The sequence below is a fragment of the Bradyrhizobium lablabi genome, from assembly GCF_001440475.1.
Classification (GTDB): Bacteria; Pseudomonadota; Alphaproteobacteria; order Rhizobiales; family Xanthobacteraceae; genus Bradyrhizobium; species Bradyrhizobium lablabi.
In genome coordinates, this window is record NZ_LLYB01000127.1 from 138,940 (window position 1) to 194,539 (window position 55,600).

At 63.3% G+C, this 55,600-nt stretch carries 49 protein-coding genes and 1 pseudogene; 32 read left to right on the forward strand and 18 right to left on the reverse strand.

Features of this window, described 5'->3' with window-relative positions:
- Positions 1 to 66: 66 nt before the first annotated feature.
- Complete coding sequence (locus CQ14_RS37580) at positions 67 to 1,188, reverse strand: vWA domain-containing protein (protein WP_057862772.1); 1,122 nt, start codon at positions 1,186 to 1,188, stop codon at positions 67 to 69.
- Between the two features lie 157 nt (positions 1,189 to 1,345).
- Here CQ14_RS37580 and CQ14_RS37585 point away from each other — a divergent pair, with 157 nt between their 5' ends.
- On the forward strand, positions 1,346 to 1,834 hold the full coding sequence (locus CQ14_RS37585; RefSeq protein WP_057862773.1) for an MmcB family DNA repair protein: 489 nt from the start codon (positions 1,346 to 1,348) through the stop codon (positions 1,832 to 1,834).
- 30 nt (positions 1,835 to 1,864) lie between these two features.
- On the opposite strand, the gene CQ14_RS37590 is transcribed toward CQ14_RS37585, so the two are convergent.
- The 3 genes from CQ14_RS37590 to CQ14_RS37600 all read right to left on the reverse strand — a co-directional run bounded on the left by CQ14_RS37590 (position 1,865) and on the right by CQ14_RS37600 (position 5,781).
- Positions 1,865 to 3,586, reverse strand: coding sequence for a SulP family inorganic anion transporter (locus tag CQ14_RS37590; protein ID WP_057862774.1), 1,722 nt, complete (start codon positions 3,584 to 3,586; stop codon positions 1,865 to 1,867).
- 187 nt (positions 3,587 to 3,773) lie between these two features.
- Entirely contained in the window at positions 3,774 to 4,328 is a 555-nt protein-coding gene (locus CQ14_RS37595; protein WP_057862775.1) for an ActR/PrrA/RegA family redox response regulator transcription factor, read from the reverse strand.
- Positions 4,329 to 4,446: 118 nt separating this feature from the next.
- Complete coding sequence (locus CQ14_RS37600; RefSeq protein ID WP_057862776.1) at positions 4,447 to 5,781, reverse strand: ActS/PrrB/RegB family redox-sensitive histidine kinase; 1,335 nt, start codon at positions 5,779 to 5,781, stop codon at positions 4,447 to 4,449.
- A 153-nt stretch (positions 5,782 to 5,934) separates the two neighbouring features.
- Between CQ14_RS37600 and CQ14_RS37605 the strand changes: the two genes are divergently transcribed.
- The 4 genes and pseudogenes from CQ14_RS37605 to CQ14_RS37620 all read left to right on the forward strand — a co-directional run bounded on the left by CQ14_RS37605 (position 5,935) and on the right by CQ14_RS37620 (position 10,074).
- Entirely contained in the window at positions 5,935 to 6,729 is a 795-nt protein-coding gene (locus tag CQ14_RS37605) for an ABC transporter ATP-binding protein (protein WP_057862777.1), read from the forward strand.
- Positions 6,726 to 7,544, forward strand: a complete 819-nt coding sequence (locus tag CQ14_RS37610) for an ABC transporter permease (RefSeq protein ID WP_057862778.1) — start codon at positions 6,726 to 6,728, stop codon at positions 7,542 to 7,544. Before CQ14_RS37605 ends, CQ14_RS37610 begins: the two co-directional genes overlap by 4 nt.
- Before the next feature lie 121 nt (positions 7,545 to 7,665).
- On the forward strand, positions 7,666 to 9,015 hold the full coding sequence (locus CQ14_RS37615; RefSeq protein WP_057862779.1) for a polyhydroxyalkanoate depolymerase: 1,350 nt from the start codon (positions 7,666 to 7,668) through the stop codon (positions 9,013 to 9,015).
- Positions 9,016 to 9,223: 208 nt separating this feature from the next.
- A pseudogene (locus CQ14_RS37620) lies at positions 9,224 to 10,074 on the forward strand (M48 family metallopeptidase).
- Positions 10,075 to 10,203: 129 nt separating this feature from the next.
- Here the strand turns inward: CQ14_RS37620 and CQ14_RS37625 are convergent.
- Positions 10,204 to 12,417, reverse strand: a complete 2,214-nt coding sequence (locus CQ14_RS37625; protein ID WP_057862781.1) for a transglycosylase domain-containing protein — start codon at positions 12,415 to 12,417, stop codon at positions 10,204 to 10,206.
- Between the two features lie 145 nt (positions 12,418 to 12,562).
- On the opposite strand from CQ14_RS37625, the gene CQ14_RS37630 reads away from it, so the two are divergent.
- Complete coding sequence (locus CQ14_RS37630) at positions 12,563 to 12,988, forward strand: DUF1330 domain-containing protein (RefSeq protein WP_057862782.1); 426 nt, start codon at positions 12,563 to 12,565, stop codon at positions 12,986 to 12,988.
- A 207-nt stretch (positions 12,989 to 13,195) separates the two neighbouring features.
- Here CQ14_RS37630 and CQ14_RS37635 read toward each other — a convergent pair whose 3' ends face one another.
- The 3 genes from CQ14_RS37635 to CQ14_RS37645 form a co-directional block, all read right to left on the reverse strand.
- Complete coding sequence (locus CQ14_RS37635) at positions 13,196 to 14,422, reverse strand: ABC transporter substrate-binding protein (RefSeq protein WP_057862783.1); 1,227 nt, start codon at positions 14,420 to 14,422, stop codon at positions 13,196 to 13,198.
- 288 nt (positions 14,423 to 14,710) lie between these two features.
- Entirely contained in the window at positions 14,711 to 15,934 is a 1,224-nt protein-coding gene (locus CQ14_RS37640; RefSeq protein WP_057862784.1) for an ABC transporter substrate-binding protein, read from the reverse strand.
- Positions 15,935 to 16,054: 120 nt separating this feature from the next.
- Complete coding sequence (locus CQ14_RS37645) at positions 16,055 to 16,417, reverse strand: DUF1304 domain-containing protein (protein ID WP_057862785.1); 363 nt, start codon at positions 16,415 to 16,417, stop codon at positions 16,055 to 16,057.
- A gap of 110 nt (positions 16,418 to 16,527) precedes the next feature.
- Here CQ14_RS37645 and CQ14_RS37650 point away from each other — a divergent pair, with 110 nt between their 5' ends.
- Positions 16,528 to 17,043 carry a methylated-DNA--[protein]-cysteine S-methyltransferase gene (locus CQ14_RS37650; RefSeq protein ID WP_156435826.1) on the forward strand — a complete coding sequence of 172 codons (516 nt, stop codon included), beginning with the start codon at positions 16,528 to 16,530 and terminating at the stop codon, positions 17,041 to 17,043.
- A 737-nt stretch (positions 17,044 to 17,780) separates the two neighbouring features.
- Here the strand turns inward: CQ14_RS37650 and CQ14_RS37655 are convergent.
- From CQ14_RS37655 to CQ14_RS37670, 4 genes are all read right to left on the reverse strand, one after another.
- Positions 17,781 to 18,152: a response regulator transcription factor gene (locus tag CQ14_RS37655; protein WP_057862840.1), complete on the reverse strand. Its 372-nt coding sequence runs from the start codon at positions 18,150 to 18,152 to the stop codon at positions 17,781 to 17,783.
- Positions 18,153 to 18,257: 105 nt separating this feature from the next.
- Complete coding sequence (locus CQ14_RS37660; RefSeq protein WP_057862787.1) at positions 18,258 to 18,926, reverse strand: response regulator transcription factor; 669 nt, start codon at positions 18,924 to 18,926, stop codon at positions 18,258 to 18,260.
- Positions 18,923 to 20,689: a PAS domain-containing sensor histidine kinase gene (locus CQ14_RS37665; protein ID WP_245320829.1), complete on the reverse strand. Its 1,767-nt coding sequence runs from the start codon at positions 20,687 to 20,689 to the stop codon at positions 18,923 to 18,925. The genes CQ14_RS37660 and CQ14_RS37665 overlap by 4 nt, the downstream gene beginning before the upstream one ends.
- A gap of 975 nt (positions 20,690 to 21,664) precedes the next feature.
- Positions 21,665 to 24,396 (reverse strand): [protein-PII] uridylyltransferase (locus tag CQ14_RS37670; RefSeq protein ID WP_245320831.1); only part of this gene is annotated, 2,732 nt, incomplete at its 5' end.
- 241 nt (positions 24,397 to 24,637) lie between these two features.
- On the opposite strand from CQ14_RS37670, the gene CQ14_RS37675 reads away from it, so the two are divergent.
- The 6 genes from CQ14_RS37675 (at position 24,638) to CQ14_RS37700 (ending at position 29,795) form a co-directional block, all read left to right on the forward strand.
- Positions 24,638 to 25,612 carry an aliphatic sulfonate ABC transporter substrate-binding protein gene (locus CQ14_RS37675; RefSeq protein WP_057862788.1) on the forward strand — a complete coding sequence of 325 codons (975 nt, stop codon included), beginning with the start codon at positions 24,638 to 24,640 and terminating at the stop codon, positions 25,610 to 25,612.
- Between the two features lie 205 nt (positions 25,613 to 25,817).
- Positions 25,818 to 26,672: an ABC transporter permease gene (locus CQ14_RS37680; protein WP_057862789.1), complete on the forward strand. Its 855-nt coding sequence runs from the start codon at positions 25,818 to 25,820 to the stop codon at positions 26,670 to 26,672.
- Complete coding sequence (locus tag CQ14_RS37685; RefSeq protein WP_057862790.1) at positions 26,672 to 27,457, forward strand: ABC transporter ATP-binding protein; 786 nt, start codon at positions 26,672 to 26,674, stop codon at positions 27,455 to 27,457. Before CQ14_RS37680 ends, CQ14_RS37685 begins: the two co-directional genes overlap by 1 nt.
- A 56-nt stretch (positions 27,458 to 27,513) precedes the next feature.
- Entirely contained in the window at positions 27,514 to 28,023 is a 510-nt protein-coding gene (locus tag CQ14_RS37690) for an OsmC family protein (protein ID WP_057862791.1), read from the forward strand.
- Positions 28,024 to 28,220: 197 nt separating this feature from the next.
- Positions 28,221 to 29,030, forward strand: coding sequence for a hypothetical protein (locus tag CQ14_RS37695; RefSeq protein WP_057862792.1), 810 nt, complete (start codon positions 28,221 to 28,223; stop codon positions 29,028 to 29,030).
- 57 nt (positions 29,031 to 29,087) lie between these two features.
- A complete protein-coding gene (locus CQ14_RS37700) occupies positions 29,088 to 29,795 on the forward strand; it encodes a GrlR family regulatory protein (protein ID WP_057862793.1) in 708 nt (235 codons plus the stop codon).
- Positions 29,796 to 29,827: 32 nt separating this feature from the next.
- Here the strand turns inward: CQ14_RS37700 and mutS are convergent, their stop codons facing one another.
- The gene (gene mutS / locus CQ14_RS37705) at positions 29,828 to 32,563 is read right to left on the reverse strand and encodes a DNA mismatch repair protein MutS (protein WP_057862794.1); all 2,736 of its coding nucleotides are present in this window, start codon (positions 32,561 to 32,563) and stop codon (positions 29,828 to 29,830) included.
- A gap of 239 nt (positions 32,564 to 32,802) precedes the next feature.
- On the opposite strand from mutS, the gene pcaF reads away from it, so the two are divergent.
- From pcaF to CQ14_RS37790, 17 genes are all read left to right on the forward strand, one after another.
- Positions 32,803 to 34,011 carry a 3-oxoadipyl-CoA thiolase gene (gene pcaF / locus CQ14_RS37710; protein ID WP_057862795.1) on the forward strand — a complete coding sequence of 403 codons (1,209 nt, stop codon included), beginning with the start codon at positions 32,803 to 32,805 and terminating at the stop codon, positions 34,009 to 34,011.
- Between the two features lie 103 nt (positions 34,012 to 34,114).
- Entirely contained in the window at positions 34,115 to 34,816 is a 702-nt protein-coding gene (pcaH, locus tag CQ14_RS37715; protein WP_057862842.1) for a protocatechuate 3,4-dioxygenase subunit beta, read from the forward strand.
- Positions 34,817 to 35,422: a protocatechuate 3,4-dioxygenase subunit alpha gene (gene pcaG / locus CQ14_RS37720; protein ID WP_057862796.1), complete on the forward strand. Its 606-nt coding sequence runs from the start codon at positions 34,817 to 34,819 to the stop codon at positions 35,420 to 35,422.
- Positions 35,423 to 35,445: 23 nt separating this feature from the next.
- Positions 35,446 to 36,339 (forward strand): dioxygenase family protein, encoded by an 894-nt coding sequence (locus tag CQ14_RS37725; RefSeq protein ID WP_057862797.1) that lies wholly within the window; start codon positions 35,446 to 35,448, stop codon positions 36,337 to 36,339.
- Between the two features lie 77 nt (positions 36,340 to 36,416).
- Positions 36,417 to 37,373 (forward strand): LysR family transcriptional regulator, encoded by a 957-nt coding sequence (locus CQ14_RS37730; RefSeq protein WP_057862798.1) that lies wholly within the window; start codon positions 36,417 to 36,419, stop codon positions 37,371 to 37,373.
- A 126-nt stretch (positions 37,374 to 37,499) separates the two neighbouring features.
- A complete protein-coding gene (locus tag CQ14_RS37735) occupies positions 37,500 to 38,390 on the forward strand; it encodes a shikimate dehydrogenase (RefSeq protein ID WP_057862799.1) in 891 nt (296 codons plus the stop codon).
- A 133-nt stretch (positions 38,391 to 38,523) separates the two neighbouring features.
- Positions 38,524 to 39,660 (forward strand): ABC transporter substrate-binding protein, encoded by a 1,137-nt coding sequence (locus CQ14_RS37740; RefSeq protein ID WP_057862843.1) that lies wholly within the window; start codon positions 38,524 to 38,526, stop codon positions 39,658 to 39,660.
- Positions 39,661 to 39,753: 93 nt separating this feature from the next.
- Complete coding sequence (locus CQ14_RS37745; RefSeq protein WP_057862800.1) at positions 39,754 to 40,629, forward strand: branched-chain amino acid ABC transporter permease; 876 nt, start codon at positions 39,754 to 39,756, stop codon at positions 40,627 to 40,629.
- On the forward strand, positions 40,626 to 41,624 hold the full coding sequence (locus CQ14_RS37750) for a branched-chain amino acid ABC transporter permease (RefSeq protein WP_057862801.1): 999 nt from the start codon (positions 40,626 to 40,628) through the stop codon (positions 41,622 to 41,624). Before CQ14_RS37745 ends, CQ14_RS37750 begins: the two co-directional genes overlap by 4 nt.
- Positions 41,621 to 42,364, forward strand: a complete 744-nt coding sequence (locus CQ14_RS37755; RefSeq protein WP_057862802.1) for an ABC transporter ATP-binding protein — start codon at positions 41,621 to 41,623, stop codon at positions 42,362 to 42,364. Before CQ14_RS37750 ends, CQ14_RS37755 begins: the two co-directional genes overlap by 4 nt.
- 13 nt (positions 42,365 to 42,377) lie before the next feature.
- Positions 42,378 to 43,115, forward strand: a complete 738-nt coding sequence (locus CQ14_RS37760) for an ABC transporter ATP-binding protein (RefSeq protein ID WP_057862803.1) — start codon at positions 42,378 to 42,380, stop codon at positions 43,113 to 43,115.
- A complete protein-coding gene (locus tag CQ14_RS37765; RefSeq protein ID WP_057862804.1) occupies positions 43,112 to 44,983 on the forward strand; it encodes a bifunctional sugar phosphate isomerase/epimerase/4-hydroxyphenylpyruvate dioxygenase family protein in 1,872 nt (623 codons plus the stop codon). The genes CQ14_RS37760 and CQ14_RS37765 overlap by 4 nt, the downstream gene beginning before the upstream one ends.
- 44 nt (positions 44,984 to 45,027) lie before the next feature.
- On the forward strand, positions 45,028 to 46,857 hold the full coding sequence (locus CQ14_RS37770) for a tannase/feruloyl esterase family alpha/beta hydrolase (protein WP_057862805.1): 1,830 nt from the start codon (positions 45,028 to 45,030) through the stop codon (positions 46,855 to 46,857).
- A 49-nt stretch (positions 46,858 to 46,906) separates the two neighbouring features.
- The gene (locus CQ14_RS37775) at positions 46,907 to 47,824 is read left to right on the forward strand and encodes a DMT family transporter (protein ID WP_057862806.1); all 918 of its coding nucleotides are present in this window, start codon (positions 46,907 to 46,909) and stop codon (positions 47,822 to 47,824) included.
- A gap of 116 nt (positions 47,825 to 47,940) precedes the next feature.
- Complete coding sequence (locus tag CQ14_RS37780; protein ID WP_057862807.1) at positions 47,941 to 48,264, forward strand: ArsR/SmtB family transcription factor; 324 nt, start codon at positions 47,941 to 47,943, stop codon at positions 48,262 to 48,264.
- 12 nt (positions 48,265 to 48,276) lie between these two features.
- Entirely contained in the window at positions 48,277 to 48,765 is a 489-nt protein-coding gene (locus CQ14_RS37785; RefSeq protein ID WP_057862808.1) for an SRPBCC domain-containing protein, read from the forward strand.
- 83 nt (positions 48,766 to 48,848) lie between these two features.
- Positions 48,849 to 49,316: a GyrI-like domain-containing protein gene (locus CQ14_RS37790; RefSeq protein ID WP_063800475.1), complete on the forward strand. Its 468-nt coding sequence runs from the start codon at positions 48,849 to 48,851 to the stop codon at positions 49,314 to 49,316.
- 29 nt (positions 49,317 to 49,345) lie between these two features.
- Here CQ14_RS37790 and CQ14_RS37795 read toward each other — a convergent pair whose 3' ends face one another.
- The 3 genes from CQ14_RS37795 to CQ14_RS37805 are packed head-to-tail and all read right to left on the reverse strand — an operon-like array spanning position 49,346 to position 52,566.
- Positions 49,346 to 50,905 carry an MDR family MFS transporter gene (locus CQ14_RS37795; protein WP_057862810.1) on the reverse strand — a complete coding sequence of 520 codons (1,560 nt, stop codon included), beginning with the start codon at positions 50,903 to 50,905 and terminating at the stop codon, positions 49,346 to 49,348.
- 4 nt (positions 50,906 to 50,909) lie between these two features.
- Entirely contained in the window at positions 50,910 to 52,079 is a 1,170-nt protein-coding gene (locus tag CQ14_RS37800) for an HlyD family secretion protein (RefSeq protein WP_057862811.1), read from the reverse strand.
- Complete coding sequence (locus CQ14_RS37805) at positions 52,072 to 52,566, reverse strand: MarR family winged helix-turn-helix transcriptional regulator (protein WP_057862812.1); 495 nt, start codon at positions 52,564 to 52,566, stop codon at positions 52,072 to 52,074. Before CQ14_RS37805 ends, CQ14_RS37800 begins: the two co-directional genes overlap by 8 nt.
- A 140-nt stretch (positions 52,567 to 52,706) precedes the next feature.
- On the opposite strand from CQ14_RS37805, the gene CQ14_RS37810 reads away from it, so the two are divergent.
- Both CQ14_RS37810 and CQ14_RS37815 read left to right on the forward strand, forming a co-directional pair.
- On the forward strand, positions 52,707 to 53,192 hold the full coding sequence (locus CQ14_RS37810) for a Fur family transcriptional regulator (protein WP_057862813.1): 486 nt from the start codon (positions 52,707 to 52,709) through the stop codon (positions 53,190 to 53,192).
- Positions 53,193 to 53,353: 161 nt separating this feature from the next.
- On the forward strand, positions 53,354 to 54,292 hold the full coding sequence (locus CQ14_RS37815) for a DMT family transporter (RefSeq protein ID WP_057862814.1): 939 nt from the start codon (positions 53,354 to 53,356) through the stop codon (positions 54,290 to 54,292).
- A gap of 106 nt (positions 54,293 to 54,398) precedes the next feature.
- Here the strand turns inward: CQ14_RS37815 and CQ14_RS37820 are convergent, their stop codons facing one another.
- Both CQ14_RS37820 and CQ14_RS45405 read right to left on the reverse strand, forming a co-directional pair.
- Positions 54,399 to 55,274: a sulfurtransferase gene (locus CQ14_RS37820; protein ID WP_057862815.1), complete on the reverse strand. Its 876-nt coding sequence runs from the start codon at positions 55,272 to 55,274 to the stop codon at positions 54,399 to 54,401.
- A gap of 82 nt (positions 55,275 to 55,356) precedes the next feature.
- On the reverse strand, positions 55,357 to 55,600 hold a 244-nt coding region (locus CQ14_RS45405), incomplete at its 5' end, for a hypothetical protein (protein ID WP_210183183.1).

A 55,600-nucleotide genomic window follows, 5' to 3' on the forward strand; every position in this document is an offset into this window, starting at 1 on the left:
AGAGGACGTGGATGCCCGGGACAGGCCCGGGCATGACGACCTCTCATGGTCGGTCGCGCTTCCATCTCACCGTTTGATCTGCGCCTTCAGCGTATCCTCGACGACGCGGTCGAACGAGGATGTTTTCGGCGCCGCCTTGGCACGCTGGTCGGCGACGTATTTGTCCCGCTTGGCGACCAGCGCAGACAGCTTTTCGTTGAGTGCCTTGCGTTGGGTCATCTGCTTGTTGACCTCCTCCACGCGCTGCTCGGGCTTCATCGCGCGCAGATTGTCGGGCAGGTCTTCCTCCTTGATCGTGGAAAAGCTGCGACCGCGGGCCGTGACGTCGGCGACGAGGTCGCCGTCGCCGGTGACGGCTTCGGATGTCGCCTTCGAGCGCTTGTTGAGATAGCTCGCCATTTCCGAGGCCTGCGCGGGCGCGGCGGCGGCGACCTCGGACAATTGCTTGGTCTTGCCCTCGGTGCGCTTCTGCAGGTGTTTCGGCCCGTAGGGGATCACGGTGCCGTTGATCTCACGCTGCAGGATGATGATCTCCTCGTCGAACGGCGTCTCGATCAGCACCACTTCGCCGCCGTCCTGCGGGATCGGAATGAAGCGGCCGTTGCCGTGCTGGGCGATATCGCGCCAGATTCGCGCGGTATCCTGGGCGTTGCCGGCCAGCACCGCGTTGACGATGATGTCCCTCTGCTTTGCCACCGAGAGCGTGACCGGATATTTGGTGTCCTGCGCGTAATCCATGTGCGGCGGCGCGTCGCCGACCAGGAACACGATCCGCCTGACATCGCGGCCGCTGGTCCACTGCAGCTTGTTGACGGCAACGTCGAGCGCCTCGTTGACGCTCTCCGGCCAGTCGCCGCCGCCGCGCGCCTTCAATTCGAGCAGGTGGGCGTAGAGATCCTGGATGTCGGTGGTGAGGTCGATCTTCTTGGTGACGTAGTCGTCGCCGATGTCGCGATAGGCGACGAGGCCCATGCGGATGTCGGCGTCAGGGTTTGAATCGACAATGGCTGTGGCAATTGACCAGATCTTGCGCTTGGCGCCCTCGATCAGGCCGCCCATCGAGCCGGTGGTATCCAGCACGAACGCGACTTCGACGGCGGGTTTGGCGATGGCCTGCGACAGGCCGGCGGAGAGAGGGAGGGCGGCGAGAGCGAATGCGAGCGAGCGAAGGGTGATGCGTGACTTCATGGATCTCCTCCAGATGTTTCGTCCCCTCGGAACCCAAGTTCCACTGCCTTCGCGCTGGGCTGTGGTCGAAAACAAGGCGGGCCGGGGTCGAAATTGCGGCTGATGGTGCGCTGGTCCGACTGTTGGACGGTCCGAAATCGGTTATGGTTCGAGTGCCATGGAATCATCACCTGCCCGCCACATCGGCCTCGTGCCCGCGCCGGATCGTCGCCAGTCGGAGACGGCGCTGGCGATCGCCCGCGGCACCGCGCGGCTGTTACGTTCGCTGGGGTTTTCCTGCATCAGCGAACTGCCGCTGCCGTCGGGCCGGCGCGCCGATCTGGTGGCGCTGAACGAGCGCGGCGAAGTGTGGATCGTCGAGATCAAGTCGTCGGTGGAAGATCTGCGCGCCGACCAGAAATGGCAGGACTATCGGATGCATTGCGACCGGCTGTTCTTCGCCTTTACGCAGGATCTTCCTTGCGAGATTTTTCCTGAAGGCACCGGCCTGATCATCGCCGATGCCTATGGCGCCCACCTGCATTGCGAAGCGCCGGAGCATCGCCTGCCCGCGGCGACCCGCAAATCGATGACGGTGCGGTTTGCGATGGCCGCCGCGCAGCGGATCAACCGCCTGGTCGATCCGCAAGGGCATGCGGAGTTTTAGCTGGCGAAACAGCCGGCCGGTTCAAGCCGCCTACCGTTCGGCTTGGTCCTCCCAGTCCTCCCACTCGACGTCATGGACTTCGAGGTAGCGGGAAACGGCCGCACCGACGGTGAGGAAAAAGCAATGCTCGCCAAGTTGGGCCAACAATCCGAATTTCCTCAGCTTGTCCTTCACGGGATCCTTGAGTTCGGCAAAACAAAGCTCAATTCCCTGTGCATGCAACGCCTCGTCCAATTCAGCGAGCGTATCACCGGCAGTGACGTCCACGCTGGTGACCGGCTCCGCCGCAACGACCAGCCAACGCACGGGCGTCGGCGACTTCGCCACCGCGTCCAGCGCGCGCTCCTTGAAAAATTCGGCATTGGCGAAGAACAGGGGCGCATCCCACCGGAACAGGACCAGCCCGGGAATCTGGCGCGCATCCGGATATCTCGTGATGTCGTGATAACCTTTCACGCCATCGGCGCGGCCCAATACGGCGGAGTGAGGACGCCACCCGTCCCATAGAAACTCGGCAATGGCGATGGCGATTGCCAGACCTATTCCCGGAATCACGCCGAGCACGGCGACGCCGACAAAGCAGACGATCGAAAGCCAGAACTCCCACCGCTGAATGCTGTAGATGCGCTTGAGATCGGTGATCTCAATCAAGCTGATCGCTGCGGCGATGACGACGGCGGCCAATGCAGCGTTGGGCAGATGCTGAAGGAGGTTTGGCGCCACCAGCAGAAGGAAGGCGATGGCGAGGGCACCAACGACACTGGTCAGCTGGGTACGGGCGCCGGCGGCTTCGGCAACAGGCGTACGCGAACTGCTGCTGCTGATCGGAAAACCCTGGAAAAGTCCGGTTGCCAGATTGGCGGCGCCAAGCCCCACCATCTCCTGGTTGGGGTCGACCCGATCGCCCAATCGTGCCGCGTATGACCGCGAGAGCACGCTGGTGTCAGCAAAGGAAACCATGGCGACCGCGCAACCGCCGATCAGCACCGGGATGACATCGGCGGGGCCGATCCAGGGAACGGCGAAGCCGGGCAGGCCCTGCGCTAGGGGACCCAGGACTGTCACGCCGTAGCGGGCCGCAAGATCCAGCGCAGCGACAACGGCCGTTGCCCCGACGACTGCAATCAGGACGACTGGCAACCGCTTGTATCTCTGAAGCAGCAGTATTGTCGCCAACGTGCCGAGCCCAATCCCGGCGGCTGCCCAGTTGGTCTTTCCGTCAAAGATGGCGCGGGCGATCGCCCATAAGCTCCGCAAAGGTCCGTCGCTCTCGATCGAGAAGCCGAACAGCTTCGGCAGTTGGCTGATCAATACGGTCAACGCAATGCCGTTCATGTAGCCGTAGCGTATCGGCTTCGAAAGAAGCTCGGTCACAAAGCCCAGGCGCGCGATTCCTGCCAGGATGCATATCGTCCCGGAAACGATTGCCATCATGGCAGCCAAGGTCGCAGCGCGGACGGGATCGCCACCCGACAGCGGAACGAGAACGCCAAGGATGATAGCTGCAAGCGCCGAGTCCGGTCCCAGGACAAGGATGCGGCTAGGGCCGAACAACGCGTAGACAAGGAGCGGTATGATCGTTGCGTACAGACCGTAGATGCCGGGCAAGCCCGAGGCCTCCGCGTAGGCGATGCCAACGGGGATCAGCATGGCTGCGAGCACGAGCCCGGCAAGTACATCGTGCCTGAGCCACGCCGCTTCATATCGACGGAGGGTGTCGAGACCTGGCAACCAGCGCATCCAATGCTTCATTGCCGGTCACTCCGAACCCGGCCGGGCTCGCTAGCTTGGGCCGCGACTGCGATTGGCCCAGCCAGAATACAGTCGAGGCTGTTGCACGCCTCGGCAAGCGAAAAATGTGATCCGCTAAGGGGCCACCGTTATCGGTGATGCAATCCGAGGGCAGCCTTTGCCGGCGAGCGATCAGGTGGCTGACAAACTAGCGCGGCGCGCGCTTTGCGAGAATCCGCTGTAAGGTACGGCGGTGCATGTTGAGCCGCCGCGCGGTTTCGGAGACGTTGCGGTTGCACATCTCATAAATGCGCTGGATGTGCTCCCAGCGCACGCGGTCCGCCGACATCGGGTTCGACGGCAGCTCGGATTTCTCGGTGCCGCTCGCAAGCAGCGCGGCGACGACGTCGTCGGCATCGGCGGGCTTGGAGAGATAATCCACCGCGCCCATCTTCACCGCCGTGACGGCGGTTGCGATGTTGCCGTATCCGGTCAGCACGATGGTGCGCGCTTCGGGACGCTTGCGCTTCAGCGCCGACACCACGTCAAGGCCGTTGCCGTCGCCTAGTCGCAGGTCCACCACCGCAAAAGCCGGCGCGGCCTTGTTGATCTGCGCGAGCCCGTCGGACACGGTGTCGCAGGACGTCACCGCGAAGCCGCGGGTTTCCATCGCGCGCGACAGGCGCTCCAGAAACGGCTTGTCATCCTCGACGATCAACAGCGAGCGGTCGGAGAGATCGTTCAGTTCGGCGATGGCGTTCAAGGCAGGGTTTCCCGGTTGCGGATCCAGAGTACCATATAGAGCATATGGCGCGACGATTCAGCACTGCCAAGGGCTCGAAAGGTCGCGCCGCCCGGTTTCCTCAATTCTTAACGCAATTCTAATCGGCTGATCCTGCAGCGGTTTCCGAGGGTTCCTCGGCCTCGAAGCGGGTGCGCGGCCATACGATCTGGACCACAGCGCCGTGATCGGGGAACGTCCGGTTCGAGAACGAGACCTTGGCGCCGGTGCGCTCCAGCAGGGTACGGGCGATGAAGATGCCAAGACCAAGCCCGGCCCGCGCGCTTTGCGGCTCGTCCGCGCCGCGCCGGCGCGACAAATAGGGCTCGCCGATCCGTTTCAGCATATCGGGTGCGATGCCCGGCCCGTCGTCGGAAATGACGATTTCGACCGTATCGGCGTTCCACCAGGCGTTAACCTCTACCGTCGTCCGCGCGAAATCGACGGCATTCTCCAGGATGTTGCCGACACCGTAAAGGATCGCCGGGTTTCGGGCCCCGACCGGCTCGCGCGTTGCTGCGACAGCAAGCCGCACCTTGATCGCGACGCCGAAATCGCGATGCGGCGCGACCGCTTCCTCGATCAGCGTCGACAGCGGCATCAGGTCGAACGGTGCGCCGGACGAGGACAGCTGGGTGATCTTGGCCAGGATGTCGCGGCAACGCTGCGCCTGCTCGCGCAGGGTCTTGAGGTCGGAGGCGAGCGGGTCGTTGCTCTCGACGGTCTTTTCCAGCTCGCGCGAAATCAGAAAGATCGTCGATAGCGGCGTGCCGAGTTCATGCGCGGCGGCGGCCGCAAGCCCGTCGAGCTGGGTCAGATGCTGCTCGCGCGTCAGCACCAGCTCGGTCGCGACCAGCGCATCGGAGAGCTTGCGCGCCTCCTCGGTCGCCTGGAATGCATAGAGCGAGGTGACGCCGATCGCGAGCAGGATCGAGAGCCAGACGCCGAACAGATAGATCGGCGGCAGCACCAGCGGGTCCTCGCTGTCCCAGGGCAGCGGCAGGTGGAAGAACACCAGCGCCGAGGCGCAGGCCATCGCGAGCAGGCCGAGCCCGATCGTCAGCCGGATCGGCAGCACCGCCGCCGAGATCAGAACCGGCGCCAGGAACAGGAATGAAAACGGATTCTGCAAGCCTCCGGTCAGGAACAGCAGCGCAGCCAGCTCGACAATGTTGAGCGCAAGCAGCGCCGCCGCATACACCGGTTCCAGCCGCTGCATCGGGTTGAAGGCCACCTGCAGTGCGAGATTGAGCAGCGCGGCGACGCCGACGACGGCGACGCAGGCAATGACGGGAAAGTCGAACTCCAGCCCATGCGCCACGATGAAGATCGCGGTGAGCTGGCCGAGCGCCGCCAGCCAGCGCAGCCGGAGGATCGTATCGAGACGAACATATCGGTGCGGCAGGCGAAAATCGGAGGCGGCGACGTCGGACATGTCCGGAGTTTAGCTGCCGGAGGGCGCGATCACAAATTCACGGGATCAGCCGTTGCCGTCCCTGTCATGCCCTGGGCAAGTCCGGACATGACGACCCTGTGTGACGCCGATCTCTTGCGCTCACCGCCGTGATGGCCCAATGAACGTCCAGAAATGGTCAATAGCGACGCCACGCCAGCACAGTTCTCCGCGGCCGGGCCGGAAGGCCCCGCCGCGATCGAGGTCGCGCATCTCATAAAACTCTACAAGACCACCCGGGCGGTGGACGACATCTCGTTCCGGATCGCGCGCGGCAGTGTCACCGGGCTGCTCGGCGGCAATGGCGCCGGCAAGACCACGACGATCGCGACGATCATGGGGCTGGTGCTGCCGACGTCGGGCCGCGTCCAGGTGCTGGGACACGCGATGCCGGAGCAAAGCGCCGAGGTGCTCGGCCGGATGAATTTCGAGAGCCCCTATGTCGATATGCCGATGCGGCTCACGGTGCGGCAGAATCTCACGATCTTTGGCCGGCTCTATGCGGTGAGGAATCTCGCCGAGCGCATCGAACAACTCGCCGCCGACCTCGACCTGAAGGATTTCCTCGATCGCGCCAACGGAAAACTATCGGCCGGACAGAAGACCCGCGTCGCGCTGGCGAAGGCGCTGATCAACCAGCCGGAGCTGCTGCTGCTCGACGAGCCGACCGCCTCGCTCGATCCGGACACCGCCGACTGGGTGCGGCAACATTTGCGGAACTATCGCAAGACCCATGACGCCACCATCCTGCTGGCGTCGCACAACATGCTGGAAGTGGAGCGGCTGTGCGATCGCGTCATCATCATGAAGCGCGGTCGCATCGAGGATGACGACAGCCCCGGCCAGATCATGGTGCGCTACAACCGCACCACGCTGGAAGACGTGTTTCTCGATGTCGCGCGCGGCCGGGTGGCGGAGGGGGCGCCATGAGCGAGACCGTCACCCATTACGGAATCTCATGGCACCGCATCAGTGCGATGGTGCTGCGCTATTGGTATCTCCTGATGTCATCCTGGCCGCGGCTCCTGGAGCTGATCTACTGGCCGGCGCTGCAGATCATCACCTGGGGTTTTCTGCAGAACTACATTGCGCAGAACGACAATTTCTTTGCCCGCGCCGGCGGCACGCTGATCGGCGCGGTGATCCTGTGGGACATCCTGTTCCGCGGCCAGCTCGGCTTTTCGATCTCGTTTCTCGAGGAGATGTGGGCGCGCAACCTCGGCAACCTGATGATGAGCCCGTTGAAGCCGATCGAGTTTCTGATCTCGCTGATGATCATGAGCCTGATCCGGCTTGCGATCGGCGTCATCCCGATGACGCTGCTGGCGCTGTTCTTCTTCGACTTCAATTTCTTCGCGATCGGGCTGCCGCTGATCGCGTTCTTCTGCAATTTGATCTTCACGAGCTGGGCGATCGGGATTTTTGTGTCGGGCCTGGTGCTGCGCAACGGGCTCGGGGCCGAGAGCATCGTCTGGACGCTGATGTTCGGCCTGATGCCGCTGGCCTGCGTCTATTATCCGGTCTCGGTGCTGCCTGACTGGCTGCAATGGATCGCCTGGACGCTGCCGCCGACCTATGTGTTCGAGGGCATGCGCGCGCTCCTCATTAATCAAACCTTCAGGAGCGATCTGATGGTCTGGTCGCTGGCTATCAACGTAGTGTTGTTGATTGCCTCCTTTGCGATCTTTCTTGCCCTTTTGCGCAGCGCCAAACGGGTGGGATCGCTGCTCGGGGGTGGCGAATAAGTCACTATGTCCCGTTAATTTCGGGGGATTTTGGCCTTTTGGTACGTAGATATACCGAGGTCTGCATTGACGCATTATTTTGCATTCGGCAGGATGCTGCGGCGCAAACAGAGGTCAGAAGATGCCGATTGGTGAGTTTGGCGGCGCACCGCCGCTGGTGGCCGAAGGCAGTCCGGCGTTCACGACGCCGATGTACTGGATGTACGAAATGGGCCACGCGTCGCTCAATCCGGCACGTGCGGTGACCGACGCCACCAAGATCCTGTTTCAAAACCCGCTTAATCCCTGGTCGCACACCGAGATCGGCAAATCGATCGCCGCGGCCTGCGAACTGTTCGAGCGCACCACCCGCCGTTACGGCAAGCCGGAATGGGGTCTCGACTTCACCGAGGTCAACGGCGTCCGCACGCCGGTCGAGGTCCGCTCGATCTGGGAAAAGCCGTTCTGCCGCCTCCTGCATTTCGATCGCAAGCTGACGCGGCCGTTGCGCAACCCCCATCCGCGCGTGCTGATCGTGGCGCCGATGTCCGGCCATTACGCGACGCTGTTGCGCGGCACCGTCGAGGCGTTCCTGCCGACGCATGAAGTCTACATCACCGACTGGACGGATGCGCGCATGGTTCCTCTCACCGAGGGCCGCTTCGATCTCGACGACTATGTCGATTACGTCATCGAGATGCTGCACGTGCTCGGCGGCAACATGCATGTGATCGCGGTGTGCCAGCCTTCGGTGCCGGTGGTGGCGGCGGTGTCCGTGATGGAGGCCGCGCGCGATCCGTTCGTGCCGCTGTCGATGACCCTGATGGGCGGCCCGATAGATACCCGCCGCAACCCGACCGCCGTGAACAACCTTGCCGAAGAGCGCGGCATCGAATGGTTCCGCAACCACGTCATCACCAAGGTGCCGTTCCCGCATCCCGGCGTGATGCGCGACGTCTATCCGGGCTTTTTGCAGTTGTCCGGCTTCATCACCATGAATCTCGACCGCCACACCGACGCGCACAAGGCGCTGTTCAACAACCTGGTGAAGGGCGACGGCGACATGGTCGACAAGCACCGGGAGTTCTACGACGAGTACCTCGCCGTGATGGATCTCACGGCGGAGTATTACCTGCAGACGGTCGACGTCGTGTTCGTCAAGCATGCGCTGCCCAGGGGCAAGATGATCCATCGCGGCAAGCCGGTCGATCCGTCGAAGATCCACCGCGTGGCGCTGATGACGGTGGAAGGCGAGAAGGACGACATCTCCGGCCTCGGTCAGACCGAAGCGACGCACGCATTGTGCCCCCACATTCCCGATCATCGCCGCGTGCACTACGTGCAAAAGGGCGTCGGACACTACGGAGTGTTCAACGGATCGCGATTCCGTTCCGAAATCGTGCCGCGCATCTCCGATTTCATGATGTCGGCAGCGAATACGAAGGTGTCAGCGGCTACTACCAAGCCAACATTGGTCCGTGCAGCCGAATAGTCTGCTTGGCGGCATCGCCTCCGGGCCGCCGATAAGTTGCTGAATAGATTCAGACATTCCAGATTTCGGTCGAATCAAGGGGTGAGTTCAGACTCACTCCTTGAGGCCGTTTTGGACCCCTGTTAGACTCCCGGTTCCATCCAAAAAATCCGGTTCCAGGCCCATCCTGTAGAGGCTTTTTAGGCCCCAGCCCCTGTATATTGGGCAAATGATTTGTTTTTGCGCCGTGCGATTTAGATGAGATTCCCTTGGCAGCGGATATGGCAGAATCCGGGCGAACTCCTACTCCCCGGACTCCAAGACATGGCTACTCGCGCCCTCCTTTATCGGCGGCCCGCCGAACCCGCGACCCTATTGGTCAAACACGGCTCGCAATTCTTTGCGATTCGGCTGCGCCGGCATCGCCGTGCGCGGCGTTACACCTTGCGAATTCATCCGACGGATCGCGAAGCGATCCTGACCATGCCGCCGCGTGGCACACTGGTTGAAGCGCGCGACTTCGCGCAGATCCACGGCGGCTGGATCGCCGCCCGTCTCGGCCGTTTGCCGAAGGCGGCGCCGTTTCAATCCGGCACGATCGTACCGTTGCGCGGCGTTCCGCATCGTCTGGTGCATCGCGCCGGCGAGCGCGGCACGGTGTGGACCGAAACCCGCGACAGCGGCGAGAAGATTCTGTGCGTCGCTGGCGGCTCCGAGCACATGGACCGGCGCGTCCACGACTTTCTCAAGCGCGAGGCGCGCAAGGATCTGAACAAGGCATCGCTCGCCTATGCGGCGGAACTCGGCGTCAAAGTCAGGCGGGTGTCGATCCGCGACCAGTCGAGCCGCTGGGGTTCGTGCACCTCGGCCGGCTCATTGTCCTATTCCTGGCGACTGATCCTCGCGCCGCCCTATGTGCTCGACTATCTCGCCGCCCATGAAGTCGCGCATCTCGTTGAGATGAACCACTCGCCGCGGTTCTGGCGGGTGGTCGGCCGCATCTGCGACCATGTCGACCGTGCCAAGCGCTGGCTCGATACCTACGGCAACGATTTGCATCGTTACGGGGTCGAGGATTAGGTCATTCAATCGTAGCCCGGGTGGAGCGAAGCGAAACCCGGGGACGGTCTCGCGAGTCGATAAACTGTTCCCGGATTGCGCGGAGCCTGTCATCGGGCGCGCATTCGCGCGACCCGTTGGNGCGACGAGCTATCTTCCAAACAAGCGATCTACCAGCCAGCCGTCGAGTCCCGCCGCAGCCTCCGGCCGTGCATTCGGATTGGGCGGCGGCGGGGAGCTGCGTGCCGGCGCCGGCCGATACGAACCGCTCTGCGGGGCTGATGGCGGCGGCGCGGTGCTGACTTGCGACGCGGTCTGGAACAGGTTCGACATGAAGCCGCCGCGTTGCGCGTTCGGCAGCGCTGCCACCGGAACGCCCTGATGGGCCGTGCGCATGAAGCGAGTCCAGACTTCCACCGGCAGGCCACCGCCGGTTGCTTTCTTGGTCGGCGAGTTGTCGTCATTGCCGAGCCAGACGCCGGTGACGAGATTGGCGGTGTAGCCGATGAACCAGGCGTCGCGGAAATCCTGGCTGGTGCCGGTCTTGCCGGCGGCCATCCAGCCCGGAATCTCGGCCTTGCGCGCGGTGCCCGACAGCAGAGTTTCCTGCATCATCGTATTCATCATCGCGGCATGGCGCGGCTCGATCACCTGGCCGAGCTGGTCAGGCTGCCGTACATACAAGAGCTTGCCTTCATTGGTCCGGATCTTGGTCACCACATAGGGGGAGATGCCGAGCCCGCCATTGGCGAACGGCGCATAGGCTCCGACCAACTCGATGACCGAGACCTCGGAGGTACCGAGCGCGATCGAGGGGTTGGCGTCGAGCTTCGATGAGATGCCGAGCCGGTGCGCGGTCCGCACCACGTTCTTCGGTCCAACCTCTAGCCCCAGCCGCACCGCGACCGTGTTGAGCGACATCGCCAGCGCCTGCGTCAGCGTCACCGCGCCGAAATATTCATGGGTGTAGTTCTCGGGCCGCCAGCCCTTGAGGTCGAGCGGCGCGTCCTGCCGGATCGTCTCCGGCGTCAGCCCGCCTTCGATCGCCGTGAGATAGATAAACGGCTTGAACGCCGAGCCGGGTTGGCGTTTGGCCGTGACCGCGCGGTTATACTGGCTCTCGGCGTAGTTCCGCCCGCCGACCATGGCGCGCACCGCGCCGTCGGGGGTCATCGCCACCAGCGCGCCCTGCGTGACGTTGAATTTCACGCTCTTGGCCGCCAGTTCGTCGATGATGGCGGCTTCGGCCGTGCTCTGCAGCTTCGGATCGATCGTGGTCTCGACCACGATGCTCTGGTCAATCTGGCCGACGAGGTCGTCGAGCACTTCGCCGATCCAGTCGGCGACGTAGTTGACGGTGCCCGCGCCCGCCGGCTTCACATTGTAGGAGGGATGGCCGATCGAAGCCTTGGCCTGGGCGTCGCTGATGAATTTGGCTTCCGCCATCGCTGCGAGCACGATTCGGGCACGCTGCTCCGCGCCTTCCGGGTTGCGGTTCGGCGCCAGCCGCGACGGCGATTTGACGAGGCCCGCCAGCATCGCGGCTTCCGCGACCGTGACGTTCTTCGCTGATTTGCCGAAATAGCGCTGCGAAGCGGCTTCCACACCGTAGGCGCCGGAGCCGAAATAGACGCGATTGAGGTAAAGCTCGAGAATCTCGTTCTTGGAATGCTTGCGCTCCAGCCATAGCGCCAGCTCCACTTCCTGCAGCTTGCGCGCCATCGTCCGTTCCTGGGTCAGGAACAGGTTTTTGGCGAGCTGCTGCGTCAGCGTCGAGCCGCCCTGTGAGACGCCGCGATGCAGGACGTTGGCGACCACGGCGCGCGCGATGCCGACGGGGTCGATGCCGTAATGCGAATAGAAGCGGCGGTCCTCGATGGCGATGAACGCCTTCGGCAGATAAGGCGGCAGGTCTTTCAGCGCGACGTTGGAGCCCGGCGCTTCGCCGCGCGAAGCCAGCACGCTGCCGTCGATGCCTGTGATCTGGATGGTCGGCGGGCGCTTCGGGATTTCCAGCGACTGGATCGCCGGAAGATGCGCGCCGACCCAGACCACGACGCCGATGATGGCGATCGCGGCCCACAGGCCGAGCACCGCGCCCCAATAGACCAGCCGGCCGAACTTGATGCGGCGTTTCGAGCGCCGCTTGGCTCCGCTTTTGGCCGTGCGGGCTTTGCGCTCGCGCGGCGGCTCGTCGTCGTCCTCTTCGTGCTTGCGCTTCGGCACTGGCTTTTTCGGCTTGTCGTCTTCGTCGGTGGCGTCCGGAATGCGGTCCGCGGGCGACAGACGCAGGTCCGCGAGCGCTGCCGGAAGCCCGAACAGCGGCTCCTTGCGTCCGCCGCTCTTTTTCCGTCCCCACGCCATCACAAACGCCGCTCACACCCGTCCTGATGCACGCTACCGGCGGCTGTTTAAGGGTCGGTTACGGAAAGGTTAATGCGCGATTAGGAGGTGCGGCGGGACCGTATTAGGATTGGTGCAAGCCACAGCGTTCTCCGGGGAAATCCGCATGGGCCACATCGATCCCACCAAGGAAGTATTTGCGCAATTTCGGGCCAACGACCGTCCGGGTCCGATCCACATGCTCAACCTGGTCCGGCTGCGCGAGCAGGCCGCCTATCCCGACGGCCGCAAGGCGACCGGTGCGGAGGCCTATGCCGCCTATGGCCGGGAAAGCGGCCCGGTGTTCGAACGGCTCGGCGGACGGATCGTGTGGCAGGGCAGGTTCGAACTGATGCTGATCGGACCGCAGGACGAGCGCTGGGATCATTGCTTCATCGCCGAATACCCCAGCGTTGCCGCGTTTGCCGAAATGATCCGCGATCCTGTCTATCGCGAGGCGGTCAAGCACCGCCAGGCCGCGGTGGAAGATTCCCGCCTGATCCGGCACGCCGTGCTGCCGGTCGGCAAGACGTTTGGCGAGATTCCGAAGTAAGTATCGGTTCGGTCAATCATCAGACCCTCATGGTGAGGAGGCGCGCGAGCGCCGTCTCGAACCATGTGGCCCGGCTGGTGCCATCCATCCTTCGAGACGCGGCGCAAGCGCCGCTCCTCAGGATGAGGTCTTGCAGCAAAAAAATCGGCGGCCCCGAAGGGCCGCCGATCGCTTCTTTCCGCCGATCGTTTCGATTGGGTCGCAAGCCTAGCCCGCAGGACCCTTATCCTCGAGGATCGGGCCGAACATTTCCCAACGCTCGCCGTTGAACTTCATCATCTGCAGCTGCTTGTTGACGCGATAATCGTCCGGCGACGTGTTGGCGGTGATGCCCGGCAGCAGAAGATCGAGCTGAACGTTCTTCAGGCTGGTGGCCTGTTTCAATACGTTCTCGCGGGTCAGATTGTCGCCGCATGCCTTGAGCACATGAATCAGGAGCTGCGTGGTCATGTAGCCATAGGAGTTGAAGCTCGAATCCTTGTCGCCATCCGGATAGTACTTCGCCATGAACTCGAAATACTTCTTCATGCCCGGATCGTCCTTCCAGGTCGGATCGAGCGGGTCCTTGCCGTAGTTGACGCTGATCACGCCCTTGGAAGCTTCAAGCCCCGCCGGCTTCATGACGGCGCCGACCGAGGTGGCGTTGATGTCGAGGATGTGCACCGGCTTCCAGTTGAGCTCGTGGATCTTCTTGATCGCCTGCGCCGCCTGCTTCGGCGTGGTCGCCGAGAAGAACAGGTCTGCGCCGGCGTCCTTGATCTTGAGGATCTGCGAATCGATGGTCGGGTCGGAGACTTCGTAGGAGGCTTCCGCCACGATCATCTTCGCCGCCTTGTCGCCGAGGCCGGCCTTGATGCCGTTCAAATAGTCCTTGCCGAGGTCGTCGTTCTGATAGAGCACGCCGATCTTGGCGTTCGGATGTTCCTTGATGATGTACTGGCCGTAGATGCGTCCCTCGACGAAGTAGTTGGGGTTGAAGCCCATCGTCCAGGGGAAGTTCTTCGGGTCGGTGAACTTCGAGGCGCCGGTCGCGGCGAACAGCTGCGGCACCTTCTTGCTGTTGAGATATTTCTGGACCGCCGCGTTCGAGGGCGTGCCGAGCAGCTGAAAGGTGAGCAGCACCTCGTCGCTCTCCACCAGCTTGCGCACCTGCTCGACGGCCTTTGGCGGCGAGTAAGCGTCGTCATACTGGATCAGGTTGATCTTGCGACCGTTCACGCCGCCCTGATCGTTGATCATCTTGATATAGGCGGCCTGGGTCTTGCCGATGGTGGCGTAGGCGGAGGCCGGTCCGCTGAATGGATTGGTCTGGCCGATCTTGATCTCGGTGTCGCTCGCGCCGGTGTCGTATTTTTTCTGCGCGGACGCCGTCGAGACCGACAGCGCCAATGCGAGCGCCGTGCCGGTGGCCAGCTGGAAAAAACCCTTCCTCATATTGCTGTATTCCTCGTGTGTTTATGATTGAGCTAATGAACTTGCCCGGGGCTTGAGCCCAGCGGATGCCATCGCTGCCACGATAGTGGCGGAAGCGATATTGCATTGCAAGATGCAGCGGCACTCGACAAAAGGCGCAGGTTCCGTCTGCACAAAAAGAATCCAGCTCGTCATTTGCCTCGAATTAATGCAGGCGCGAGGCTCATCGTTCGGGCCGGGAATCTCGCGTCCCGAGGCGGTGCGCCGTGTAACGGTGCACCGCCTCGCCGGGACACGAAGAGCCAGAGCCTAACCGGCCGGGCCGGCATCCTCGATGATGGGACCGAACAGTTCCCAGCGCTCGCCGTTGAACTTCATCATCTGCATCTGCTTGTTGATGCGATAATCGGTCGGCGAGGTGTTGGTGACCATGCCGGGCAGCGACAGGCTGCCGGTGACGTTCTTCAGATTGGCCGCCTGCTTCATGATGTTTTCGCGGGTGAGATCGTCGCCGCATTGCTTGAGGATCTTCACCAGCAATTCCGCGGTCGAATAGCCGTAGGTGTTGACGGTGTTGAGCTTGTCGCCCTCCGGGTAATATTTGTCCATGAAGGCAAAATAGGCCTTCATTCCCTCGTCGTCCTTCCACTGCGGATCGCCGGGATCCTTGCCGTAGTTGGTCGAGATGATGTCCTTGGAGATGTCGAGGCCGGCGGGTTTCAGCGTCGCCGACACCGGGCTCGCATTGATGTCGAGGATGTGAACCGGCTTCCAGCCGAGGTCGGCGACCTTCTTGATCGCCTGCGCCGCGAATTTCGGCGTCGAGGCGTCGTAGAGCAGGTCGGCGCCGGCGGCTTTCAGTTTGACGATCTGCGAGTCGATGGTCGGATCAGTCAATTCATAGGAAGCTTCGGCGACGATCATCGACGCGGCCTTGCCGCCGAGCGCCTCCTTCAGGCCGGTGATGTAGTCGCGGCCGAGATCGTCATTCTGATAGAGGATGCCGATCTTGGCGTTGGGATGATGCTTCAGAATGTACTGGCCGTAGATGCGCCCCTCGGACTGGTAATTGGGATTGAAGCCCATCGTCCACGGGAAGTTCTTCGGGTCGGTGAACTTCGATGCGCCCGTCGCCGCCAAGAGCTGCGGCACCTTCTTGCCGTTGAGATATTTCTGCACGGCGGCATTCGAGGGCGTGCCAATGATCTGGAAGGTCAGCAGCACCTCGTCGCCTTCGACGAGCTTGCGCACCTGTTCGACCGCCTTGGGCGGCGAATAGGCATCGTCATACTGGATCAGGTTGACCTTGCGGCCATTGATGCCGCCCTGTTCGTTGATCATCCGCATGTAGGCCGCCTGCGTCTTGCCGATGCCGGCATAGGCGGATGCAGGGCCCGAGAACGGAACGGTCTGGCCGATCTTGATCTCGGTGTCGGTCGCGCCGGTATCGTATTTCTTCTGCGCAACGGCCGGTGAGGCCAGCGCGAGCGCAACCGCAGTACCTGCAATCAGATGAAGAACGCCACGTCTCATGTCGCTACTCCCGTATGTTGGCCGATGATCCTGTGCCGGCCATCGGATGGCCTGCCGTCATCGTTGCCAGGGAGTGTGGCGGAACGGTTTTGCCAATGCAAGGCAGCGAGGAGGGATGCCTCACGCCAGCCAGAGCAGGACCAGGGCAAGCGCCGCGGGCGCCGCCTGCACGTAGAGAATCCGGCGGCTGACGGTCGCCGCGCCATAGGCGCCGGCCACGATCACGCAGAGCAGGAAGAACACCTTGATCTGGAACGCGAAGGCTGGATTGGGATGAAACAGGCCCCAGACGAGGCCGGCTGCGAGGAAGCCGTTATACAGCCCCTGATTGGCGGCCAGCACCTTGGAGTCCGCAGCCTTCTCGATGGTGTTGCGGAAGACTTTCAGGCCCAGCGGCTTGTCCCAGAGAAACATCTCCAGCACGAGAAAGAACACATGAAGCGCGGCGACCACCGCGACCAGAGCATTGGCGATGAAGATCATGTTGCGGTCCCCCAACCGGCAGCGGAATTCGGGTGGACGCTAGCACGCTACGGGTGAAAAGTGCGCCATGCCCCCGCGGATATTTTTCGCTACGCGGATATTTTCAGGGAATGACGATGCCCGAACGCTTCAATCTCGACCGCCTGCCGACGCCGATCGGGACCGCGCTGTTGGTCACGGACACGGACGGCCTGCTCCGCGCGCTGGATTGGGAAGACTACGAGCCGCGCATGAAGCAGTTGCTGCGGCTGCATTATGGTGTTGTGAATTTGAACGATGCGCGGGCGCCACGCGATCTACGCGTTGCCTTGACCGGCTATTTCAAGGGCGACCTCGATCGCCTCGCTGCGATCGATTGGCGCGTTGCCGGCACGCCGTTCCAACAGAAGGTCTGGAACGCATTGCCGAAGATCGCGGCCGGAACGACGATGAGCTACGGCGCGCTCGCCGCAAAGCTCCGGATGCCGCGCGCCGTTCGTGCCGTCGGCCACGCCAACGGCTCGAATCCGATCAGCGTGGTGCTGCCCTGCCACCGCCTGATCGGCGCCAACGGTTCGCTGGTGAAGTACGGCGGCGGGCTCGAGCGCAAGCGCTGGCTGCTCAAGCACGAGGGCGTGGAGATCTAATGCTCCGGAACAGGAGGGGCTGATCGGCCGGGTGCGTTGAAATCGCGCTCGGGGGCGTCCGCCGTTTCAGGTCAATCGCGCTCACGGGGTGCGTTTCGCATGTCCCGCAAGATATAGATGAACACAATCAGCAGGGGGCCCCACGCCAGCAGCGCTCCGATCAGCATCGCATTCACCGTGGTCAGCATAGTTCCTCCGCGCTCATCGACTGGAGCAGTAGTCTCTGCGGCCCGCAGGTGCCGGTACCTGGTAGAGCCATTTCCAATAGGTCCGGTTCCGCTCCAGTTGGCGCCTGTAGATGTCGCGGCAACTCGCCGAACAAAACTGCTGGAAGTACCAGCTACGCCGGACCAGCCCGAACGGGCGCTTGCATTCCGGATTTCCGCAACAATTGCTCATGACGCGACCTCCGCATTTGCACGTCGGATCCAACGAATGAAATTCTCGTGACCTTTGTCGAGACAGGAGCGCCCACAGTAGCGTTCGCGTCCTGGATTTCGCAGGGCAATGATCTTGGGGTCTTCGCAGTCACATTCGGAACAACGCGGTTCTGTACGCATGGCGACCTCCTTCTGAGGAATTGCCACTTGCCGAATTAAAAATGTGTGATGCTTGCGTCCTGCGCTTCTCGAAGGACACGCGAAGTTTTGCGCCGTCGCTGGATTATCTTCAATTCGTCTAGATGTTTGGCGCGGTCATCCTTACGTATGAATGGCCCGCGCGCGGACAGGGCCCGCTCATCTGGCGGACTGGCAGTTTGACGCCAGCGCGGCTTCGAGACACTGGATCAGCGTTTCCCCATCGAACGGCTTGCTCAGGAAACAGGTCGCTCCCGCCTTCATGGCGCGGTCGCGGTCGCTTTCGACTGAAAAGGCCGTGACGAAGATGAATGGAAATCTGCGTCCGGTGGCGAGTAAATGTTCCTGCAGGTCGAGCCCGCTCATGGCGGGCATTCTGATATCCGTTATTATGCATGACGTGTCGTTCAGGCGCGGCGATCGCAGGAACTCCTCGGCCGACGCAAATGTGTTCACGACGTAGCCGAGCGACCGCACAAGATTGTGGGTCGCGGCGCGGACCGATCCGTCATCGTCGATGATTGATATGATCGGGTTGGACAAGGCAGTCCTTTCTGGAGACGACCAGAGGGTGTGTTTTGCTGTGCCGCCGCGTAGGGGAAGAGTGCGCTGCAAATCAGGGCGGGAAAATCATACTTAGGTTTGCGGCTGGCCGGATGCGGGCCCGATCCCGAGCAGCTCGGCCATCCTCACCAGGTCAGGCAGCGACTTCGCCCCCATTTTCCGCATGATGTGCCCGCGATGTATCTTGACGGTGATCTCGGCCAGGCCGATTTCGGCTGCAATCTGCTTGTTCATGAGCCCCGTCGTGACGAGCGCCATCACCTGCCGCTCCCGGGGAGTGAGGGTCGCGAAAAGCTCGTGCAGGTTTGAGAGAACCTTCGCTTCATCGCGGCTGTTGCGGTCGCGTTCGATTGCCGCGGTTACGGCATCCAGCATGTCCTGATCGCGGAACGGCTTGGTCAGAAAATCGACGGCCCCGGCCTTCATGGCGCGGACCGTCATCGGAATATCGCCATGCCCCGTCATGAAGATGACCGGGATGTGAATGTCGGCCTTGGCGAGTTCGGCCTGAAAGTCGAGGCCGCTCACGCGGGGTAGTCTGATGTCGAGGATCAGGCAACTCGGGACATTCGGAAGCTTCAGTTGCAGAAACTCGTGAGCCGAACCGAACGCCTCGACGCGCAACCCCACCGACCGGAAGAGACTGCTCAGTGCCTCACGTACCGAAGAATCGTCGTCGATGACGAAGACGATCGGATCTTCGGCGCCTGCGAGGGAAGGCGATGCCTGGCGCCCGGTCATGGTGCACCCTCCTGATCCAGTGGCAGGGTGAAGTGGAATGTCGCGCCAGGTCCGGCATTTCCGGATGCGGACAGCCGTCCGCCATGAGCGTCGACGATGGAGCGGCAGATCGACAGGCCCATTCCCATGCCGCCGGATTTGGTCGTGAAGAAGGCGTCGAACAGCCGGTCAGCATTCTCGGTGGCAAGCCCGACGCCGCAATCCTTCACCGTCACCATGATCTGCCGGGCTTCGTCCTGGCATGTCCGGATCATCAGTTCCCGCGGCCGGTCCATGACCGGCTGCATGGCCTCGATGCCGTTGATGACCAGGTTCAGGATCACTTGTTGCAACTGGACCCGATCGGCGACGGCCAGGGGGAGAGCGGGGGAGAGTTCCAGCTGCAACGATATCCGGTGGTTGAGCAGTTCATGCTGCACCAGGCTGATGACCTCATTGATGACATCGTTGATGTTGAGGGGCGCTTTCTGATCGGGAGCCTTGTTCACAAGCGCGCGGACGCGCTGGATCACTTCGCCGGCCCGAGTGCCGTCCTTGATGATCGACTCCAGGGTCCCGCGCGCTTCCTTCAGATCGGGAGGATCGCGATCGAGCCAGCGCCGGCATGCCGCGGCATTGGTGACGACGGCGGCGAGCGGCTGATTCACCTCATGGGCGATCGAGGCGGCAAGTTCGCCAAGCGCGGTCACGCGCGTGACATGCGCGAGGGTCGCCTGTGCTTCATGCAATTCCATCTCGGCTCGCTTGCGCGCCGTGACGTCCGAAACTGCCCCGACAAAATCGATGCCGCTCGATGTATCTTTCACCGCATGGGCCCTGGCGTGGACATGCTTGACCGAGCCGTCAGGCATCAGCAGCCGATAGCCATGCTCGAAGTCCTTCCATTCGCTCAACGCACGCCCGGTGGTTCGTAGAACGCGCGCGCGATCATCGGGATGGATGCGTTGGATCACGGTGGCCCGGTTGATTGAAGGCGCCTTGTCGAATCCAAAGATTCTGAAGGTTTCTTCCGACCAGATGATTTCGTCGCTGCCGGCGCGCCAGCCGAAGCTGCCGGTGCGGCTCAATCGCTGGGCTTCGGCCAGATACATTTCGCTCTGCCGCAAGGCATTTTCAGCCTCCTTGCGTTCGGTGATGTCCTCGCACGCGATCAGCACGATCAGTTGATTATCCAGCCGCCGCACGGCCTTGGCGTTTTCTCGAACCCAGAGCGACGAACCGTCCTTGCGAACCTTGCAGATTTCCCAACTGTGGGTTTGGCCGATATTCTCCAGGCATACGCCAACATTGCTCTTGGCGGCGAGTTGCTCTTCGGCAGGAAAGACCTTCAGCACGGACTTTCCGAGCAGTTCGCTGACGGAGTAGCCAAGTTGTGCGGCGCCGAACGTGTTGACCGACAGCACGGTCCCCGTCGCATCGACCATGAAGTACATCACCGGGTTGTGCTCGAAGACTTCCTTCCATTGTGCTTCGCTGTTGCGCAGCGTCTCGATCGCGCGCGCTTCGGCGCTCGCTCGGCCCTGAAGCATGGCTTCCATCTGCCGGCGGGTGCGGCCCGCCAGGCCGATCATGATCAACGAGGCGGCAAGCGAAGCGATCAGCAGCACGAGGGCGGCGAAATGAGGCACGGCCATCGGGACCGGATCGAGCAGCAGCCAGATACCGGCTACCGTGCCCAAGGCCAGCGCCATGCTGCCGAGCAGCCATTGCTCGGCCGAGCGCCAGGACTTTATCGTCGGCTTCCGGATCATCAGCACTGACACTCGGCCATTCCGAGCGGCGCTGCGTCGCTAGCTGTTCGCTATCATCAGCGGCGACAACGTCGCCCTCCTAACAGGCTGGATGTTACCAGCTTTTCGGATGTCCGAACGGTAAAATCGGCCGGTCCCTTCGTGCCTCATCGACCTGCGGGCGCGATCTTCCGTCGCATGAGGGGCAGGCTGCGATCCTAAACGTCTGTATGATCCGCTCAACCGAATGGAAAGTTTGGGATCAACCTCTGTTCAATGGCCCATTGCTTTTCGATGATTACGCTGACTGGCGAACCGGATGGCGGCAGAACGCCGGTCTTGCCATGCGGTGTTCCGGAAAACCCATCGATCTGACGTCTTGCATGTTGCAACCGTCGCTGTTGTCAAACCCGTTCGTTCGGGGATTGCCGACTGAACTCTGGGGACTGATATGCCGAAAGCACGCCTGCATCTGATCCGTTGCTCAGATGACATCGGACCCGAAGCAAAGCAGCGGAGATCCGATCGCCGCTTCCGACCTTCCGTGATTGATGGTGGCAAGCGAGCAGTCGCCGTGCCGGCAGGGAACCCGTGGGAAGCTTTGCTCGTCCTGTTCGATCTGGGCGTTCTGGTTTCCCAGACAAATTATCTCGCCTTCGTGGCGACGAGCTTGGCGGCACTCGAGTCCCAAGGTTGGACTCATGCCAAACAGATCGCTCAAACCCCCGCATGAGGGGTGGAAGCCCGGCTGCGAGCGCAGTGCATCGTGGTTGCCGGACGGCGTCCCAGCTATCGTAAATTGCAACAATTTTTTCGAAAGATACTTCGTCCTTTTTAGCTGCTTCTGAAGCNACGCCCATATCCGATTTGTCCCGCATGCGCGGGGATGACAGTCGAGTATTGTNGTCGCTATCTCGCCGCGTCATTGCGAGCGGAGCGAAGCAATCCATCTATCCCCGGTTTGAGGTATGGATCGCTTCGCTGCGCTCGCAATGACGGAGCCAGCAATCACGCCGCCGGCTGGGCGACGTTGTCCTCGCTGGAGAGCAGGTGAATCAGCGCGCTCTTGATCGCGGCCTGGCGGGTCGGCGCGGTGATCTGGGCGCCGAGCAGATCGGTGACGTAGAACACGTCGCGGGCGCGTTCGCCGAAGGTCGCGACATGGGCGGAGGCGATGTTGAGGTTGAGCTTCGAGATCGCTGTCGTGAGCTGGTACAAGAGGCCGGGGCGATCGAGGCCGGAGACCTCGATCACGGTGTAGCGGTCCGACCACTGATTGTTGATGATGACCTCGGGCTCGACCACGAAGGCGCGCACCTTGCCGCGGTTGGCGGCCTTGCGCGCCACTACTTCGGGCAACCGCAACTTGCCTTCGAGCACGTGCTCGATCATCTCGCCGATGCGGGTGGCGCGCCGTCCCTCGTCCTCGTCGCGGTCGTATTCCCTCGAGATCGCGATAGTGTCGAGCGCGCGGCCGTCGGTCGTGGTGTAGATCTGCGCGTCGACGATGTTGGCGCCGGCGGATGCGCAGGCGCCCGCGATGATCGACAGCAGCCAGGGATGGTCGGTCGCGAGTATCGTCAGTTCGGTGACGCCGCGCGCCTCGTCGAAGCCGACATTGATCGCGAGCTGGTGTCCGGCCTGTTCGCTGGCGCGGATGAAGCGCGCCTGGCGAATCTTTCGCGGCAGGTCGACCTTGAGCCAGTAGGCCGGATAGTGCCGGGCGATATAGGCGTTGAGTTCCGCCTCCGGCCATTCGGTGAAGGCGGCGCGGAATTCGGACTGCGCCACGGCGATGCGCTGCGCGCGGTTCACTTCCGAGAAGCCGCCGGTCAGGACCGGCTCGGTTTCGTAGTACAGCGTGCGCAGGAGCTGCGCCTTCCAGCCGTTCCACACGCCGGGGCCGACGCCCCTGATGTCGGCGGTGGTCAGGATGGTCAGAAGTTTCATCTGCTCGACCGATTGTACGACGGCGGCAAAATTCTCGATCGTCTTGCGGTCGGAGAGGTCGCGCGACTGCGCCACCGTCGACATTGTCAGGTGCTCTTCGATCAGCCAGGCCACCAGCTCGGTGTCGGCGGCGGAAAAGCCGAGCCGCGGGCACAAGCGCCGCGCCACCCTGGCGCCCGCGATCGAGTGATCCTCCGGGCGGCCCTTGGCGACGTCGTGCAGCAGCGTCGCGATATAGATTACCGCGCGATGCTCGGGCTGGATCTTGCGGAACAGGTCGCTCGCGACCGTGAACTCGTCATTGCCGCCGCGTTCAATCTCCTGCAGGAAGCCGATGCAGCGGATCAAATGCTCGTCCACCGTATAATGGTGGTACATGTTGAACTGCATCATCGACACGATCTTGCCGAAGGCGCGGATGAAGTGACCGAGCACGCCGGTCTCGTTCATGCGCCGCAGCACGATCTCCGCGTTATCGGAGGTCAGGATCTCCATGAACAGCCGGTTGGCTTCCGGATTTTCGCGAAGCTGGGAGTTCACCAGTTTCAGCGAGCGCGTCACCGTGCGCATCGCGTCGGGATGGAAGGCGAGGTTGTTCTTCTGCGCCAGCTGGAAGATCCGGATCAAATTGACCGGGTCGTGCTTGAAGACATCGGGCGCGGCGAGGTTGATGCGATTGTTGTCGATGATGAAGTCGTCGCTGTCGGGCACCCGCCGCCGCTTGATGCCCGGCCGCAGCCGCGCCACCATGCGGCTCAGCACCGGCGCGGGCTTGGCCTGCTCGTCCTCCAGCTTGGCGCACAGGATCGCGGTCAGGTCGCCAACGTCCTTGGCGACCAGGAAGTAGTGCTTCATGAAGCGTTCGACGTCCTGCATGCCGGGATGCGAGGTGTAGCCGAGGCGGACCGCGATCTCGCGCTGCATGTCGAACGATAGCCGCTCCTCGGCACGCCCCGAGACGAAATGCAGATTGCAACGCACCGACCACAGGAAATCGGCGCAGCGACGGAAGGTGCGGTATTCCTGCGCGTCGAACACGCCGCGCTCGACCAACTCATCGGTCTCGCGCACGCGGTAGACGTATTTGGCGATCCAGAACAACGTGTGCAGGTCGCGCAAGCCACCCTTGCCGTCCTTGACGTTGGGCTCGACCAGGTAGCGCGACTGTCCGGCGCGGCGGTGCCGCTCCTCGCGCTCGGCGAGTTTCGCGGTGACGAATTCCGAAGCCGTGCCCTGCACGACATCCCTGTCGAAGCGCGTGACCAGTTCGTCATAGAGCGGCTGGTCGCCGGTCAGAAACCGCGTCTCCAGGATCGCGGTGCGGATCGTCATGTCGCCGCGCGCCTGGCGGATGCACTCGTCGACCGAGCGCGTGGCGTGGCCGACCTTCAGTCCCATGTCCCACAGGCAATAGAGAATGGCTTCGGCGACCTGCTCGCCCCAGGCGGTCTGCTTGTAGGGCAGGATGAACAAGAGATCGATGTCGGACTCCGGGGCCATCAGCCCGCGGCCGTAGCCGCCGGTGGCGACGACGGCCATGCGCTCGGCGCCGGAGGGCACGTGCGAGCGATAGAGATGCCGCGTCGCAGCCGAGTAGAGGATGCGGATGATTTCGTCCTGCATGAAGCAGAGCCGCTCGGCGCAGCGGCGGCCGTGACGGTCCTTCAGCAGGATGGCCTGCGCGGTGGCGCGCGCCGCGATCATCTCGGCCTTCAGGAGTTGCGCCAGCGCCGAACGAAACACATCCTCGCGGCCGGCATGTTTCTCGGCCAGGGCATCGACCGCCGCGGNNNTATCGAAACGGTCATCCGCCTCGGGGCGGTCTTCAGTCACNNNGGTCTCCCCGATATCGGACGGCGCAGAGGCTGTCACTGATGATTGTAAGCCAAAGGCAATTCTATGCTGGATTCCGAACCGCCTGGGTAAAGCTGTGCTTACTCCGCCGCGTTGAAGGTATGTATTTTCTCGTTGCGCTGCAATCTAACTTATTGAAAATCAATGGTGTTTTTCAGTGCCTCAGGGAGAGCGACCATGCTCACGATTTCACGGCGCGCAGTGGCTGCGGTCATCGCGCTTTCGACCTTGCTGCCCGGCGCGGCCTTTGCCGCCGATCCGCTCAAGGAAATTCGCATCGACTGGGCGACCTACAATCCGGTGTCGATGATCCTCAAGCAGAAGGGACTGCTGGAGAAGGAATTCGCCAAGGACGGCATCAGCATCGTCTGGGTGCAGTCGGCCGGTTCCAACAAGGCGCTCGAATTCCTCAACGCCGGCTCGATCGATTTCGGCTCGACCGCGGGCTCCGCCGCGCTGGTCGCCAAGATCAACGGCAACCCGATCAAGTCGATCTATGTCTATTCGCGGCCTGAATGGACGGCGCTGGTGACGGGCAAGGATTCTAAAATTGCCTCGGTCGCCGATCTCAAGGGCAAGCGCGTCGCGGTGACGCGCGGCACCGATCCGCACATCTTCCTGGTGCGAGCGCTGCTCGGTGCGGGGCTCACCGAAAAGGATATCACCCCTGTGCTCCTGCAGCACGCCGACGGCAAGACCGCGCTGATCCGTGGCGACGTCGATGCCTGGGCCGGTCTCGATCCGATGATGGCGCAGGCCGAAGTCGAGGAGAGCGCAAAGCTGTTCTTCCGCAAGGCGGACGCCAACACCTGGGGCATCCTCAATGTGCGCGAGCAGTTTTTGAAGGATCACCCCGACACCGTTCGCCGCGTGCTCGCGGTCTACGAGGAGGCGCGCAAATATTCGCTGGCCAATTACGACGACCTGAAGAAGACCTTCATCGGCGTGACCAAGCTGCCGGAAGCCGTCGTCGACAAGCAGCTCAAGGAGCGCACGGAGCTCACCCACAGCCGCATCGGCGCAGCGCAGCGTGAATCCATCCTCGCCGCGGGCCTGGCGCTGCAGCAGGCCGGCGTGGTCGACGCCAAGGTCGATGTGAAGGCGACGCTGGATGCATTGATCGACGACCAGGTCCCGCTACCGACGAATTGATCCTTTGCTTACCCGCCCCTTGAGGGGGCGGGTCGGCTCGCATGGAGCGCAGCGAAATGCGAGACGGGGCGGGGTGACAGTCTCTCCACCCGGGCGCTGTTGGACGTGGAGAGACCGTCACCCCACCTCGGTTCGCATTTCATGCGAACCGATCCTCCCCCTCCAGGGGAGGATGTTGCATTCCTCTGCGAGACGCGTTCTTGCTATGACTATGTCTGCTGAACTCCCCGTGACCCGCGAACGCGCTGACGCGATCGCCGCACCGCCAATTCCTGCGCGCCTGCGTCGCTATGCGCGGCCGGCGCTCGGGCTGCTGCTGCCGCTCGGTCTGGCGCTGTTCTGGGAGCTCTGGGTCTGGCTCGGCTATTCCAACGGCCGGCTGGTGCCGCCGCCGACGAAGATCTTTGCCACCGTCATGGAACTCGCGAAGAGCGGCGAGCTGACGCGCCATATCACCGCGACCGTGACACGCGTCGGCGCCGGCTTCGGCCTCGGCGTCGTCGCCGGAACCATCCTCGGCGCCATATCCGGCTATTGGGGACTGGCGCGGCAGCTGCTCGATCCGACCGTCCAGGCGCTGCGTGCGATTCCCTCGATCGCCTGGGTGCCGCTGTTCATCCTGTGGCTCGGCATTTTCGAAACGTCCAAGATCGCGCTGATCGCGGTCGGCGTGTTCTTCCCGGTCTATCTCGGCGTGATGGGTGCGATCCTCGCCGTCGACCGCAAGATCGTCGAGGTTGGCCGCATCTTCCGCCTCTCGGGTCCGGCGATGATCCGCCGCATCCTGCTGCCGGCGGTGTTGCCAGCCTATGTCGTCGCGCTGCGGGTCGGCCTTGGCCTCGGGTGGATGTTCGTCGTCGCCGCCGAATTCATGGGCGCCTCCGAAGGGCTCGGCTATCTCCTGATCGACGGCCAGCAGCTAGGCAAGCCGGCGCAGATCGTGGCGGCGATCGTGATCTTTGCGATCCTCGGCAAGACCACCGACTGGCTGATCGAAATCGCCACCGCGCCGTTGCTGCGCTGGCAGGATGCGTTCGGCCGCCAGAGCGGAGCGGCCTGATGCTCGCGCTGGACAAAGTCGGCAAAACCTATCCCAACGGCGTCCACGCGCTGGAGCGCTTCTCCGCCAGAATCAAGCCCGGCGAGATCGTCGCCATCATCGGCGGCTCCGGCTGCGGAAAATCGACGCTGCTGCGCGCCATCGCTGGTCTCGACCGCGCCAGCACCGGCACGGTGACGCTCGACGACGCCGCGATCACGGCGCCGCACGCCAAAATCGGGATCATCTTTCAGGAGCCGCGGCTGCTCCCCTGGCTCAGCGTCGCCGACAATATCGGCTTCGGCCTGTCGGATCTGCCGGCCGATATCAGGCGCGAGAAGGTTGACCGCGCGCTGGCGCGGGTCGGCCTCGCCGACAAGGCAAAAGCCTGGCCGCGCGAACTCTCTGGCGGGCAGGCGCAGCGGGTGGCGATTGCGCGCGCGCTGGTGCCGCAGCCGGAAGTGCTGCTGCTCGACGAGCCGTTCTCCGCGCTCGACGCCTTCACGCGGCGCGACCTGCAGGATCACCTGCTCGACCTCTGGAAGGACACGCGGCCGACGCTGATCCTGGTGACGCATGACGTCGACGAGGCCGTGGTGCTGGCGGATCGCGTGCTGGTGATGCGGCCGCGGCCGGGGCGGCTGTTCGAGGTGATCAATATCAATCTGGCGCGGCCACGTGACCGCGCTTCGCCATTGTTCGAGAATTTCAAGCGCCACGTGCTGACCGCGCTCGATCGCTCGCTCGACCGCAACATCCCGGACGCCGACCCAAAATCGATGGCCGGCGAAGCGATGTGGTGGTGACAGGGGCGCAATTTCGCACTAAATCCGGCAGGCCAAAGAAAATCCGGGAGAACAAGATGGACGCCGCCGAACTCCGCGCGATGCAGGCCCCTATCAAGGAACGCTACAAGTCCGATCCCTCCGCCGCCGTCATTACCCTGAAAGCCAAAGGCTCGATCGACAATGAAGGCATCGCCTGCAAGGTCGAGACCGGCCGCGCGCTGGCGGTCGCGGGACTTCATCCGGCCACCGGCGGCTCGGGGCTGGAGCTCTGCTCCGGCGACATGCTGCTGGAAGCCCTCGTCGCCTGCGCCGGCGTCACGCTGAAGTCGGTCGCCACCGCGGTCGAAGTGCCGCTCAAGACCGGCATCGTCATCGCCGAGGGCGACCTCGATTTTCGCGGCACGCTCGGCGTCGACAAGGAAGCTCCGGTCGGGTTCGAAGAGATCCGCCTGCGCTTCGAGGTCGGCACCGACGCGGCGCAGGATAAGCTCGATCTGCTGCTCAAGCTGACGGAGCGCTATTGCGTGGTCTATCAAACCATCAGGAACGGCCCGAAAATCTCGGTATCGATGAAGCGGGTGTGATTGCTCGTACCCTCCCCTGGAGGGGTCCGAGACGAGCGAAGCTCGCTCGTGGGTCGACGCTCATGAAATGAGCGGCGGGTGACGGTCTCTCCACGTCTGACAGTGCCCGAGTGGAGAGATCACCCCACCCCGTATCGCATTTCGCTACGCTCATGCGATCCGACCCTCCCCCTCCAGGGGAGGGTAAGAGAATGCAAATGTCCCCCGAACTCACCTTTATCCTCACGCTCGGCCTGCGCATGGCGATCACCGCGGCGTTCGTGGTGACGGCTTCGATCGTCACCGAACGCTCAGGTCCCGTAATCGGCGCCCTGATCGCGACGCTGCCGATCTCGGCAGGGCCGTCCTACGTGTTCCTCGCGCTCGACCATGACGCGGCCTTCATCGCCGAGGGCGCGCTGGCGAGCCTGCCGATCAACGCCGCGACGATTTTCCTCGGCCTCACTTACGTCGTGCTGGCGCAGCGCCATGGCGCGCTGCTCAGTTGCTCCGCTGCCGTGGCTGTATGGCTGGTACTCGCGACGGTCATCCGCTCGGTGCAATGGTCGCTCGCCGGTGGGCTGATCGCAAACGTCATCGCATACGCCATCTGCGTCCCGCTGCTCGCCCGCTACCGCCACGCCAAGATGCCGCCAATCCGGCGACGCTGGTACGATATCCCGCTGCGGGCCTCGCTGGTCGCAACGCTGGTTGCGACCGTGGTCACGACGTCGAGCTGGGTCGGCCCCAAGGTCAGCGGCATCATCGCGCTATTCCCGATCGTGTTCACCTCGATGATGCTGATCCTGCATCCCCGCATCGGCGGCCCGCCGACTGCCGCAGTCCTCGCCAACAGCGCCTGGGGCTTGATCGGATTGGGCATCGCGATTGCGGTGCTGCACGTCGCGGCACTGCAGTTCGGCTCGGCGATCGGGTTGGGCCTGGCGCTGGCGACATGTGTAGGTTGGAATCTAAGCCTGTGGTGGCTCGGGCGACGGAAGGCCGCAGCTGCCAAGCCGCAAGTTTGATGGTTACCGCCTGCGACAAGACCGCTAAGCTGGCTCGCGACAGAACCGGGGCGCGCGGTGGAGGGATTGTACAAGGTCGAATACGACATCAGCGGCGGCACCGGCCGCAGCGTGCTGTACGCCCATGCCGGAACAATGCTCGGCGGCAATACCGCATTCGCCCACTTCGGCACCTACGACCATGTGGACGGCGAAATCATCGCCAGGCTGCGTACCCGGCGCCACAGCCCATCGCCGCACCGGAGGTCGCTGGTCAGTGCCGACCAGGTTACGATTAGCATACGCGGCAGGCCGCAGGGCGACGTCTGGCACTTCGCGGGCTCTGTCCTGGAAGACGCCGGCTCGGTGTTCCGCGCGGTGATGACGCCGCTTGGCAACGACGATATGCCGCCGCCAGGAAAGGTTGGCGAAGGCGGCATCGTCAGCGGGCTTTACTCGATCAACATAAGGATGCTGGACGGCCTCGCCGGCTGGCAAACCGGCGTGATGCTGCTGAAGGACGGACGCATCCTCGGTGGTGACGCGTTCTTCTACTATCTCGGCGCCTACACGTCCTCGAACGGCCGCTGGAAGGGCGAGTTCGTCAATCAGGAGCACACGCCTGCAAGGGACGAGCATCCGCTGTTCGGCGGTCATGAAGTCGGAATCGGCTTCTCCGGCCGCTGCAGTGCCGAGGGTGCCGAGATCGAGGCGACCGCACTGGCCGGCAAGCGCAGCATCCGATTCGCGGCGACGCTGAAATTGGTGCAGCCCTTCGCCGGCTAATAGGCGTTAGCTTCATCCGGGTTACGGTGTACTCACCCCTTTGGCAATTTTGCCTTCAGCGCATAGAGCGCCTCCAGCGCCTCGCGCGGCGACATCTCGTCGGGATGCAGCGCCTTCACGGCTTCCATCAACAGCTTCGCCTCGCTCGGCGGTGCCGCTTCCACGGCGGCGCGGGAGGGGACGGCGAACAGGGGAAGATCATCGGCTAGCGCGCGCGCGGTCTGGCCGCGGTCCTGCGCCTCGAGTTTGGCCAGCACCGATTTGGCGCGGGCAATCACGGCGGGCGGCAGGCCTGCGAGCTTGGCGACCTGGATGCCATAGGAGCGGTCGGCCGAGCCGGGCAGCACCTCGTGCAGGAACACGACGTCGCCCTGCCACTCCTTGACGCGCACCGTGGCATTGAACATCCGCGGCAGCTTTGCCGAGAGCGCGGTCAGCTCGTGATAGTGCGTCGCGAACAGCGCTCGGCAACGGTTGGCCTCATGCAGATGCTCGATCGCGGCCCAGGCGATCGACAGGCCGTCGAAGGTGGCGGTGCCGCGGCCGATTTCGTCGAGGATCACCAGCGAGCGTTCGCTGGCCTGATTGAGGATGACGGCGGTCTCGACCATCTCGACCATGAAGGTGGAGCGTCCGCGTGCGAGGTCGTCGGCCGCGCCGACGCGGCTGAACAGGCGGTCGACGACGCCGATCCGCGCGCGCGACGCCGGCACGTAGGAGCCGATCTGCGCCATCAGTGCGATCAAGGCGTTCTGGCGCAGGAAGGTCGATTTGCCGGCCATGTTCGGGCCAGTGATCAACCAGATCTGGCCGGATTTCTGCGCAGGGCCCGGCGAGAGGTCGCAGGCGTTCGCTATGAACGGCTGGCCGTCGCGCTTCAGCGCCTGTTCGACCACGGGATGACGGCCGCCCTCGACGGCGAAGCCCAGTGAGCCATCGACCTCGGGCCGTACGTAATTGTCATCGACGGCAAGCTTCGCCAGCGAAATTGCGACATCGAGCATCGCAAACGCATGCGCCGCGGCGCGCAGGTCGTCACTGACCGCCAGCGCCATGGCGCAGAGACGCTCGAAGATTTCGAGCTCCAGGTTGAGCGCGCGGTCGCCGGCGTTGGCGATCTTGGCTTCGATCTCGCCGAGTTCGGACGTGGTGAAGCGAACCTGCCCCGCCAGCGTCTGGCGATGGATGAAGGTTGCGTTCAAGGGCGGCGCCATCAGCTTGTCGCCGTGCTGGGCGGTGACCTCGACGAAATAGCCGAGCACGTTGTTGTGGCGGATCTTGAGCGCCTTGACGCCGGTGTCCTCGGCGTAGCGCGCCTGCATCGCGGCGACGACGAGGCGGGAGGCGTCGCGCAGGTTACGGCTCTCGTCGAGCGCGGGCTCGTAGTTCTCGCGGATGAAGCCGCCGTCGCGCTTGATCAGTGGCAGTTGCTCGGCGAGCGCGCGCTCGAACTCGCGTGCGAGGTCGCGCGAGGGCCGGCGCAAGGCTTCCATCACGGCCATGATCTCAGATGGCGGCGCTTCGAGTTGCGCGAGCCGCGCCAGCGCCTGGTCCGCCGCGAGGATGCCGTCGCGCAGTCCTGCAAGGTCGCGCGGGCCGCCGCGTCCGACCGACAGTCGCGCCAACGCGCGCGACATGTCCGGTGCGGCGCGCAGCGTGGTCCTGACATCGTCCCGGGCGGCACTGTCAGTCACAAAGGCCGCAATCGCATCCAGCCGCCGCGCGATTCCCGCGCTGTCGTTGAGCGGCGCGGCGAGGCGTTGTGCCAACAGCCGCGAACCGGCGGCGGTGACGGTGCAATCGATCGCATCGAGCAGCGATCCGCGCCGTTCGCCGGCGAGCGTGCGGGTCAGTTCGAGGTTGGCGCGGGTGGCGGGATCGATCGCCATCGTGGTGCCGGCGGCCTCGCGCGAGGGCGGCGATAATGGCAGGCGTTTGCCGACCTGGGTGCGGTCGATATAGGTGACGGCGGCGGCTGCGGCGGTTGCTTCCAGCCGCGACATGGCGGAAAGACCGTCCATGGTCGCGACTGCGAAATAATCGCAAAGACGCCGTTCGGCGGTGGCGCCGTCGAAGACGTCGCGGGTCAGCGGCGTCACCGAGGGCAGTTCGCGCAGCAGCGGCCCGAGATCGGCATCGCCATAGAGCGCGTCGGTGACGATGGCCTCGTTCGGATTGATCCGCGCCAGTGTCGCCGCCAGTTCCGCGGTCGAGCATTCCGTGACCATGAACTCGGACGTGGAAATGTCGATCCAGGCAAGCCCGATGCGGTCGCCGCCGGCGGAGGCGCGAGCGCGCGCGATCGCGAGCAGGTAGTTGTTGGTGCGGGCGTCCAGCAGCGTGTCTTCGGTCAGCGTGCCCGGCGTCACCAGCCGCACCACGCCGCGGGCCACCACGCTCTTGTTGCCGCGGGCGCGTGCCGCGGCCGGATTCTCGGTCTGCTCGCAGACGGCAACGCGGTGGCCGGCATTGATCAGGCGATGCAGATAATCCTCGGAGCGCTCCACCGGCACGCCGCACATCGGGATGTCCATGCCCTGATGCTTGCCGCGCTTGGTCAGCACGATGCCGAGCGTCCTGGAGGCGATTTCGGCGTCCTCGAAGAACAACTCGTAGAAGTCGCCCATCCGGTAGAACAGCAAGAGCCCGGGATGGGCGGCCTTGATCTCGAGATACTGTTCCATCATCGGCGTGACGCGCGATGTTGCGTCGTTAGCCGGCGTGGCTTCAGGGGGCGCGGGGGCGGGGATGGATTGCTGGATCGTCATGCGGGCGGCAAGCTACAAAATTTCGCCGTCCGGTCCTATTCCCTTACCCCCATTGTCAGAGTTTTCCACGCCCTGCGGCGAAGAAATGATCATGCCCGCCACGAGGGCATGGCGGCCCCCCGCGAAAGCAACGCACGGGAAACGACGCCTCAATTGACCTGCCGCGGGCACGCTCCTAAAACTCGCCAACAGTTCCGTAGGGCTCAACGCCTAAAGCACGGCATTCAGGGAGAAATTCTATGCGAGATGTATTCATTTGTGATGCCGTCCGGACCCCGATCGGCCGTTTCGGCGGCTCGCTCGCCAAGGTGCGCGCCGACGATCTGGCCGCCGCCCCAATTAGAGCATTGATGGCGAAGCATCCGAATCTCGACTGGTCGCAGGTCGATGAGGTGTTTTACGGCTGCGCGAACCAGGCCGGCGAGGACAACCGTAACGTTGCAAGGATGGCGCTGTTGCTTGCGGGCATGCCGGAATCGGTTCCCGGCCAGACCCTCAATCGCCTCTGCGCATCGGGCCTCGACGCGGTCGGCGCGGCAGGCCGGGCGATCCGTGCCGGCGAGATCGATTTCGCGATTGCCGGCGGCGTTGAATCGATGACTCGTGCCCCGTTCGTGATGGGCAAGGCGCCGGAAGCGTTCGCGCGCTCAGCCGACATCTATGACACGACCATCGGCTGGCGCTTCATCAATCCCCTGATGAAGGCGCAGTATGGCGTCGATGCGATGCCGGAGACCGGCGAGAACGTCGCCGAGGAATTCCAGGTCTCGCGCGCCGATCAGGACGCGATGGCGATCCGCTCGCAGCAGCGCGCGGGCGCGGCGATCGCGGCGGGCTATTTCGCCGAGGAGATCACGCCGATCCAGGTGCCCGGCGGCAAGGCCGGCCCCATCACCGTCGACAAGGACGAGCATCCGCGTCCCGAGACCACGCTCGAAGGATTGGCAAAGCTGAAGCCGATCGTGCGCAATCCCGGCACCGTGACCGCAGGCAATGCCTCCGGTGTCAATGACGGCGCAGCCGCAATGATCCTCGCCTCCGAAGCCGCGGTGAAGAAGCACGGGCTGACGCCGCGGGCGCGCATCCTAGGGTTAGCCTCGGCCGCGGTGCCGCCGCGCATCATGGGCATCGGCCCGGTGCCGGCGACCAAGAAGCTGATGGAGCGGCTCGGCATCAAGATCTCTGACTTCGATTTGATCGAGCTCAATGAAGCCTTCGCCTCACAAGGCATAGCCTGTTTGCGGCAACTGGGCGTCAAGGACGATGCCGACTTCGTCAATCCGCATGGCGGCGCGATCGCGCTCGGCCATCCGCTCGGCATGAGCGGCGCACGGCTGGCGCTGACGGCGGTGCACGGCATGGAGAAGCGAGGCGGGAAGCTTGCCTTGGCAACCATGTGCGTCGGCGTCGGCCAAGGCGTCGCGGTTGCGATCGAAAAGATCAACTAAAACAGCTATTTGGGAGAGCGAAAAACAACGCTTTCCCAAATTAGTTATGTCATATAATGATCTGGCGGCGCGGGTCACGTGCGCGGCGAGGGAGGAATTCGGCATGACATTGGTCTACCCAGTGCAAAGTCTCGCGGCGCATCCGCCGCGGCTGTCTCCCGCCTACAAGAGCACTGTCAAGCGCTCGCCCACCAAGCCGCTGATTCCGATGCGGCACACGCTGTCGGAACTGACGGGCCCGGTCTACGGCCACGAGACGGTGCGCGAGCACGATCACGACCTCACCATCCAGGGCAAAAGCGAGCCGATCGGCGAGCGCATTATCGTTCACGGCCATGTGCTCGATGAAGACGGCCGCGGCGTCCCGAATGCGCTGGTCGAACTGTGGCAGGCCAATGCCTGCGGCCGTTACGTCCATGTCGTCGATCAGCATCCTGCCCCACTCGATCCGAATTTCACCGGCGCCGGTCGCGCGCAAACGGATGCGGAAGGTTATTACCGGTTCGTCACCATCAAGCCCGGCGCTTACCCCTGGGGCAATCACCACAACGCCTGGCGGCCGGCCCACATCCACTTCTCGGTGTTCGGCCATTCCTTCGTCTCGCGTCTGGTGACGCAGATGTACTTCCCCGGCGATCCGCTATTTCCGTTCGATCCGATCTTCAATTCGGTCACCGACGAGAAGGCGCGCAACCGGATGATCTCCTCGTTCGATCTGGACAACACCAAGCCGGATTGGGCGCTGTGCTATCGCTTCAACATTGTGCTGCGCGGGCGCAACGCCACGCCGATGGAGAACAGTTAAGTGCCACAGGCCAAGCCGGACGGGGTCACCCCGTCGCAAACCGTCGGTCCCTATTTCGCCTATGGCCTGACGCCGGGCGGCAAATATGAGTGGAACGACGCGTTCACCAATAACCTCGTCACGCCGGATACGTCGGGCGAACGCGTCCGCGTCGAGGGAACGGTGTTCGACGGCGACGGCGTGCCGATCGTCGATTGCATGCTGGAGATCTGGCAGGCGGATTCGCAAGGGCGCTTCTCCGATCCGCAGGACAAGCGGGCGCTACCGAACTCGTCGTTCAAGGGCTTCGGCCGCATCGGCACCGACGCGAAGGGGGCTTACGCTTTCGACACCATCAAGCCGGGGCAGGTCGCCGATCCCGACGGCAAGCCGCAGGCGCCGCATATCGTGCTCGCCGTCTATGCGCGCGGCATGCTGCTGCATCTCTATTCCCGTATCTATTTCGACGGTGAGGCGGCCAACGCCGCCGATCCCGTGCTGGCGCTGGTGCCGGCCGATCGCCGCGCGACGCTGATCGCGACACGGCAGCCGGGCAACGGCAATGCGGTCTATCGCTTCGACATCCATCTGCAGGGCGACAAAGAGACGGTATTCTTCGACGTGTAGCTGCAGCCGCCGGGGGTGCGGAAATGATCATCGGGCGTCAGCAGGATGTCACGGTTGCGGCGACATCCGTGATGGAGCGGACATCCGATCCGCGGTTGCGTGAGATCATGGTGTCGCTGGTCAAGCACCTGCACGGCTTCGTCCGTGACGTCAGGCTGACCGAAGCAGAGTTTCGCGAAGCCACCGCGATTCTCGCCGAGATGGGCCGGCAATCGACCGATACGCACAACGAAGTCGTGCTGATGGCGGGCTCGCTTGGCGTTTCCGCGCTGGTCTGCCTTCTGAACAATGGCGACCAGGGCAACACCGAAACGGCGCAATCATTGCTCGGGCCGTTCTGGCGACTGAACTCTCCACGCGTCGAAAACGGCGGCTCGATCGTCCGGTCCGAAACGCCGGGCGCGGCCCTCCTGGTCACTGCGCGCGTCGTGGACCAGGCCGGCAATCCGGTTGCCGGGGCGGAGGTGGATGTATGGCACGCCTCGCCCGTCGGCCTTTACGAGAACCAGGACCCCGAACAGGCGGACATGAACCTGCGCGGCAAGTTCACGACCGATGCCGATGGTCGCTTCGCCTTTCGCTCGGTGATGATGGTCGGCTATCCGATCCCGACCGATGGCGTGGTCGGGCGGCTGTTGAAGGTGCAGGATCGGCATCCATACCGGCCGGCACATCTGCATGCGCTGATCGTCAAGCCGGGCTTCAAGGTCCTGATCTCGCAGGTCTACGATCCCGCCGATCCGCACATCGACAGCGACGTGCAGTTTGGCGTGACCAAGGCGCTGATCGGCGATTTCGTGCGTCATGACGAGCCGCATCCGACCATCGCAGATGTCCAGCCGCCCTGGTATTCGCTCGACCATGTCTACAGGATGGAAGCGGGCGAGGCCGTGTTGCCGCGCCCGCCGATCAAGTAGGTGTCGCGCGCTATCCAGATTCCCGGCGATGTCCGTCGCCGTTCGCTACGCAAACGCCACTAGCGGAGCTGCTGCACATGATGACGCTTCGCCAGGTCGAGGTGATCCGCGCCGTGATGGTGACCGGCACGATCGGCGGCGCGGCGCGGCTTCTGAACGTATCGGCGCCCGGCATCAGCCGGCTGGTGAAATACACCGAGAAGTCCCTGGGCGTCCGTTTCTTCCAGCGCCAGAACGGGCGCTATTTTCCAACGCCCGAAGCGCGCAACATCTTCGAGCAGATCAACGGCGTCTACGAGAAGATGGATGATCTTACCGAGATCATCTCCAAGATCGGACGCGGCGACCTGTCCGAACTGCGCATCGGCTCGGTGCCGAGCATCTCGCAGGTCATGGTGCCGCGCGCGATCGAGCGCGTTCGGCGGCGCTACCCGGAGCTGCGGATCGACATCAACATCCTCAAGATCGAGGAGGCCGTCGACTATCTGCTGCTCGGTCGCGGCGATTGCGTCGCCATGAGCTACCGGCTCGAGCATCCCGGCCTCGATTTCCTGCCGCTGGCATCGGGCGAATTGTTCTGCATCGTGCCGGCGGGGCATGAGCTGGCCGGATGCAAGCAGGTCTCGGCCAAGGAGATCATCCGCTATCCGCTGATCGGCATCGATCCCAACGATCCCTATGGACGGATCATGGCGGAGATCTTTGCGCGCAACAGACTCGACTATGACATCACCATCCGTGCGCGCTTCGGTACCACCGTGTGTGCGCTGGTCAAGGCCGGTCTCGGCATCGCCGTGATCGACCAATTCACCGTCGCCCATGGCGGATATCCCGGCGTTGAACTCTTGAAGATCGTCGAGCCGACACGATTCGACACCTACATCGCGGTGAAACGCGGCGCGCCGCTGTCGCTGCACATCGAGCATTTCATCGAATGCCTGCGTTCGGAAATGCGGGCGGTGGGGCCGGGCAAGGCAGCGTCGCGAAAGGCCGATCCCAAGCCCCGCAAGGAAATAACGCTCCGCAAGAAATAACATGATGTTATCTATCTGGCATAAATGGGTAATTGTGTTAGGTCGGTAAAGCGCTATCGTTCGACTGGATCGGGCGTTTCCCGAGCCGTTGCCGTTAACGCGCACTAGCGCCCGATGACGAGATCAATGAGCCCTGCCGCCCGCCCCATCGCTCCGGCCGACCGCCGCTTTCTCACCGGCCTGATCGGCGCGCCGATCGCGCATTCGGCGTCGCCGGCGATGCATGAACGGGCCGCCGAAGCGCTCGGTGCGCATTGCCACTACCAGCTGATCGAAGTCGCGGGAGCCAGCCGCGACGAGTTGCGGCTGCTGCTCGATGGCGTGCGCCGGCTGGGTTTTGCCGGCGTCAACGTTACCTTCCCCTACAAGGAAGCCGTGGTTTCGCTACTCGATGAATTGTCGCCGGGGGCGCGCGCGATCGGCGCGGTCAATACGGTCGTGGTCCGGGATGGCCGGCTGATCGGACACAACACCGACACGACGGGATTTGCCCGGGCGATCACCGAACTGGTCCGCGATCCCGCGCAGAGCCGCGTCGCCGTGGTCGGCGCAGGCGGCGTCGGCAAGGCGATCGCCTTCGCATTGGCGGGGATCGGCGTCAGCGATATCAGGATCTTCGACACCGACGCCGCCAAGGCAGCGCAACTTGCCGGCCAGATCGAGAAGCATGGCAGCGCGAAGGTTGCCGGTAGCGTCGAGGAGGCCATGCGCGGCGTCACCGGCGTGGTCAACGGCTCGCCGGTCGGCATGCTGCCGAACCGCGGTACGCCAGTGCCGGATGCGCTGCTGCACGGGAATCTGTGGGTGGCAGATGCGGTCTACACGCCGCTCTGGACGCCGCTATTGAATGCTGCCAAGGCCAAGGGCGCCGAGGTCATGACCGGGCGGGAGCTCGCGATCTATCAGGCCGCGGACGCCTTTGAACTGTTCACGGGATTGAAGCCGTCGGCCGTCGAGATGGGAAATGCATTCGACGCGGTGATGGCCAAACGCTACGCTAAAGTGAACGCAGCTTGAGAAGCGCGATCGGGAAAACCGGGTGCCGGTTTTCCCTCGCGACAAACGCGGAACGCGTTTGCGTGGAGTTCGTGCTCAAACCAAAGAACACGGCCGGTCACAAGGCCGCTTGTTGTAACGAGAGGGGATGGAAATGAAATCTGGATTTTTCGCAGGACTGCTGCTTGCCACCGTGTCGGCCGCAGCCGCATTCGCGCAAGGCGCGCCGATCAAGCTCGCCGATGTCGCCGAACTGTCCGGTGGCGGCGCCACCGTCGGCAATAACTGGAAAAACGGCATCGATCTGGCGATCGAAGAGATCAACGCCAAGGGCGGCGTCCTCGGTCGCAAGCTGGAAGTCACGCATGCGGATTCGCAGTCGAACCCCGGCGTTGCGCGCGCGCAGGTGCAGAAGGCGCTCGACAATGAGCCCTACGTCCTGCTCGGGCCCGGCTATTCGGGCTCGGTCAAGGTTACTTCCCCGCTCGCCGCGGAAGCCGGCATCGCGCAGATCATGGGCGGTGAAGCCGCCGAGCTGACGCAGGGCGGCAACAAATTCCTGTTCCGCACCTCGTTCGGCCAGCAATCCTCGATGCCGAAGGTCGCCAAATACATCAATGACGAGTTGAAGGCGAAATCGGTCGCGGTCGTCTGGGTCAACAACGACTTCGGCAAAGGCGGCCGCGACGTCATCACCAAGGAGTTCGCCAAATACAACATCAAGGTCGCGGCTGACCTTTCCACGGAAGCGGGACAGGCGGACTTCGCTGCCGACGTCAGCAAGATCAAGGCCGCGGCACCCGATGCCGTCTTCATCTACCTCAACGAGGAAGAAAGCGCGCGGATACTGAAGGAGCTGAAGCGCCAGGCAGTCACCGTGCCGCTGATGGGCGAGACCACGCTGGTCGGCCAGAAGGTGGTCGAGCTCGCCGGCGATGCCGCCAACGGCGCGCGCGGCCATGTCGGCCTCACCACCGATGCGCCGGTCGATCTGGTCAAGGCCTTCCGGGAGAAGTTCGTCAAGAAGTACAACTACGTCCCCGACCACAACGGGCTGAAGGGCTATCTCGCGATCTACATGATCAAGGCGACCACCGACAAGATGGGCAAGGTCGATTCCAAGGCGTTCGCCGACACCCTTCACGGCCTCACCATCAAGGCCGCGAACGAGCCCGGCATCCTGATGGACGTGACCTTCGACGAGAAGGGCGACATCGACCGCCAGGGATTCCTGGTCGAGATCGTTGAGGGCAAGCAGGTCGTCAAGCAGGTACTGCCGAAGCTGAACTGAGCCGCATGGGCGCGTGCGTTTGAGCGCGCGCGCCCGCGATCAGCATAACGAAATCATTGGCGCCGTCCGAGTGTGACGGCTGAGGGGAGAAGCATGTCCAATCTGCTCGATCTTCTCGTGGCGGGACTTGCGACCGGGGCGATCTACGCCCTCGTCGCGGTCGGGTTCACGCTGTTGTGGCAGACGTCGCAGACCATCAATTTCGCGCAGGGCGAATTCGTGATGTTGCCGGCGTTCCTGATGCTGGCGGTGATGCACGCGGGCGCGCCGTTCTGGCTCGCCATCATCCTCGGCATCCTGCTGTCGCTGCTGCTGCTCGGGCTCGGCTTCAAGCTGCTGCTGGTCGATCCGATGCTGCGGCACGGCGTGCTGCCGCTGGCGATTGCGACCATGGCGCTGGCGATTGGCATCAAGGAGGCGGTAAAGCAGTTCTTCAGTGCCGAAGCTTCGCCATTCCCCTCCATCGTGCCGGCCGGTGACGTCTCGATCCTCGGCCGCGTGGTGTCGCTACAAAGCCTCGGCGTGCTCGCGCTTGCGATCGCCGTGGTGATCGGCCTGACCATGCTGCTGAACCGCACCTCGATCGGTCACCAGATGCAGGCCACCGCGCAGAACCCGACGGTCGCCCGCATCATCGGCGTGCCCGTCGAACGCATGATCCTGCTGACGTTCCTGATCAATGCCTTTCTCGTGGCGCTGGCCTCGCTGCTGATCACGCCGATCTATCTCGCAAAATTCTCCTCCGGCGAAGTGCTGGGGCAGGCGGCGTTCATTGCGGCGATCGTCGGCGGCTTCAACCAGGTGCGCGGCGCCATCGCGGGCGGGCTGCTGATCGGCGTCGTCGACAATCTGGCGGCGGCCTATGTGTCGACGCAGTATCGCGCCGCGGTGCCGATGGTTCTTCTGATCGTCATTATCCTGTTCCGGCCGCAGGGCCTGCTTGGCCGGCCCGAGGAGCGCACGGTATGACCATCAACGGAAAATATTGGCGCATCGCGCTCGGGCTGGCCGTGATCGCGGCCCTGATCATCGTGCCGATGAATTTCAATCGCTACGGCCTCTATATCCTGAGCCAGTGGGCGGTGATGACGATCGCCGCGATGGGGCTCAATCTCACGCTCGGATATGCCGGCCAGGTGTCGCTGGCGCAGGGCGCGTTCGTCGGCATCGGCGCCTATGCGGCGGCGATCATGACCACGCAGGGTATGCCCCTGATTGCGGCGCTCGGCGTCGCCATCGTACTGTGTTTTGCAATCGGCTGGATCCTCGGCTATCCGGCGCTGCGCGTGCAGCATCACTACCTTGCCTTCGTGACGCTGGCCTTCTCGACGCTCGCGTTCCTCGTATTCCGCAACGAGGATTGGCTCACCAAGGGCATCTACGGCATCTCAGGTATTCCACGGCCCAACGTCCTCGGGTTCGCCACCAACCGGCCGCTGCCGTTCTACTACTTCTGCCTCGGCTCGCTCGCCATCGTCTCGCTGGCGATGTGGTGGCTGATCCGCTCGCCCTGGGGCCGCGCCTTCGTCGCACTGCGCGAAAACCCGGTGCGGGCGTTGTCGCTCGGCATCGACACAAGGCGCTACACGCTGATGGCGTTTGCGATCGGTTCAGCGTTAGGGGGTGTCGCCGGCGCGCTCTATGCGCCGCTGACGCAATATATCGATCCGGTCCCGTTCAATCTCTCGCTCTCGCTCGATCTCTTGATGATGGTGATCGTCGGCGGCTCCGGCTTCTTCTTTGGCCCGTTCCTCGGCGCCATGATCGCGGTGCTGCTGCCGGAGTGGCTGCGTTTTACGCAGGGCTACTACCTGATGCTCTATGCGATCGCGGTGATGCTGCTGCTGATCTATTCGCCGACCGGCATCCTCGGCATCCTCGATCGCTATCTGGCCGAGCGGCGCACCAAGGCGGCTTCGGCACTGCGCGCGGTTACCAAATCGAGACTGGAGACGGCGCCATGACCGCGGTCCTCGAAATCAGCAACGTCAAGAAGAGTTTTGGAGGCATCAAGGCCGTCGACGGCGTCAGCTTCGACGTGCAGGAGGGCGAGATCCTCGGGCTGATCGGCCCGAACGGCTGCGGCAAGTCTACGCTGTTCAACTGCATCCTCGGCCAGCTCACGCCGACCGATGGCGAAGTGAAGGTCGATGGCAAGGTCGTCACCGGATTGCGGCCGTCCGAACTGAATCGCCTCGGCGTCAGCCGCACCTTCCAGCTTCTGCAGGTTTTTCCGAAATTGTCGGTGCGCGAGAATCTAATCCTTGCCGGGCAGGAGCATCAGGGAAACATGATGTCGCGGCTGTTTGGCCCCTCCGATGCTGGATTATCGGCCGCGGCCGACCAGATGATCGGCTTCTTCAAGCTCGATCACCTCGCTACCGAAGCGGCGGGCGGCCTGTCCTACGGCCAGCAAAAACTGCTCGACGCCGCGATGGCGTTCATGGGCGGGCCGCGGCTGGTGCTGCTCGACGAGCCCGCCGGCGGCGTCAATCTCACCATGCTCGGCGATCTCAAGGAACGGCTGGCGGCGATCAACCGCGAGAAACGCGCCACCTTCGTCGTGATCGAGCACAACATGGAATTCGTGATGTCGCTGTGCACGCGTGTGATGGTGATGGCGGAAGGCAAGCTGCTCGCAATGGGTACGCCGGCCGAAGTGCGCGCCAATCCCGCCGTCATCGAAGCCTATCTGGGCCACTGAAGGGACCGATCCCATGAGCGATGCCATCCTCGATGTTCAAGGCCTCGTCGGCGGCTACGGCAAGATGACGATCCTCAACGGCACCAGCTTTTCGGTGCCGGCAGGCTCCATCACCACCGTGATCGGGCCGAACGGCGCGGGCAAATCCACCGTGTTCAAGGCGATCTTCGGCCTGTTGAAGCTGCGCGAAGGCAAGGTCGTATTCAAGGGACGCGACGTCACCGGGTTGAGCCAGCGTGAACTGCTCAATGCAGGCATCTGCTACGTGCCGCAGGGCCGCAACATCTTCCCGGAACTGTCCGTACGCGACAACATCCAGCTCGGCGCCGTCGTCGCGCGTGACATCGCCGATCTGCCTGCCAGGATCGAGGCGGCGCTCGATAAATTCCCGGTGTTGCGCAAGAAGGCGGCGCAGCAGGCGTCCACGCTGTCGGGCGGCGAGCAGAAGCAGCTCGAAATCGTCCGCGGCCTGCTGCTCAATCCGCAGCTGGTGCTGATCGACGAGCCGTCGATCGGGTTGTCCCCGCTGATGGTGCAGCAGACCTTCAATATCCTGAAGGAGCTGCGCGATCGTGGCGTATCGATCCTGATGATCGAACAGAACGCCCGCTCGGCGCTGGAGATTTCCGATTACGGCATCGTGCTCGAACTGGGGCAGACCCGCCTCGTCGACAAGGCCGACCGCGTGCTGAACGATCCCCGCATCGGGCAATTGTTCCTGGGCGGCGCGATGACGGAGACGGCCGCATGAACAAGCGCTCGATCGCTACCGTTTCGCTCAGCGGCGCGCTCGACGAAAAGTTGCGCGCGATCGCTGAAGCCGGCTTCGATTCCGTCGAGATTTTCGAGAACGATCTGCTGTCGTTCAACGGCAGCCCGCGAGACGTCGGCCAGATGTGCCGGGATCTCGGGCTGTCGATCTGTGCCTTCCAGCCGTTTCGTGACTTCGAGGGCATGCCGGAGCCGCAGCGCACCCGGAATTTTGCGCGCGCCGAGCGCAAATTCGACCTGATGCAGGAACTGCAGACTGATCTGATGCTGATCTGCAGCAACATCTCGCCGGCCTCGCTCGGCGGCATCGATCGTGCCGCCGCCGATTTCCGCGAGTTGGGCGAGCGGGCTGCCGCGCGCGGCTTGCGCGTCGGCTATGAGGCGCTCGCTTGGGGCCGTCACGTCAATGATTACCGCGACGCCTGGGAGATCGTGCGGCGCGCCGACCACAAATCGATCGGCGTCATCCTCGACAGTTTTCACGCGCTGGCGCCGTCGTTCCCCACGCTGCCCATCCAATCGATTCCCGCCGACAAGATCTTCCTGGTGCAGCTGGCCGACGCGCCAAAACTCGGCCTCGACGTGCTGTCCTGGAGCCGCCATTTCCGCTGCTTCCCGGGACAGGGCGATCTACCAGTCGCGCGATTCGTGCAGGACGTGCTGGCAACCGGCTATGCGGGTCCGCTGTCGTTGGAAATATTCAACGACCAGTTCCGCGCTGGCTCCGCCGTCCGCACCGCGACCGACGGGCTGCGCTCGCTGATCCTGCTCGAGGATGACGTCCGCGCGGCGGCGCCGAGCGCTTCGGCAGCGCCGCTGCCGCCGAAGGCGCGCAGTCGTGGCGTCGGCTTCATCGAATTCGCCGTGAGCGAGGAAAAAGCCAAAAGCCTCGCCGCGCTGTTCGGCCAGCTCGGTTTCCGCAAGACCGGCGCGCATCGCAGCAAGGACGTCGAACGCTGGTCGCAGGGCCATATCGATCTCGTCATCAACTGCGAGCCGGATGGTTTTGCGCATTCGCACTTTGTCGCGCATGGTCCTGGCGTCTGCGCTATCGCCGTCGACGTCGACGATGCCGGTAGGACCATGGCGCGGGCGGAGGCCTTGCAGGCACGCACCTTCTACCAGCCGGTCGGGCTGGGCGAGCTGGAAATTCCCGCGATCCGCGGCGTCGGTGGCAGCCTGCTGTATTTCCTCGAACAGGCCGGCAAGAATTGGGACCTCGATTTTGAATCCCTGCGCAGCGAAGCGGCCGGCGACAGGCTCAATGCCGTCGATCATATCTCGCAGTCGATGCCCTATGACGAGATGCTGTCGTGGCTGTTATTCTATACCGGCATTCTCGATCTGGAACGCCTGCCGCAGATGGAGATCGCAGACCCGGTCGGGCTGGTGCAGAGCCAGGCGCTGATCAACGGCAATCAGGGCTTGCGCATGGTGCTCAACGGCTCGTCAGCCACCCGCACGCTGTCGGCCCGCTTCATCCACGAATTCTTCGGCTCCGGCGTGCAGCACGTCGCGTTCTCCTGCGGCGACATCTTCGCTGCGATCGCCGACATGCGCGCCCGCGGCGCCGACTTCCTGAAGATTCCCGACAATTACTACGACGACATCGAAGCCAAATACGGCCTCGACGCCGACATGATGGCCGCGCTTCGCCACAACCAGATTCTCTACGACCGCGAAGGCGACGGCGAGTTCTTTCAGGTCTATACCCACGCGTTCGACGAGCGGTTCTTCTTCGAGATCGTCGAGCGCCGCAACTATCACGGTTTTGGCGCCGCCAACGCCGCGATCAGGCTCGCGGCCCAGACCCGCGAATCGCGGCCGCTGACCATGCCGAAGGCGTGACCGTCAGGAATGGAAAACAAAAAGACTTAAGGGGAGGCGAGACGATGTCGATCATGAAAAGGAAGGCCGTTGGCGCAACATTGCTGCTCGCGGCCTGCGGTTATCTCTCGCCGGCCTGGGCCGATATGCTTTCCTGCGATGACGGCATCAAGACGGCGTTCCGTCCGGACGCCGACACCACGGTCGTCGCGGTCCGCCTGGTGAAGAAGGGCGAAGAGTTGAAGGCGCCTGACGCGCCTCAGCCGGTAACAGCGGCGGCCGATCTGTGCCTGGTCAAGCTGCTGGTAGGCCCCGGCGCCACGGCGGAAAAGGACAAGAACGCGCGCTCCTGGTCCGAAGGTATCGGCATCGAGGTCTGGCTGCCGACGCATGCCAATTGGAACGAGCGCATCCGCAACTATGGCGGCGGCGGATGGGTCGGCGGCGGTCATCGCTATGCGGACAAGATCGGCAGCAAGGTGCCGGCGATCGTCAACGCCAATATCGGATACGCCTCGGGTACGACCGACGCGGGCCAGCCCTGGTATCAGGACGGCTCGTTCGCGTTCCTGTCGGACGGCAAGGTCAACGTCGAATCGTTGCGCGATTTCTCGGTGCGCGCCATGGTGGAGCAGGCCGTCAAGACCAAGGCGCTGGTCAATCTCTATTACGGCAAGGCGCCGAAATATGCCTATTACGACGGCCATTCGCAGGGCGGCCGGCAGGGCCTGAAGCTCGTGCAGGAATACCCTGAACTCTATGACGGCTACATGATCGCGCAGCCGGCGCTGAGCATCGCGAAATTCGGAACGGCGGGACTGTATCCGCAGATCGTGATGAAGACGGAGCTCGGCTTTACCTCGGCGGACAAGCCGAAGGCCACAGCCTTCGCCGCCAAGGTCGCTGCCGCCAACAAGCGGGCGGTAGTCGCCTGCGACAAGGCGGGCCTCGGCTTCCTGCTCGATCCTTTTGCCTGCGACTACAACCCCGCGCGCGATGCCGACATGCTGTGCGCGGGCGAAGCCGGCGAGGGCGTCACCGGCAATAATGCCGATGCCGCGGCTTGCATGAATCTGAAGGAGGCGAACGCGCTGAACCGGATCTGGTACGGCGCCACCAGTGATGGAAGTTTCGATGCCGCGCAGAGCGCCGGGGCGCGATCCGGCAAATCGCTCGGCAAGAACCAGCTCTGGTGGACGTTCACCAAGAGCACCGCCATCGGCAATCTGATCACCAGCGCCTCCTCCTACGGCGTCGCATTGGCCCTGCAGGATGTCGCCTATGCGCCCGATGCCAGTACGTCGTCGGGCGAACCGATCACGAATGCCTCGACCAATGTTCGCAACAAATGGCTGGAGCTGGATTACGCGGGCCTCGCCGACGCCGTGAACAAGGGCGTCGCGCTGCAGCCGACGCTGTTCAGCGATCTCATCACCGACAAGGCGGATCTCGCGAAACTGCGCGATCTCGCCCGCAAGGTGATCGTCCACACCGGCCTCGTCGACGACGCGATTCCGCCTGCCGGCAACATCAATTATCATGAGCGCGTGATGGCAGCGATGGGCGGCGATGCCGAGGTGCAGAAGTTCATGCGAATGTATCTCGTGCCGGGTTCGGCGCACTCTTCGCAAGGCCGGGCCTATACCGTCGGCGGCAAGAACGACAGCGTGCCGTTGCCAAACCTTCCGGGCAACGCCAACCAGACCCCGACACGCGAGCAGGATCAGTTCTTCACCGCGCTGGTCGATTGGGTCGAGAAGGGTACCGCGCCCGGTGAAATCCTGCTGACCTCGCGCGACAACAGCCTCAGCTATCCCGTCTGCGTCTATCCGCTGCGGACGACATGGAATGGCAACGGAGATGCAAAGCAGGCCTCGAGCTATAGCTGCCGGTAGGCCGGCGGGTTAGGATCGTGTCGTCGGGGGCGTAACCACCGGATCGAGCATGACCGAACCCAAGGAAGCAGCGAGCAGAACGCACGAAGTGCTCGGTTTGCTCGGCTTTCTGCTGGTTGCCACCGCCCAGGTCTCCAACATGATCCTGGCGCGCGGCGTTGCCGGAAGTGTTCCACCGTTCTCGATCGCTTTCTTTCGCTGGAGCATTGTGGCGCTCGGACTGCTGCCGGCTGTCATGATGGCGCTGAGGGAAAGCCCCGGGCTGTTGCGCAAGGACGGTCTCGGCATCGCGCTGGCCGGCTTTCTCGGCATGTTCATCTGCGGCGGTCCGGTCTATCTCGCCGGCGTTACCACCTCGGCCATCAACATCGCGCTGATCATGGCGCTATCGCCGCTTGTCGTACTGCTGTTTTCCGTCGTTTCCGGTCGCGAGACCATCGACCGACGAAAAATCATCGGAATGCTGGTCGCGCTGGCGGGCGCCCTGCTGATCATCACCAAAGGGGGAGCCGCCGGGCCGGGCCTGTCGTCCGGCGATCTCCTCGCGTTGCTCGCGATGCTGGGCTGGGCGGGATACACGTTGATGCAAAACGACGTGGGCCGGGGTGTGAGCTTTCTGGCAAGGATCGGGCTGTTTGCGGCAGCAGGGGCGCTGTTCTCGCTGCCCTTTGCGATCCATGAAATCTGGTCGATGCCGTCGGCCGCGTTCAGCGGGCGCGCGGCGCTGGTGTATCTGTTCGCCGGCCTCGTCCCAGGCCTCTTTGCCTATTCGGCCTACGCCTATCTGGGCTCGATGTTCGGTGCGGTGTCGACTTCCTTGAGTCTCTATCTGGGCCCGATCGTCAGCGCGGTGCTATCGATCATCTTTCTTGGCGAGGCACCGACCATGATCCACCTGATCGGCGGCGCGCTGTCGCTCGGCGGCATGTGGTTGTGCCTGCAGGCCAAGCAGAGCGCGTCGCGATAGATCGTAGCCGCGCTGGCGTGACCAGACCGCGCTGTCCCCCCGCATAAGCAGGCAGCACCGGCTTGACAATGCGCGATCAGTTATATAACAATCCGTTTATATAAAGGATTGAGCATATGAAAAATCTCGATGCGGCCTTCTCCGCGCTGGCGGACCCGACACGGCGGGCGATCCTCGCCCGTCTTGCATTGGGTGAAGCCACTGTCACGGAGCTGGTCGAACCTTTCGACCTCACCCAGCCCGCCATCTCCCGTCACCTCAAGGTGCTGGAGGGCGCGGGGCTGATCGTCCGCCGCATCGAAGGCACCAAGCGACCGTGCCGATTGGCCCCGGCTGCCGTCACCGAGATCGACCAATGGCTTGGGATGCTCCGAAAGGCCCTGTCAGCGAATTACAACCGGCTGGACGACGTTCTGGCCGGCATGAAAACCGAAGAGTGAAAGGCAGACCCGATGAGCAAGATGACGCTGAAGACCGAAGGCGATCGCCATGTCGTCGTTACCAGGCGCTTCGCCGCGCCGCCGGAAGCGGTGTATCGCGCGCACACCGAGCCGTCGCTGATCCAGAAATGGCTTCTCGGTCCGGACGGCTGGACGATGCCGGTCTGCATCAACGAGGCGCGACCGGGCGGCAAGATCCGATACGAGTGGACGAACGGCGAAGGCGGCGGATTTTATGTGACCGGCGAGTATCTCGAACTGGTGCCGTTCAGCCGGCTCGTTCATGTCGAGCGGATGCACATGCCCGATGCGACGCCGGACAACCACGTTGAAACGACCTTCGCGCCGGACGGCGACGGCACGTTGATGACCATGCGGATGACCTTGCCCGATGCCGCGACGCGGGCTGCCATGCTGTCCACCGGAATGGAGCATGGAATGGAAGCGAGCTACGCGCGGCTCGAGACCACACTCAAATCATCCGCAGCGCTCAACCACTGAGGGATGAGCCGCGCGCCACGTCGGTCTACTGAAATGAGCGAAGAAACTCATTTCAGCAGGATCCATCAATCTGGAGAGTAACCGTGATCGAGCCGCTTCGTGTCCTTCAAACCAAGCCACAACTCACAGCAGTGATTCCGATCGCGGTTCCGCGCGAAGACATTCGCAAGGTCATGGGTCCCGGCCTCACCGAATTGAAGGCCGCCGTGGCCGCGCAAAACGTCGTGGTCACAGGCCCGTGGTTTACCCACCATGTCCGCAATCCCGGCGAGATCTTCGATTTCGAGATATGCCTGCCGGTCGCCACGCTCGTCGCACCGGTCAATCGCGTGAAACCAGGGCAACGGCCCGCCATGAATATTGTCCAGACCACCTATCATGGCGGCTATGAAGGTCTCGGCGGCGCGTGGGAGGAATTCATCGGCATGATCAGGGCCGCGGGACACAGAACAGTGGACGGCCTCTATGAAGCCTATGCGGTCGGCCCGGAGGCGAGCGCTGATCCGAAAGCCTGGCGCACTGTGCTCAGCAAGGAACTGGTGGAGGTTTAGAAGCCCCGAGAAATGCACGAAGGGAAAATCTATTCCATTACCGCGTGATCAGGCGCGGCCGACTGTGCGCGTAAGGTCGCCTTGGTCGAGCCGATCATGATCGCGAGCGGGATGGCGCAGGCGGTGAAGATCATCACGAGCTGGTAATCGTGCGAGAACGCGATGATCTGCGCCTGCACCTTGACCATCACGTCGGCCATAGCGCGGCCGGTGTCGGTCGCGAGATCGATCATGCCACGCACGTTCGGCATCTGCAGCGCGTGATTGAACGGGTTGATGTGTTCCGACAGCACCGCGTAGGTGTAGCGCGTGCCCTGCGTCAGTTGCGCGATCACGAGCGAGATCCCGATCGAACTGGCGACATTGCGCATCAGGGTCAGCATCGAGGTGCCGTCGGTACGCAAATGATTGGGCAGCGTCAGAAATGCTACGGTTGACAGCGGCACGAACACCAGACCGAAGCCAAAGCCTTGCACCACGCTGATGATCACGATTTCGGTCGCGCCGGTCTGGTCGGTCCAGCCGGTCATATAGAACAGCGACAGGCAGGTGATGCCGAGGCCGGCGACGATCAGCGTCCGCGCTTCGATATGTTGCATCATGCGGCCGACCAGCATCATCGCCACGAACGTACCGCAGCCGCGGCTCGCCAGCAGAAGCCCGGCGGTGATGATGGGATAGCCGATCACATTCTGCAGGAACGGCGAGGAAAGGGCCATGGTGGAAAACAGCACCAGCCCCATCACGGCCATGAACACGCAGCCGGCGACGAAATTCTTGTCCCTGAACAGCGCGAACTGGATGAAAGGATGTTGCGTCGTCAGCGAATGCGCCAGGAAATAATAGAGGCCGATGCCGGCGATGATGAACTCGGCGATGATCTCGTTGGATTCGAGCCAGCCGAGCTGCTCGCCGCGGTCCAGCGCAAGTTGCAGCGCGCCGATGGCGACGGCGAGCGCGGTGAAGCCGAGCCAGTCGAACCGCAGCTGGAGGTCTTTCCTGGTCTCGTCCATGAAGATGACGAGGCCGAGCACGGTAATGACGCCGAACGGCAGGTTGACGAAGAACACCCAGTGCCAGGAATAGGTTTCCGTCAGCCAGGCGCCGAGCGACGGGCCCATGATCGGTCCCATCATCACGCCCATGCCCCAGATCGCCATCGCCTTGGCGCGTTCTTGCAGCGTGTAGGAATCGAGCATCACGGCCTGCGACAGCGGCACCAGCGCCGCGCCGAACACGCCTTGCAGCAGGCGGAACAGCACCATCTGGCCGATATCCTGCGCCAGCCCGCACATCACGGACGCAATGGTGAAGCCGGCTGAGCAGACGATGAAGATGCGCTTGCGGCCGAAGCGGTTGGCGATCCACCCGACCGGCGCCGTCATGATCGCCGCCGCGACGATATAGGACGTCAGCACCCAGTTGATCTGGTCCTGCGAGGCCGACAGCGTGCCCTGCATATAGGGCAGCGCGACGTTGGCAATCGTCGTGTCCAGCGCCTGCATGATGGTCGCCGTCATGGCGCAGATCGTCACCATGTTCCGGCGCAGGCCGGGAACGGATGCCAATGGCTGGCCCGGCGTTGCCATGGCGCTAATCGTGGTCCTGGTTGGCCGCCGCCGGCGTCAGGCCGAGCAGGGCCGTCAGCGAGCGCCGATGGTTGGTGTCGATGGTGGCATAGACGCTCATGCCGGCCTTCAGCTTGCGGACGAACTTGTCGTTCTTGTCGAAATAGATCCGCACCGGCACGCGCTGCACCACCTTGACGAAATTGCCCGACGCGTTCTGCGGCGGCAGGATCGCGAACTGGGCGCCGGTGCCGGGCGAGAGCGAACCGACGGTGCCCTTGAACGGGTGATTGGGGAACGCGTCGACCTCGAGCGTGACCGACTGGCCGACCGCCACATGGGTGAAGTCGGATTCCTTCGGGTTCGCGTCGACCCAGGGGTTAGAAGTGTCGATGATGCTGAACACCGGCGTGCCGGCGGTGACGAAGCGGCCGAGCTGAATCTGTTCGACCTGGGTGGCGATGCCCGCCATCGGCGCGCGCATCACCGTGTGGTCGAGATTGCGCTGGGCCTGGTCGAGCGCCGCCTTGGCCTGGGCGTAAGGCGGGAATTCGACGAGCGGCAGGTCTGGATTGCCGAGCAGCTGCGCCTTGGCCGTCGCGATCTTCTGCTGCAGCAATTGATATTGCGCGCTTGCGGTGACGAGGGCGGTCGAGGCGTTGTCGAGGTCGAGCTGCGAGCCGAAATTGTTCTTCACCAGCGCCGACTTGCGTTCGACGTCGCGCCGCTTCAGGTCCATGCCCTGTTGCGACAGCTCGCTCATCTGGCCGTAGATCTTCAGGTCCGCGATCAGATTGTCATAGGTGACGTTGGCTTGCGCGAGGTTGGCCTTGGCTTGCGCGACGGCGAGGCGGAACGGCACCGGGTCGATCTCGAACAGCACGTCGCCGGGATTGACCTGCTGGCCCTCCTTCACCACCACCTTCTCGATCTTGCCGGAGATGTCGGGCGTGATCAGAACCTTTTGCGCGCCGACATAGGCGTCGTCGGTGGTCACGTAGCGGCCGCCATTGAGATAGAACGTCACGCCGGCCACCAGCGCGACCAGCGGCAGCACCACGAGCAGCAGGAAGCGGCGATAGCGGCGCAAGCCAGCCAATAGCCGGCGGCGCGGCTCGGCCGCGAGTTTCGGCCGCGACGGTGTCGCCGGCGCGCTCTTCTGCTCGGGAGCGAATTTGAGCGCGGGCTCAGCCATAACGCTGTTCCTTTCGCGGAGTGTCATTCGCCGGATTCTGGATCGCGTTGCGAACGTTTTCCTTGATCAGGTCGAGTTGGTCGAGCAGGCGATGCGCATCAGTGGGATTGATGCCGTCGAGCGCGGTCGCCGTGAGTTCGGAGCGAAGCCCGGCGAGCTTGCCGAGCAGGGGACGTGCCGCCTTGCGCAAGTAAAGGCGGTTGACGCGGCGGTCGGTCTCGTCGCCACGGCGCTCGATCCAGCCATTGTCGCAGAGCTTGTCGATCAGCCGCGTCAGCGTGATCGGCTGCATCTCCATCTGTTCGGCGAGTTCCGATTGCTTCAGCCCCTCGGTCCGTTCGACCTTGGCCAGAACCGCCCATTGCGCGCGGGTGATGCCGTAGCGCGCGGCCTGCCTGTCGGCATAGGCGCGCATCATCCGCTGCACCTCGCCGAGCGTAAACAGGAAGTTCATGTCCACCGAACCGCGCATTGTCCTCATCTCCATAAGCTAGCGATATAATAAGCTTGCTTATGAATTCCACATGCCAGGTTAGAGATGGCCTGACCCGCTTCCAGCACATGGCTGGGAACCAGGGAGCGGCCGGGCTTTGGGATTGGCCACCAGAAGTGCTACAAAAGGCTGAGATGAGCCTGACAAAGCCGACATTTCCCGCGCCCGACCACGATCACGGCCGCTGCACTGCGGAAGCGATCGCGCACGCCGAACAGGTTTGCGCACGGCGGGCACAGAAATTCACGCCGATCCGCCGCCAGGTGCTGCAGGCGCTGTTGTCGAGCCACCGCCCGCTCGGCGCTTATGAGGTGATCGACGAACTGGCCAAATCGATGCCGCGTCCGGCGCCGATCACGGTCTATCGGGCGCTCGATTTCCTGATGGAAAACGGCCTTGTCCACCGTATCGAGAGCCGCAATGCGTTCCTCGCCTGCGCGCATGACCACGACGAGACCTCGATGGTGGCGTTTTTGATCTGCGAGCTCTGCGGCTCCGTCGGCGAAATTCCCGCGGCTCCCGTGGCGCAAAGCCTCAACGCGGCGGCGCGCGCGTCGGGCTTTGCGCCAAAGCTCTCCGTCGTCGAAATCGCAGGCACCTGTGCCCATTGCCAGAAATGACTAATTTTAGTCTGAGGGCCTTCCTCCGTCATTGCGAGGAGCGAAGCGACGAAGCAAGCCATGCCTCCGCAAGCGGTGAAATGGATTGCTTCGCTTCGCTCGCAATGACGTGGTGAAACCGGAATCATAACAACACGGCGCCAAGCCGGTCACGAGGATAAATGTCTTCCAAAAAAGTAGAACCTTCCGCCGGGCGTGCGCTCACCCCGGGCGCCATTGCCTTGATGCTGATGCTGTGCCTGAGTTGGGGGTTCAACCAGATCGCCGTGAAGCTCGCGCTGCCCGACATCCCGCCGATGCTGCAGGCGCTGATCCGTTCCGCCGGCGCGCTGCCGGTGATGCTGTTCGCCGGATGGCTGCGCGGCGTGAAATTCTTCGTGCGCGACGGCTCGCTCGTTCCGGGGTTGGTGGCTGGCACGCTGTTCGGGATCGAGTTCGTGCTGATCTTCACCGGGCTGGTGTTCACCTCGGCGTCGCGCGCTGCGGTATTCCTCTACACGGCGCCGTTCTTCGTCGCGCTCGGCTCCTACCAGTTTCTCGGCGAGCGGCTGAGCATGCTGCAATGGGGCGGCCTCGGTCTCAGCTTCGCCGGGGTTGCGCTCGCGATCGGCGTGCCGCAGGCCAATGTTGACGCAAAGGTGTTGCTGGGCGATCTGCTGGTGGTCGGCGGTGGCGCGCTGTGGGGCGCGACCACGCTGATTGCCAAGGGCACGAAGCTCCGTAACGCCGCGCCGGAGAAGGCGCTCAGCTACCAGGCCGCCGTGTCGATCCCGATTCTCGGCGCTGCATCCCTGTTGTTCGGCGAGAAGATCACGCACATGCCCAGTGTATTGTCGATCTCGCTTCTGGCCTATCAGGCGATCTGGGTGGTGGGCTGCACCTTCGTGCTGTGGTTTGCGCTGGTGAAGACCTATTCGGCGAGCAAGCTCTCCTCGTTCACCTTCGTTACGCCGTTGTTCGGCGTCGTCGCCGCCTATTTCATCCTGCACGACACGCTGACGATCGCGTTCGGCGTCGCGGCATTGCTGGTGATCGCGGGGCTTTATCTCGTGAACAAGCCAGACCCGAAGGTGGTGCCGGACCCGAACGTGCCGGCGTAGCTCTTCCGTCATTGCGAGCGGAGCGAAGCAATCCATCCTTCCGCGCGTGCTGAAAGATGGATTGCTTCGTCGCTATCGCTCCTCGCAGTGACGACAGGGAGAGAGTTTACCCCGTCTCGATCGGCAACGATGCATCCTTCGCCCATTCGCCCATCGAGCCGTCGTAGAGGGTGAGGTTGTCGTAGCCGAGACGGTGCAGCAGAAACAGGTCGACGGTTGCCGAGATGCCGCCGCCGCAATAGGCGACGACGCGCTTGTCTTTCGTGATGCCCTGCGCCTTGAATTTGGCTTCCGCTTCCGCGAGCGGCACGAAGACCTTGGTCTTGGGGTCGAGCAGCGTTGCGGCCGAGACGTTGCAACTGCCGGGCACGCGGCCGGGCCGGCCGTAGCGGCTGGGCTCCAGTCCCTTGTGGAATTGCGGGCCGAGGGCGTTGACGACGACGGTGTTGCGTTCGGCGGTGGCGGCGAGCGTCTCGTGCTTGTCGACGAAGAATGCGTCCTTCGGTTCGGCGATGAACGTCGCCGGTGGATATCCCTTCGCGGGCCCGGTTTCGAGCGGGCGTCCCTCGAATTTCCATTTGTCGAGGCCGCCGTCGAGCACGGATACGTTCTCGAAGCCCAGCGACGTGAGCATCCACCAGAACCGTGTCGCCCACATCGGGGTGCCGATGCTGTACAGCACCACCCGGCTGTCATTGGATACGCCGTGACGGCCGAACGCGGCCTCGAGATGCGCCACATCAGGCATCATGAAGCGAAGCTCGGTAGTGGCATCGGAAAATTCGCCCTGCAGATCGAGAAAGCCCGCGCCCGGAATGTGGCCGGCTTCGAAGGTGTGCCGCCCGGGTACGGTGAGATAGGGCTGGCTGGAGCCTTCGGGCGCAGGTTCGAGATAGGTGGTGCAGTCGAACAGCCGCAAATTGGGCCGATCCAGGATATCAGCGAGTTCCGCCGTAGAGATGAGCCCGTTATGCCCCGACATTGGATGGCCTCCCGCTATTTTGGGTCAATGCTAGAGCCCGCATCGGCCTATGAAAAGGCGGCCGGGAGGTGCGCTCGCCCTTTCAATTCGGCGATTCCTGTCCAATATAGCGGTTAACGGAAGACGAGGTTTTTTGCCCTGCTGCTGGCCGCCGCGCTCGACCTAAGCTATTGAAGATACAACACAAAAATCCCAGTGTGACGAAGGGCACAGCGCCTTCGCCGCCCACTTGGTGATTGTCACCAAAACCTGATATTCGAGGCCCCATGAACAAGCCCGAAATAATCCCGCAAGACGACGTCGCAGGCCCCAGGGCCCGGCATAAA

Bases quoted from the DNA above. Each gene is read 5' to 3' on its own strand.
- CQ14_RS37580 (WP_057862772.1), bottom strand. From the start codon at position 1,188: ATGAAGTCACGCATCACCCTTCGCTCGCTCGCATTCGCTCTCGCCGCC.
- CQ14_RS37585 (WP_057862773.1), top strand. From the start codon at position 1,346: ATGGAATCATCACCTGCCCGCCACATCGGCCTCGTGCCCGCGCCGGAT.
- CQ14_RS37590 (WP_057862774.1), bottom strand. From the start codon at position 3,586: ATGAAGCATTGGATGCGCTGGTTGCCAGGTCTCGACACCCTCCGTCGA.
- CQ14_RS37600 (WP_057862776.1), bottom strand. From the start codon at position 5,781: ATGTCCGACGTCGCCGCCTCCGATTTTCGCCTGCCGCACCGATATGTT.
- CQ14_RS37605 (WP_057862777.1), top strand. From the start codon at position 5,935: ATGGTCAATAGCGACGCCACGCCAGCACAGTTCTCCGCGGCCGGGCCG.
- CQ14_RS37610 (WP_057862778.1), top strand. From the start codon at position 6,726: ATGAGCGAGACCGTCACCCATTACGGAATCTCATGGCACCGCATCAGT.
- CQ14_RS37615 (WP_057862779.1), top strand. From the start codon at position 7,666: ATGCCGATTGGTGAGTTTGGCGGCGCACCGCCGCTGGTGGCCGAAGGC.
- CQ14_RS37625 (WP_057862781.1), bottom strand. From the start codon at position 12,417: ATGGCGTGGGGACGGAAAAAGAGCGGCGGACGCAAGGAGCCGCTGTTC.
- CQ14_RS37630 (WP_057862782.1), top strand. From the start codon at position 12,563: ATGGGCCACATCGATCCCACCAAGGAAGTATTTGCGCAATTTCGGGCC.
- CQ14_RS37635 (WP_057862783.1), bottom strand. From the start codon at position 14,422: ATGAGGAAGGGTTTTTTCCAGCTGGCCACCGGCACGGCGCTCGCATTG.
- CQ14_RS37640 (WP_057862784.1), bottom strand. From the start codon at position 15,934: ATGAGACGTGGCGTTCTTCATCTGATTGCAGGTACTGCGGTTGCGCTC.
- CQ14_RS37645 (WP_057862785.1), bottom strand. From the start codon at position 16,417: ATGATCTTCATCGCCAATGCTCTGGTCGCGGTGGTCGCCGCGCTTCAT.
- CQ14_RS37650 (WP_156435826.1), top strand. From the start codon at position 16,528: ATGACGATGCCCGAACGCTTCAATCTCGACCGCCTGCCGACGCCGATC.
- CQ14_RS37660 (WP_057862787.1), bottom strand. From the start codon at position 18,926: ATGACCGGGCGCCAGGCATCGCCTTCCCTCGCAGGCGCCGAAGATCCG.
- CQ14_RS37675 (WP_057862788.1), top strand. From the start codon at position 24,638: ATGCTCACGATTTCACGGCGCGCAGTGGCTGCGGTCATCGCGCTTTCG.
- CQ14_RS37680 (WP_057862789.1), top strand. From the start codon at position 25,818: ATGACTATGTCTGCTGAACTCCCCGTGACCCGCGAACGCGCTGACGCG.
- CQ14_RS37685 (WP_057862790.1), top strand. From the start codon at position 26,672: ATGCTCGCGCTGGACAAAGTCGGCAAAACCTATCCCAACGGCGTCCAC.
- CQ14_RS37690 (WP_057862791.1), top strand. From the start codon at position 27,514: ATGGACGCCGCCGAACTCCGCGCGATGCAGGCCCCTATCAAGGAACGC.
- CQ14_RS37695 (WP_057862792.1), top strand. From the start codon at position 28,221: ATGTCCCCCGAACTCACCTTTATCCTCACGCTCGGCCTGCGCATGGCG.
- mutS (WP_057862794.1), bottom strand. From the start codon at position 32,563: ATGACGATCCAGCAATCCATCCCCGCCCCCGCGCCCCCTGAAGCCACG.
- pcaF (WP_057862795.1), top strand. From the start codon at position 32,803: ATGCGAGATGTATTCATTTGTGATGCCGTCCGGACCCCGATCGGCCGT.
- pcaH (WP_057862842.1), top strand. From the start codon at position 34,115: ATGACATTGGTCTACCCAGTGCAAAGTCTCGCGGCGCATCCGCCGCGG.
- CQ14_RS37725 (WP_057862797.1), top strand. From the start codon at position 35,446: ATGATCATCGGGCGTCAGCAGGATGTCACGGTTGCGGCGACATCCGTG.
- CQ14_RS37730 (WP_057862798.1), top strand. From the start codon at position 36,417: ATGATGACGCTTCGCCAGGTCGAGGTGATCCGCGCCGTGATGGTGACC.
- CQ14_RS37735 (WP_057862799.1), top strand. From the start codon at position 37,500: ATGAGCCCTGCCGCCCGCCCCATCGCTCCGGCCGACCGCCGCTTTCTC.
- CQ14_RS37740 (WP_057862843.1), top strand. From the start codon at position 38,524: ATGAAATCTGGATTTTTCGCAGGACTGCTGCTTGCCACCGTGTCGGCC.
- CQ14_RS37745 (WP_057862800.1), top strand. From the start codon at position 39,754: ATGTCCAATCTGCTCGATCTTCTCGTGGCGGGACTTGCGACCGGGGCG.
- CQ14_RS37750 (WP_057862801.1), top strand. From the start codon at position 40,626: ATGACCATCAACGGAAAATATTGGCGCATCGCGCTCGGGCTGGCCGTG.
- CQ14_RS37755 (WP_057862802.1), top strand. From the start codon at position 41,621: ATGACCGCGGTCCTCGAAATCAGCAACGTCAAGAAGAGTTTTGGAGGC.
- CQ14_RS37760 (WP_057862803.1), top strand. From the start codon at position 42,378: ATGAGCGATGCCATCCTCGATGTTCAAGGCCTCGTCGGCGGCTACGGC.
- CQ14_RS37765 (WP_057862804.1), top strand. From the start codon at position 43,112: ATGAACAAGCGCTCGATCGCTACCGTTTCGCTCAGCGGCGCGCTCGAC.
- CQ14_RS37770 (WP_057862805.1), top strand. From the start codon at position 45,028: ATGTCGATCATGAAAAGGAAGGCCGTTGGCGCAACATTGCTGCTCGCG.
- CQ14_RS37775 (WP_057862806.1), top strand. From the start codon at position 46,907: ATGACCGAACCCAAGGAAGCAGCGAGCAGAACGCACGAAGTGCTCGGT.
- CQ14_RS37780 (WP_057862807.1), top strand. From the start codon at position 47,941: ATGAAAAATCTCGATGCGGCCTTCTCCGCGCTGGCGGACCCGACACGG.
- CQ14_RS37785 (WP_057862808.1), top strand. From the start codon at position 48,277: ATGAGCAAGATGACGCTGAAGACCGAAGGCGATCGCCATGTCGTCGTT.
- CQ14_RS37795 (WP_057862810.1), bottom strand. From the start codon at position 50,905: ATGGCAACGCCGGGCCAGCCATTGGCATCCGTTCCCGGCCTGCGCCGG.
- CQ14_RS37800 (WP_057862811.1), bottom strand. From the start codon at position 52,079: ATGGCTGAGCCCGCGCTCAAATTCGCTCCCGAGCAGAAGAGCGCGCCG.
- CQ14_RS37805 (WP_057862812.1), bottom strand. From the start codon at position 52,566: ATGGAGATGAGGACAATGCGCGGTTCGGTGGACATGAACTTCCTGTTT.
- CQ14_RS37810 (WP_057862813.1), top strand. From the start codon at position 52,707: ATGAGCCTGACAAAGCCGACATTTCCCGCGCCCGACCACGATCACGGC.
- CQ14_RS37815 (WP_057862814.1), top strand. From the start codon at position 53,354: ATGTCTTCCAAAAAAGTAGAACCTTCCGCCGGGCGTGCGCTCACCCCG.
- CQ14_RS37820 (WP_057862815.1), bottom strand. From the start codon at position 55,274: ATGTCGGGGCATAACGGGCTCATCTCTACGGCGGAACTCGCTGATATC.